The following is a 54,915-nucleotide window of genomic DNA, read 5'->3' as shown; positions in this document are numbered from 1 at the left end:
GCGTCGTCGGCACCCTCGACGGCTCGACGCTGGTGCAGCTGTCCACCACCGGACCCGTACCCACCTCGCACGACGAGGCCATGGCGCTCGGACGCGAACTCGCGGACGAAATGCTCGCCAAGGGCGCGGCCGGTCTTATGGGGGAGCGAGCACTTTGAACCCCACCAGCCCGACCACCAGCCCCCTGTCCCCGGCCTTCACCGGCCACGGGCACGTGACGTTCCTCGGCGCAGGCCCGGGCGACCCCGGACTACTGACCCTCAGGGCCGTCGAAGCCCTGGCGGGAGCGGACGTCCTGATCGCCGAGCCGGAAGTGCTCGAGGTCGTTCGCGGCCACGCGCGCGCGGGGGTGAGCACGCCGGAACTGACGGTGGTTGACGAGGCGTCAACAGCCGCCGGTGTCCCCGTGTTGAGGGATGCGGCCAATCTTGTCATGGAGGCCGCGAGGGGCGGCAGGCGGGTCGTCCGTGCGGTGACCGGCGACCCCGGCCTCGACGGGTACGCGGGAGCGGAAATGCTCGCCTGCGCCGCCGAGGGCATCCCCTTCGAGGTCGTCCCCGGAGTCGCCACCGCCGTCGGTGTGCCCGCGTACGCGGGTGTGCCGCTGCGCGACGCGCAGGGTACGGACGTGCGCTTCGTCGACGCCCGCACCGCCGACGAGCGGTGCTGGGCCGAGGTCGGAGCCTCCGACGGCACCGTCGTCGTCTCGACGTCCTTGGACTCGGTCGCCGCGGCGGCCGGTGAGCTGGTGGCGGCAGGCCGTAAGCCGGACACCCCCCTCACCGTGACCATCGCCGGCACCACGACCAGGCAGCGCACCTGGAACGCGACGCTCGGCACCATCGCGCAGGTCTTCAAGCAGGGCAAGGTCCTCCCCTCGCCCGAGGGCCACCGGCCGGTCATAGCCGTGGTCGGCGAGCGCAGCGCCGCGGCGCAGCGGGACCAGCTGTCGTGGTTCGAGTCGAAGCCGCTCTTCGGGTGGCGGGTGCTCGTGCCGCGCACCAAGGAGCAGGCCGCCTCGCTCTCCGACCAGCTGCGTTCGTACGGCGCCGTGCCGCACGAGGTGCCGACGATCGCCGTCGAGCCGCCGCGGACCCCGCAGCAGATGGAGCGGGCGGTCAAGGGGCTCGTCACCGGACGCTACGAGTGGATCGCCTTCACCTCGGTGAACGCGGTCAAGGCCGTGCGCGAGAAGTTCGAGGAGTACGGGCTCGACGCGCGCGCCTTCGCGGGAATCAAGGTCGCCGCGGTCGGCGAGCAGACAGCCGCCGCCCTCGTCGACTTCGGCGTGAAGCCCGACCTCGTGCCGTCGGGCGAGCAGTCCGCGGCGGGCCTCCTCGAGGACTGGCCGCCGTACGACCCGGTCTTCGACCCGATCGACCGCGTCTTCCTGCCGCGGGCCGACATCGCGACCGAGACGCTGGTCGCGGGGCTCATCGAACTCGGGTGGGAGGTCGACGACGTCACCGCCTACCGGACCGTACGCGCGTCGCCGCCGCCGGCGGACACGCGGGAGGCGATCAAGGGCGGCGGGTTCGACGCGGTGCTCTTCACCTCGTCGTCCACCGTGCGGAACCTCGTCGGCATCGCCGGCAAGCCGCACAACGTCACGGTCATCGCCTGCATCGGCCCGGCCACCGCGAAGACCGCGGAGGAGCACGGGCTGCGGGTCGACGTCCTGTCGCCCGAGCCGTCCGTCCACAAGCTCGCCGAGGCGCTGGCGGACTTCGGTCTGCGGCGGCGGGAGGCGGCGCGGGAGGCGGGGGATCCGGTGACGCGGCCCAGTGAGCGGAGGCCGGGGGCGCGGAGGCGTCGTACGACGTAGTCGGTGTGTGTTCGGTGTGTGAGGTGCGGGTCCCTGTGGGGGGCCCGCACCTTTTTCGTGGGCGTCTGTGGGTGTGATTGGGGTGGGGTGGGGGCGGGGGCCGGTTCCTGGCCCGCGCCCGCCGCGTTGTGGGCAGGCGGGGCCGGTTCCTGGCTTGCGCCTGCCCCGTTGTGGGCACTACGGGGCGCCCCCTGGCCCACCCTGTTGTGGGCGCAACGGACGGCCCCCCACCCCGGCCACTCTCGTTGTGGGCGCAACGGAGCCGCCAAACCCTGGCCACCTCGTTGTGGGCGCAACGGACGGTGCCCCACCCCGGCCACCCTCGTTGTGGGCAATCGTTCCGCTGGGGCGGAACGGGTGGGCACAACGGAACGGCGCCCCTTGCCGGGCCTAGGCTTCCGCGCCTGAACCCGCACCGGGTGCGCGGCGAACTATGGGTGCGGGCAGGTGCAGGGGGGCGAGGCGCCGCTGAGGGCGCCGTCCCGTGTGCCCACCCGTCCCGCCCCAGCGGGACGATTGCCCACACGGGGGTGGTGGGCCGGGCGGTGAGCGCGCGGGCGCGGGTGCGCTCGGTGGTGGGCCGGGCGTGGGGGTGGCAGGGGGTTGGGGGTGTCACATCGTGGGTGGGGGTGGGGTGGGTATGCCCACAGGGCGTCGGTAAGGGGAGGGGGTGGGCGGGCGTAGCCTCGGGGGTATGAACTCGTATGGATCGTTTCCGGGGGCGAGGCCGAGGCGGCTGCGCACGACGCCGGCTATGCGGCGGATGGTGGCGGAGACCCGGCTGCAGGCGGCTGATCTGATCCTGCCCGCGTTCGTGCGCGAGGGGATCAACGAGCCGGTGTCGATCCAGGCGATGCCGGGGGTCGTGCAGCACACGCGGGACACGCTGCGGAAGGCCGCGGTGGAGGCGCTGGAGGCCGGCGTCTCGGGGATCATGCTCTTCGGGGTGCCCGAGGACGAGAAGAAGGACGCGGCCGGGACGGCGGGTACGGACCCCGACGGCATCCTGCAGGTCGCGATCCGGGACGTGAAGGCCGAGGTCGGCGACGACCTGGTCATCATGTCCGACCTCTGCCTCGACGAGTACACCGACCACGGGCACTGCGGCGTCCTCGACGCCGACGGGCGCGTCGACAACGACGCCACCCTGGAGCGGTACGCCGAGATGGCCCAGGTCCAGGCCGACGCCGGCGTCCACGTGGTGGGACCCTCCGGGATGATGGACGGCCAGGTCGGGGTCATCCGCGACGCGCTCGACACCATCGGCAAGGAGGACGTGTCGATCCTCGCGTACACCGCGAAGTACTCCTCCGCCTTCTACGGCCCCTTCCGCGAGGCCGTCGGCTCCTCCCTCCAGGGCGACCGCAAGACCTACCAGCAGGACCCCGCCAACGTCCGCGAGTCCCTGCGCGAGCTCGCCCTCGACCTCGAAGAGGGCGCCGACATGGTCATGGTCAAGCCGGCCGGCCCCTACCTCGACATCCTCGCCAAGGTCGCCGAATCGGTCCACGTGCCCGTCGCCGCCTACCAGATCAGCGGCGAGTACGCGATGGTCGAAGCCGCCGCCGAGAAGGGCTGGATCGACCGCGACAAGGCCATCCTGGAGACCCTCACCGGCATCCGACGCGCCGGAGCCCAGATGATCCTCACCTACTGGGCCACCGAGGTCGCCCAGAAGCTGGCCGCCGGGCGCGGTTAGCCGTCGGCAGCCGCTCCAGCCCGGGTGGGGCGGGGGCGGGTACTGCTGGGGTGGGTAGTGCCGGGCTGGATGGCGGCGGGCTGGGTGCGCGAGGCTGGGTGGCGCCCGTACGGGCAGTGCCAGTACGGGCAGTGCCGGGCACGCACGGCCAAGTGGCGTAGTGCCGGGCAGAGGTGCCGCGCGGCGCAGTGCCGAGCCGAGCCCGCCGGGCGGCGCCGATCCGCTGTGCCTGGCCTTGGCCCTGGGCCTGCGCGCGGACCGGGCTCCGGCCCTCGGGCCTGGAACGGGCCGTCGCCTTAGGCCCCGGCTCCCCTCGGCCCGGACCCGGCCCGTCGCTCAGGCCTCTGCCGGAGCCGCCCCGGCTGGTCTGGGGCCCGTGATGAACCCGCGCCCGTGATGACCCCGGGCCGGGGATGAACACGGCTCCGTAGTGAACCGGGACTCGTGGTCAACCCAGGTCCGTGGCTGGCTCGGATCCATGGCGAACCCGGTGAGGTCAGCACGGGCCGGGCCCAGGCGGACCGATGCCGTCCGGCCGCCCGAAACGGGGCCGCCCGCTTGGCACCGCCCTGCTCGCCAGCACTCCGCTCGCCAATACGCCGCTCGGCACCACTCCGCTTAGCCCCGCCCTTCTCGGAAGCTCCCTGCTTTCGGCACCGCCCTGCCCGGAGTCGACCATGCTGCCCGGACCCGGCCCCGAGGGGTGGGTGGGGTTAGTCCCACCAGAAGGTCCAGATGGGGGCGTTGAGGAGGGAGTGGTGGGCGTAGGTGGGGAGGTCGGGGTGGGGGCCTTGGGTGAGGGTGTCGGGGGAGAAGGCGAGGTGTTCGGCGGCGATGGATTGGGCTTGGGGGGTGGTGAGGGGTGGGGCGGCTATGGAGAGGACGAGTCGGTCGGGGGTGAGGGCGATGAGGCGGGCGCCGAAGCGGTCTTCCCAGGAGCGGAGGACGGCGCAGAAGCGGGCGACGTCGTTGTCGTGGTTGAGGGGGCCGGTCCAGCCGATGACGGCGGGGATGTCGGCGCTGCGGCGGGCGGGGACGAGGGCGGGGCGGGCGTCGGCGAACCAGGAGCCGGGTTCCGTGAGGGTTTCGGCGACGGCGGCGGCGGCGCGGTCGGGGTCGGTGTGGAGCGGCAGGGCGGGGGCCGGGCCGGGCCAGCCGTCGGTGAAGGGGGAGACGATCTCGGCGTAGCCGGGCCGGCGGCCGGACGGTTCCTCGACGGTGTGGGTCAGGTGGGGGTCGCGGGCGTCCTCGGGCATCCGGGAGGCCGCGTGGGCGTCCCAGAGGTCGGCGAGGACCTCGTCGGCGTCGTGGTCGGACGGGTCGCTCATGAGCTGCGGCATCAGCTGCCAGTCGTCGAGGCCGCGGTCCCCGCCGAGGAGGACCGGCAGCAGGCCCGCCGTACGGGCCGCGGGGCGCAGTGCGGCCCAGGCGTCGGGTCCCGCCGGGCCGTGTCCCGACCAGAGGTACGGGGAGTCCGCCGGGCCGGTGAGGGCGCCGGGAGGCAGGTCGAGGCCGAGGGAACGGCCGGTCGGGTCGGACGCGAGCCGGGGCAGCTGGTTCGGGATCATCGCCATGTCGAGAAGCTACGGGGCGGCACTGACAACGGGGCCCGGGGCGGAGGCGGCGGGGGCGAGTGGTGGGGGTGCGGGGGACGGCGCACTCTGGAGGGGTAGCCGACAGGTCCCTCGCGGAGGTGGTCCTCATGATGCACACGCTTGTCGGATGGCATGTGGAGATGGAGTTCAAGGAGGAGGGCGACCAGACGCGGGCGGCGGCGATGGTCCGGCTCACGGACGGGACCGAGTTCCGGGCGCGCGGCACCGCCAACCGGCACCCCTCCGACTCGGAGCAGCTGAGGGTGGGCGAGGAGATCGCCGGCGCACGCGCGCTGATGGACCTGGCCTCGCAGCTGCTCCAGAAGGCACACAAGGAGATCGACGAGGCGTCGGGCCGGACTTCGCACAGCCTCCGGTGACGACGAAGCCCCCGGCACGGGACACCGTGCCGGGGGCTTCGCTTCGGTTGATCAGAGGCGCGCCGGGATCAGAGGCGCGCGGTAGATCAGAGCCGCTCGGTTGATCAGAGGCGCTCGGGCGTCCGGATGCCGAGGAGGGCCATGCCCTGGTGGAGCGTGCGGGCGGTCAGGTCGCAGAGGAACAGGCGGTTCTCCGCGACCTCCTTCGCCGGCTCCGGCTTGATGACGGGGCACTGGTCGTAGAACGTCGTGTACAGCGAGGCGAGCTGGTACAGGTACGCGGTGAGCTTGTGCGGCGCGTACTCGGTGGCGGCCTCGGAGACCGTCTCGGCGAACCGGTCGAGGTGCAGGCCGAGCGCGCGCTCCGCCGGGGCCAGCTCCAGCTCGGGGTGGGCGGCGGGGACGCGGTCGCCGGCCTTGCCGAAGATCGACTTGATCCGCGCGTACGCGTACTGGAGGTACACCGACGTGTCGCCGTTCAGCGACACCATCTGGTCCAGGTCGAACTTGTAGTCGCGCGCGGCGGACGTCGACAGGTCGGCGTACTTCACGGCGCCGATGCCGACGAACTGGCCGTTCTCGACGATCTCGGTCTCGGTCAGGCCCACCTTCTCGGCCTTCTCGCGGACGACGGCCGTCGCCCGGTCGACCGCCTCGTCGAGCAGGTCCACCAGCCGGACGGTCTCGCCCTCACGGGTCTTGAACGGCTTGCCGTCCTTGCCGAGGACGGTGCCGAAGGCCAACTGGACGGCCTTGACCTCGTCGTTCAGCCAGCCGGCCCGGCGGGCCGTCTCGAAGACCATCTTGAAGTGCAGGGACTGGCGGGCGTCCACCACGTACAGCAGGGAGGAGGCCTTGAGGTTCTGCACCCGGTCGCGGATCGCGGAGAGGTCCGTCGCCGCGTAGCCGAAACCGCCGTCGGACTTCTGGACGATCAGCGGGGTCGGGTTGCCGTCCGGGCCCTTCACGTCGTCGAAGAAGACGCAGAGCGCGCCCTCGGAGCGGACGGCGACGCCGGACTCCTCGAGGATGCGGCAGGTCTCCGTCAGCATGTCGTTGTAGCCGGACTCGCCGACGACGTCACCGTCGCGGATGTCCATGTCGAGCTTGTCGAAGACCGAGTAGAAGTAGATCTTCGACTCGTCGACGAAGCGCTGCCAGAGCGCGAGCGTCGCCTCGTCGCCGGCCTGGAGGTCGACCACGCGCGCGCGGGCCCGCGTCTTGAACTCCTCGTCGGAGTCGAAGAGGGCACGCGAGGCCTTGTAGAGCCTGTTCAGGTTCGACATGGCCTCTTCGCCGGAGACCTCCGCGCCGTCCTCGGCCTTGTGGTCCAGCTCGTGCGGGTGCTCGATCAGGTACTGGATGAGCATGCCGAACTGGGTGCCCCAGTCGCCGATGTGGTGGCGGCGGACCACCGTCTCGCCCGTGAACTCCAGGATCTCGACCATCGCGGCGCCGATCACGGCGGACCGCAGGTGGCCGACGTGCATCTCCTTCGCCACGTTCGGCTGGGCGTAGTCGATCACCGTGGTGCCGGCCGACTCGTTGAACGGCACGCCGAGACGCGCGTCGGCGGCACGGGCCGCGAGGGTCTCGACGATCGCCGCGTCGGTGACCGTGATGTTCAGGAAGCCGGGGCCGGAGACCTCGATCTCCTTCAGGACGTCGTTCGCCGGGATCGCCTCGACGACCTTCGTCGCCAGCTCGCGCGGGTTGCCCTTGAGCTGCTTGGCCAGCGCCAGGATGCCGTTGGCCTGGAAGTCGGCCCGGTCGCTTCGTCGCAGCAGCGGGTCGGCGGAGGCGGCGTCCGGCAGAGCCGCCGAGAGGCCGTCCGCGAGGCGCTGCTGCACGGTCGAAGCGAGGGAAGGGACCGAGGCCATGAGCTTCCGTTCCTGTTGAGTTCGTCTGGTCTGATTCGCTTGTCAAGTGTCCCATGGGACAGCAACGCGATTTCCCCGCCTGTGGACAACTCTGGAGAGGGCTGTCCTGTGGACAACCTCGGAGACCGCCGTTCCGTCTGGGAGAATGGCTACTCGTAGGGCTGTCAGGCAGAACCCCTCAGGAAGAAGGACGTACGACCGTGGCTCAGAGCAGCACCGAGACCGACTGGGTCTCCCGTTTCGCGGACGAGGTCATCGCCGAGTCGGAGCGACGTGCGCCTGGCAAACCGGTCGTCGTCGCCTCCGGCCTCTCCCCGTCCGGCCCGATCCACCTGGGCAACCTCCGCGAGGTCATGACCCCGCACCTGGTCGCCGACGAGATCCGCCGCCGCGGCCACGAGGTCAGGCACCTGATCTCGTGGGACGACTACGACCGCTTCCGCAAGGTGCCGAACGGCATCGAGGGCATCGACGGGTCCTGGGCCGAGCACATCGGCAAGCCGCTGACCTCCGTCCCGGCCCCGGCCGGCTCGCCCCACCCCAACTGGGCCGAGCACTTCAAGGCCGCCATGGTCGAGTCGCTGGCCGAGCTGGGCGTCGAGTACGACCCGATCAGCCAGACCGAGCAGTACACCGCGGGCACCTACCGCGAGCAGATCCTGCACGCGATGAGGCACCGCGGCGACATCGACGCCATCCTCGACCAGTACCGGACGAAGAAGGCCCCGAAGAAGCAGTCGCAGAAGCCCCTCGACGAGGCCGAGCTGGAGGCCGAGGAGGGCTCCGGCGCGGCGAGCGAGGACGACGGCTCCGGCGGCGCCTCCGGCTACTTCCCGTACAAGCCGTACTGCGGCGAGTGCGAGAAGGACCTGACGACGGTCACCTCGTACGACGACGAGACCACCGAGCTGGCCTACACCTGCACGAACTGCGGCTTCGCCGAGACCGTGAAGCTCAGCGAGTTCAACCGCGGCAAGCTGGTCTGGAAGGTCGACTGGCCCATGCGCTGGGCGTACGAGGGCGTCATCTTCGAGCCCTCCGGCGTCGACCACTCCTCGCCCGGCTCGTCGTTCGTCGTCGGCGGCCAGATCGTCCGCGACATCTTCGACGGCGTGCAGCCCATCGGCCCCATGTACGCCTTCGTCGGCATCAGCGGCATGGCCAAGATGTCGTCCTCGAAGGGCGGCGTGCCCACCGCGGCCGACGCGCTGAAGATCATGGAGCCGCAGCTCCTGCGCTGGCTGTACGCCCGCCGCAAGCCCAACCAGTCGTTCAAGATCGCCTTCGACCAGGAGATCCAGCGGCTCTACGACGAGTGGGACAAGCTGGAGGCCAAGGTCGCCGACGGCAGCGTGCTGCCCGCCGACGCCGCAGCGCACTCCCGCGCCGCCCGCACGGCCGCCGGCGAGCTGCCCCGCACGCCCCGCCCGCTGCCGTACCGCACCCTCGCCTCGGTCATGGACATCACCGCCGGCCACGACGAGCAGACCCTGCGGATCCTGACCGAGCTCGACCCCGAGAACCCGGTCACCACGCTCGACGAGGTCCGGCCGCGTCTCGACCGCGCCGAGAACTGGATCACCAACCAGGTCCCGGCCGACCAGCGCACCATCGTCCGCGAGGAGCCCGACGCCGAACTCCTCGGCTCCCTCGACGACGAGGGCCGCGAGTCCCTCCGACTCCTCCTGGAGGGCCTCGACACCCACTGGTCGCTCGACGGGCTCACCACGCTCGTCTACGGCGTCCCCAAGCTCATGGCCGGACTCGACGCCGAGGCCAAGCCGACGCCCGAGCTCAAGCTCGCCCAGCGCGCCTTCTTCGCCCTGCTCTACAAGCTCCTCGTGAGCCGGGAGACCGGGCCGCGCCTGCCCACCCTGCTCCTCGCCGTGGGCGCGGACCGGGTGCGCAAGCTGCTCGGCGCGTGAGCCCGAGTGCGAGCGTCCGCCGATGACGTGACGTGACGTGACGTGACGTGAACGCGTGAAGAGGGCCGCCCCCGGACTCCGGGAGCGGCCCTCTTCACGTACCCCACGGGTCTACGGGATGTCGACGTCCGCCCGCGCCTGCTGCACCCGCTCCTCCGCCCTCGGAACCGCCTGCCGAAGCAGGTCGATGTCCGACGGCGGGAACTCCTGGAGGCCGTACTGCTCGGCCACCAGCTGCGCCAGCTCGGCCTCGCTCGGGGCCTGGCCGTACTCGATCACGTACGTCTCCAGGACCTTGTAGACGACGTCCTCGAACTCCTCGTCCCGAGGCTCCCGCGGCTGCTCCTCGACGTACTCCGGGTACTCGACGAACGCCTCCGGACCCGGCGGCGGCACGTCCTCCGGCCCCTGCGGCACCGGGACCGGCATGGGCTCCAGACCCTCGACGATCTGCGGGTTGTACGTGCCCTCGTACGTCTCGCGGGTGACCTGCTGCGTGTCGAACCACGGGCTGTCGTGGTTCACCGGCACCGGCTCTCCCTCCACGGGCGGCAGCCCGGGGTGCGGAACACCGGGGTGCGGGACCCCGGGGTGCGGCAGCTGCTGCGGCACGGCGGCCTGCGGCACCGTCGCCACCGGCTGGGCCGGGGAAGGCAGCTCGGCCTGGGCCAGAGCCACCGGCTGGGGCTGCGGCGGCAGCACCGCGGGTTCGATGCCCGCCGCCGCGAGGCCCGCGGCGGCGGTTTCGGCCAGCGGGACACCGTAGCGGGCCAGACGCAGGGGCATGAGGGCCTCGACCGGGGCCTTGCGACGCCAACCGCGGCCGTAGCGGGCCTGGAGGCGGGCCTGGTAGATCAGCCGCTCCTGCTCCAGCTTGATCACCTGCTCGTACGAGCGGAGCTCCCAGAGCTTCATGCGGCGCCACAGCCGGAAGGTCGGCACCGGCGACAGCAGCCAGCGGGTGATGCGCACACCCTCCATGTGCTTGTCGGCCGTGATGTCCGCGATCCGGCCCACCGCGTGCCGGGCGGCCTCGACCGCCACGACGAACAGGACCGGGATCACCGCGTGCATGCCGACGCCCAGCGGGTCCGGCCAGGCGGCCGCCCCGTTGAAGGCGATCGTCGCCGCCGTCAGCACCCAGGCCGTCTGACGCAGCAGCGGGAACGGGATCCGCAGCCAGGTCAGCAGCAGGTCGAGAGCGAGCAGCACACAGATGCCCGCGTCGATGCCGATGGGGAAGAAGTACGAGAAGGTGCCGAAGCCCTTCTGCAGGGCGAGCTCACGCACGGCGGCGTACGAGCCCGCGAAACCGATTCCCGCGATGATCAGCGCACCGGCGATGACGAGGCCGATGAGTATTCGGTGTGTGCGTGTCAGCTGCATCGCGGCCACCCGCGATCCCCTCCCGTCAAACGACATCCGGCGCGCACAGAGTGGCACATGCGCGCGAAACCCGGCCCCCGGGGGAGGGACGGGCTCCGCTTCAATGTGCCGATATGCGCTGGTCTGTGACTACTTGTTCGCCGCCGCGACAGCCGCCACGGCCTCCTTGGCCGCCTTCACGGCACCGTCCATGACGGCCTTGTCCGTGGGAGCGGCGGCACCCGCGTAACCGGCACCGTTGTACGAGAGGAGGACCAGCACGTTGCCCGTGCGGGCCACGATCGAGGCGTAGACGAAGTCCTCGTCCGTCTTGCGCAGCTGGTAGGCGACGGCCTGCGCCTCGTCGCCGATGCCGGCGGCCGTCGTGGTGCGGAGCTTCTTGGCGCCGGGGGTCTCCTGGACCTTCGCGACCTCCTTCGCCAGGTTCTCCTGTGCGCGCTCCTGGCCGCTGCCGAGCGAGGCGTCCGACTCGTAGCGGTAGAAGGACACGTCGAGCCAGCGGTAGTGCGAACCCTTCACGCCCTTGTCGTCCAGGCCGTTCCAGGAGCAGCCGCCGCGGCTGGCCAGGTCGCTGGACGCGGCCGGCGTGCCGTTCTTGGTCTTGGCCTTGGGGACCAGGGACGCCGTCGTCTTCGCGGACACCGACTTGCAGACGTCGGGCAGCTTCGCGAACTTCGCGGGCTCGACCGTCTTCGTCGACTGCTTCGGCGACGGGGTCGCGGACGAGGAGGCGGACGTCGTGCCCTGCCCCGTGCCCTTGCCGGAGTCACCGGAGTCGGAGGAGCAGCCGGCGGCCACGAGCATCACCGGGACGGCGGCGCAGGCGAGTATGCGGGAGAGTCGCGGAGCTGATCGCTGCATGGTTCCTTCAGTCGCTTGTCGTACGGTCCGGCCGACGGTCCGGTGGGGTCGGCCATGGCCGTGGCCATGGCGGACGGTCACGGGTACGCCGACACGTTACGTGGTCGCCGACCGCTCACGGGGTGGAGCCGGACGGCTACTCCTCCAGGCGCTCGGCGAGCAGCCGGGCCAGATTCCGGGCCTTTTCCTGCAGTTCCTTGCTGTCGGGGGCCTCGGTGGAACCGGTCGTCTGCTCCCGGTAGGAGACGGTCACGATGACGTTGGATGTGCGGAAGACCACGCTGACGACACGCTGATGGCCGTTCGCGCCGACCTTGCCGAGGACGTCGTCGAGGTACGCGATGTCGCCGAGGTCGTCGAGGAGGCGCGGTTCCAGGCCGGTGGAGGCGGACGTCGGCGTGGGGTCCGCGGAGCCGGCGCCGGACGGGGTGGCGCCGGTCGCAGGCGCCTTGGTCGCCGGGGGCTTGCCCGAGGTGGTGAGCGGGGCTCCGGTCTTCGCCGTGGCCGACGTGGCCGACGTGGTCGCGGTGGCCGACGGGGTCGACGTGGTCGCGGTGGCCGTCGGTGTCGGCGTCGGGGTCGTGGCGGTCGGCGACGGGGGAGCGGTCGGGGCCAGCGGGATGCCCGCTTCGAGCTGCTTGGCGGTGAAGACGGACTGCGCGCGGTCGGCGTCGCTGACGCCGGTGTCGTACGAGACGACCCGCTCGATGTCGAGCGTCAGCCGGTGCGAGGTGTCCGGGCCGTCGGCCCGCCAGGTGCAGCCGACGCGCCGGTCGGTGTCGTACGTGACGGCGGCGGTGCCGCGGTACGCCTTGTCGCGCTCGTTGTCGGGCAGCGAGGCGGCGCCGGGCAGCAGGTCCTTGAGGGTGGCCTGGGGGACGGAGCCGCAGGGCTCGAAGAGGGTGCGGTAGCGACCGGGGGGCGCGACGGGAGCGGCGGGGCCGGCCTTGGCGTCGACCGTGATGTCGTCGGCGGGCGCGCCGGCCGAGCACCCCGTGAGGCCGAGCCCGAGGCCCAGCCCGAGGACGCTGGCGAGGGCGACGGCGGTACGGGCCGTGGACCCGCTGCGAGCCGTGGACCCGCTGCGAGCCGTGGACCCGGTGCGACCGGGGGCGTACCTCTTTCGCTGCACGGTCCCAGGCTCCCTTCTCCCGAAGTCTTTCCCGAAAACTGTTTGCCGCGCGAACCCGGCCGGTGGACACAATGTCTATCGCACACGCAGCTGTTGATGCCGGTCCGCTGTCACCTGTACGGGCTTTGGCTCCGGTTTTTGCGTTATCAGACTTTTCGGGGGAATCGAGGAAGTATGTCGTACGTAGAGGTGCCCGGCGCGAACGTACCGATCCGCATGTGGGCCGATCCTTCCACGGTCGAAGGCGGCGCCATGCAGCAGCTGCGCAACGTGGCCACGCTCCCCTGGATCAAGGGCCTCGCCGTCATGCCGGACGTCCACTACGGCAAGGGCGCGACGGTCGGCTCCGTCATCGCGATGCAGGGCGCGGTCTGTCCGGCGGCGGTCGGTGTGGACATCGGCTGCGGCATGTCGGCGGTCAAGACGTCCCTCACGGCGAACGACCTGCCGGGCGACCTCTCCCGACTCCGCTCCAAGATCGAGCAGGCCATCCCCGTCGGGCGCGGGATGCACCGCACGGAGGTGGACCCCAAGCGGCTGTTCCAGTTCCCGACGTCGGGCTGGGACGACTTCTGGTCGCGGTTCGACGGGGTCGCGGACGCGGTGAAGTTCCGTCATGAACGGGCGCGACAGCAGATGGGAACGCTCGGAAGCGGAAACCACTTCGTGGAGCTCTGTATCGACACGTCGGGTGCGGTCTGGCTCATGCTGCACTCGGGGTCGCGGAACATCGGCAAGGAGCTGGCCGAGTACCACATCGGCGAAGCGCGGAAGCTCCCGCACAACCAGGGCCTCGTCGACCGTGACCTGGCGGTCTTCGTCGCGGACACCCCGCAGATGGCGGCCTACCGGCACGATCTCTTCTGGGCGCAGGAGTACGCGAAGTACAACCGCGCGATCATGATGGCGCTCTTCCAGGAGGTCGTTCGCCGGGAGTTCCGCAAGGCGCGGGTGACCTTCGACCCGGTGATCTCCTGCCACCACAACTACGTGGCGGAAGAGCGGTACGAGGGCATGGACATGCTGGTCACCCGTAAGGGCGCGATCCGGGCCGGCTCCGGGGAGTTCGGGATCATCCCGGGCTCGATGGGCACGGGCTCGTACATCGTGAAGGGCCTGGGCAACGCGGCGTCCTTCAACTCCGCCTCGCACGGCGCCGGCCGGAAGATGAGCCGGAGCGAGGCCAAGCGGCGCTTCTCGACGCGGGACCTGGAGGAGCAGACACGTGGCGTGGAGTGCCGCAAGGACTCCGGTGTCGTGGACGAGATCCCGGGCGCCTACAAGCCGATCGAGAAGGTCATCGACCAGCAGCGCGACCTGGTGGAGGTCGTCGCGAAGCTGAAGCAGGTCATCTGTGTGAAGGGCTGAATTCGGGAACGACCCGGAACGGAACGGGGTGTCACTTCGGTGGCACCCCGTTTTCCGTGCGGTGGGCGGGTGGTCTCACCCGGACGCGTCAGAGTTCGCGGTGGATCTTGGTGTTGGAGGCCTGGGCGCGGGGGCGGACGACGAGGAGGTCGATGTTGACGTGTGGGGGGCGGGTGCAGGCCCAGGTGATGGTGTCGGCTACGTCGTCGGCGGTGAGGGGGGCGGAGACGCCGGCGTAGACCTTGGCGGCTTTGTCGGTGTCGCCGCGGAAGCGGGTGGTGGCGAACTCGTCGGTCTTGACCATGCCGGGGGCGATCTCGATGACGCGGACGGGGGTGCCGACGATTTCGAGGCGGAGGGTCTCGGCGAGGACGCGGGCGCCGTTCTTGGCGGCGACGTAGCCGGCGCCGCCCTCGTAGGTGGAGTGGCCGGCGGTGGAGGAGAGGACGACGACGGTGCCGTCGCCGCCGGCGGTGAGGGCGGGGAGGAGGGCCTGGGTGACGTTGAGGGTGCCGATGACGTTGACCTCGTACATCTGACGCCAGTCGGCGGGGTCGCCGGTGGCGACGGGGTCGGCGCCGAGGGCGCCGCCGGCGTTGTTGACGAGGACGGCGAGGGTGCGGAAGGCGCCGGCGAACTCGTCGACGGCGGCGCGGTCGGTGACGTCGAGGGCGTACGCGGTGGCCTGGTGGCCGGCCTCGTTGATCTCGGCGGCGAGGGCCTCGATGCGGTCCTTGCGGCGGGCGGTGAGGACCACGCGGTAGCCGGCGGCGGCCAGCTGCCTGGCGGTGGCGGCGCCGATTCCGCTGCTTGCTCCGGTGATGACGGCGATGGGGGTACCGGGGCCGGTCATGACGTGCTCCTCGCGCAGGTGGTCGATTACGTCGATCGCCCGGTCAGGATAGGTGGGGCCGGGGTGCGGGGGGCTCGCGGGGCGTCTGGGGTGGGGGTCGGGTGCCCGGGACACGCGGGCTGATGGGTTGTCAGAAGATGTGATGGTAGGTGGGTATTTTGGGCCTATGCGTGGATTGCGAAAGGGTGTGCTCGGGGTCGCTCTCGCGGCCGCGGTGGTGATGGGCGCGGGGGCGAGTGCCGGCGCCGTGGGGCAGGAGGCCGGGCCCGAGGCGGATCTGTCCCATCACGGTCATGTCTCCCTCTGGGACGGGAGGCTCGGTGTGTGGCTGGTCAGTGAGAACCACGGGCCCTCGGATCTCTCCCAGGCGACGGTCAGGCTCGCGTTCTCCGAGCCGATGGCGGGTGGCCAGGAGCTGCCGCCTGTCTGTCTGTGGAGCAGCGACCGGGTGGTGTCGTGCCGGACCGGCGAGCTGCGGGCCGTGGGGGGCGTCGGGGAGCTGGCGCTGGATCTGCGGACCGCGGGGATGCCGGACGAGCTGACGGTGGAGATCACCACGGCCTGGCGGGACGGGGTGGCCGACCGGAACCCGAGGAACGACCGGCACCGGGTTCTGGTGCTCGCCACCGGGGACCCGTACGTCTTCTGACGTCGGTGGGCGTGGGCGTGGGCGTGGGCGTGGGCGTGGGCGTGGGTGTGGGTGTGGGTGTGGGTGTGGGTGTGGTGTGGCCTGTTCTGGCGTGCTCTGGCGTGTTCCGAGGGGCGACCGGTCAGTGGTCGGCCGAGAAGACGTAGCCGTCGGGGCGGATGAGGACGGTGGCGCGCTTGGTCGGGTCCGTCCAGGTGGCGCGGGTGAGGTGCTTGGGGGTGACGGGTGCGGTCGGGGGGAGGGCCGGGGGTGTTCCTTCCGGGGTGATGAGGACGAACTCGCCTTGGCGGAGCAGCTCGTAGAGGCGTCCTTCGCGGAGGTGGATGTCGGGTGCACGGCGGCCTGAGGGGCGGCCGGTGCCGGGTGTGGGTGCGTACGCGATGGCGATTCCGCTGATCATGCCCATGGCTCGGTTCGTGGCGGGGCGGATCGCGCCGAGGAGGCGGGCGGCGAGGGAGCGGGCGGTGCGGGTGAGCGGGGTGTGGGCCATGGCGAGGCGGACGATGGCGCCGCTGCTGCGCAGTACCGCGGCGCCGACGGGGTGCCGCTCGGACTGGTAGCTGTCGAGGAGGGCCTCGGTGTCGGGTGCCTCGCCGCGGAGGGCCGCGACGAGTTTCCAGGAGAGGTTGGCGGCGTCCTGGAGGCCGGTGTTCATGCCCTGGCCGCCGGCGGGGGAGTGGACGTGGGCGGCGTCGCCGGCGAGGAAGACCCGGCCGACGCGGTAGGCGGGGGACTGGCGCTCGTCGCTGTGGAAGCGGGAGATCCAGCGGGCGTCGTGCATGCCGTAGTCGGTGCCGAAGGCGAGCCGGGCGATCTCGCGGACCTCGTCGAGGTCGACGGGCTCGCTGTCGGGGACCTGGCGGGTGCGGTCCCAGCCCATCACCCGGTACCAGCCGTCGCCGAAGGGGGCGAGGAAGCCGAAGGTCTTCCCGGAGCCGCTGACGGTGAAGGACTCGGCGGGCTCCTCGGTCAGCCGGACGTCGGCGAGGACGATGGAGCGGATCACGGAGCGGCCGGGGAAGGGCAGGCCGAGGGCGGAGCGGACGGCGCTGCGGACGCCGTCGGCGCCGACCAGGTGGCGGGCGCGGAGGGTGAGGTGGCCGTCGGGGCCGGTGAGGTCGGCGGTGACCGTGTCGGCGTCCTGGTGCAGTCCGCGGAGCTCGGTGTCGTACCGGAAGGTGACGCCGGCGGCTACCGCCCGGCGTTCCAGGAGGCGCTCGACCTCGTACTGCGGGGTGACGAGCAGGTGGTTGAAGCGGGTGGCGAGGCGGGTCAGGTCGAGGTCGAGGCGGCCGAAGAGCCGGGCGTGGGTGAGGGTCGTGCCGGTGGTGACGAGCTCGTCGGCGAGGCCGCGGGCGTCGAGCTGCTCCAGGGTGCGGGCGTGGACGCCGAAGGCCCGGGTGAGGTTGCCGAGGCCGTGCGGGCGGCGCTCGACGAGGGTGACGTCGATGCCGGCGGCGGCCAGGTCGCCGGCGAGGAGCAGGCCGGTGGGGCCGGCGCCGACGACGAGTACGTCCGTGTCCGTGGTGGTGCTCATGGCTGCCTCCAAGGGGTCCACGCTCGTTGGCCAACGGCTGTTTGCCAACGCTTGTTGACGACGGTAGGCCCACCCCTGTTGGCATGTCAACACCCGTTGGCCTACAGTCGTTGGTATGACGACCGTCCGCCGCTCCGACGCCACCCGGGCCGCCATCCTGGAGGCCGCCCGCGAGCGCTTCGCCTCCGACGGGTACGAGCGCGCCACCATCCGGGCCATCGCCCGCGACGCCGGGATCGACCCGTCGATGGTCATGCGCTACTACGGCAACAAGGAGGGGCTGTTCGCGGCCGCCTCCGAGATCGAGCTCGACCTCCCCGAGCTGGGACTCCTGCTGGCGCGGCACATCGGGGCCGTCCTCGTCGCCCACTTCCTGGAGCGCTGGGAGCGGGACGAGGTCCTGACCGGGATGCTGCGGGTGGGGGTCACCAACGAGGCCGGGGCCGCGCGCATGCAGGCCGTCTTCGCCCGACAGCTCGGGCCCGTCACCGTGGGGGTCTGCCCCGACCCGGACGAGGCCCCGCGCCGGGCGGCGCTGGTCGCCTCGCAGATCCTCGGGATGGCGCTCGCCCGCTACGTGCTGAGGCTGCCGCCGGCCGTCGAGATGTCCACCGACGAGATCGTCGCCTGGCTGGGGCCGACCGTGCAGCGCTATCTGACGGCGGAAGCGCCGTGATGCGGCGGTTCCTGGGTCGTACAATCTCTGCATGACGCAGAAGAGTTCCGCCCGGCGCGAGGCCCTCATGACCGAGCTGTTCGGGGAGGCCCGGCGCTACATGGCCGCCTATGCCCTGTTCAACCAGGCCGTCGCCGATCATCTGGGGCTCCACCCGACCGATGTGCAGTGTCTGAACCTGCTCAGCCTGGAGGAGGGCCCGGTGACCACCGGGCGGGTCGCCGAGCTGACCGGGCTCACCACGGGCTCGGCGACCCGGCTCGTCGACCGCCTCGAACGGTCCGGGTACGTGACGCGCGAGCGGGACACCGAGGACCGCCGGCGGGTCCTCGTGGCGCTCGAACCCGCGCGGATGGAGGAGCTCGGTGCCCTGTGGCGGAAGCTGAACGGGACCTGGGGCACGATGTTCGACGTCTACACCGACGCCGAAGTCGCCCTGCTCATCGCCCACATGCGGCGCACCGTCGAGGTGAGCGCCGCCCAGATCGAGCGGTTGCGCGGCGGCGAGCTCGACTGACCCGACCGGGCCCGCTCGGATCCGGGCCGCCTCGGCCCGTCCAGGCCCGGCCCGACCACCCGGCCCGCCTCGCGGTCGGTCAGGCGGTCGTCGCGCCGCCGAACTCCCGTACCGCGTCGGCGACGATCTCCTCCAGGCGGGCGTGGTGGGCGCCGCGCCAGTAGACCCGGCCGCAGGCCGCGCACTGGGCGAAGACGTCGTAGGTCTTCTCGGTGCCCTGTTCGAGGCGCTCGCGGACGGCGTCCTTGTCGGTGTCGGTCAGCTCGCCGTTGCAGGCGGTGCAGCGCGTCCAGGGTGCGAGGGGCGGGGCGAACCGCTCCAGGACGTCGCGGAGCTGGTCGTCCGGCCGATCGCTGTAGACGTAGGCGCCCGCCCACAGTTCGCGGCGGCGCAGCAGGCCGCGGTCGCGCGAGAGCATGACGCGCCGCTCGCGCGCGGAGAGCGTGGCGAGGGCGGGGTCGCCGATGTCCTCGCTCTCGTACGCCGCGTCCACGCCGAGCAGCCGCAGCCGCCGGGCCAGCGTGCCGAGGTGCACGTCGAGCAGGAACCGGAGCGGTGCGCCGGGCACCGGCTGCGGACGGGCCACGCCCTCCACCTCGACCGTCTCGCCCGCCGCCGGGACGTGCGAGGTGTCGACGGGGCGGCCGTCGACCAGGAGCCGTCCGGCCTCGGTGAGCGGCACCCCCAGCGACTCCACGACATGGCCCAGCGAGGAGCTGCCGTCGGTGGTCACCGGGGTGCGGCCCGAGCGTCGCTCCGAGGCGACGAAGACCCGCAGGTCGGGGGCGAAACTGATCTGGATCTCCGGTCCGTTCACGGGGACAGGATGTCACCGGGGCGAGCCGGACGGCCAGGGAATTCGCCCCGGGTGTGGGCTGTGGCGAGGGGCCCGGTGGCGGGGCGCCGGGGGGCGGCCCGGGGTGGCCGGGGCGTCGGGTGGTTGCTCGGGGTGGCTCGGCGCGTCGGGTGGCGGCCCGGAGTGGCCGGGGCGCGTCAGGGGCGGAAGGCCTCGGCGTGGTCGGCGACCCAGGTGGCGAAGGGGCGGGCCGGGTGGCCGGTGAGCTCCTCGACGGTACGGGTCAGGGGGACGGGCCGGCCGTCGTGCGAGGCCCAGTAGGAGAGGAGGGCGTCCGCGAACGCTTCCGGTATGAAGCCGGCGACCGACTGCTTCCACTCCGCTGGGGTGACGGCGGTATGGGGCGCGGGCCGTCCCGTCACCTCGGCGATGATCGCCAGCTGCTCGGTGAAGGTCAGCGACTCGGGGCCGGTCAGCAGGTACGAGGAGCCGCGCAGCCGGGGATCGGTGAGCACCGCGAGGGCGGCCTCGGCGACATCGCGCTCGTGGATCGGATCGCCGTGCGTCCGCGGGTGGGGGAGGGCCGGTGCCTGCCCGGTCCGGAGCGCGCCGGCCCATTGCAGGGCGTTGGTGGCGAAGGCGCCCGGCCGGAGGTGGGTGGCCTCGAACGCTCCGGTGGCCGCGGCGGCGGAGAGGGCGCGCTCGGCCGCGAGGTGGGAGGCGGCGATGGGGTTCTCGGCGGCGTCCGGGGCGAGGACGGAGCTGGAGGACAGCAGGACGACGTGCTCGACGCCGGCGGCGCGCGCCCGGTCGGCGAAGGCCTCGGCATGGGTGGCATCGGCGTACAGGAACACGGAGTCGATCCCGGTCAGGGCGGCGTCGAAGGTGGCCGGATCGGTGAGGTCGCAGCGTACGGTCTCGGCGCCGCCGGGTGGGGAGAGGTCCTCCGGGTGCTTGGAGGCGGCTTTCGCCTTGATGCCCGCGGCGTCGAGCAGGCCGAGCAGGGTGGTGGCGACGCGGCCGCGGCTGCCGGTGACGAGAACGGTCATGGGGTGTCCTTTCGGAGGGCGGCGCGGCACGCGGCGCACGTGTGCCATTACCGTCATTGCTGCGCAGCGAATAATCTGCGTTACGCAGATAAATATCCGCGAGGAGGCCGTCTCCGTCAACCCCGAAAAAACCTGGGGTACCGTCCCGGCATGAAGATCATCGACCTCGAGCCCGGCGACCCCCGCCTGGAGAGCGACCTCCTGCCGGTCCTCTCCGAACTCCGCCCGCACCTCACCCCGGAGCTCTTCCGCGAGGTCTACGAGGCCGGACACCCCCAGGGCCTGCGGTTCAGCGCCGCCTACACGGACGGCGGTCGCTGCGTCGGCGCGGCCGGCTGGCGGATCGTCAACAACACCAGCTCGCTGCGCAAGCTCTACGTCGACGACCTGGTGACCGCAGCCGTCGACCGCTCGACCGGCGTCGGCCACGCGCTCGTCGCGCACCTGGACACGCACGCCCGCGCGGCCGGCTGCCACGAGCTCAACCTGGACTCCGGCACCCACCGCACGGGAGCCCACCGCTTCTACCTGCGCGAACGCTTCGACATCGTGGCCTTCCACTTCACCCGGCCGCTCACCGCGCCGGACGACGCCGCCTCGTAGCGACGCCTCCTGGGGACGCCCCCTGAGGCTGCTGAGGCTGCTAGGGGTGCGAGGGCTGCTGAGGCTGCTTCCCCAGGTCGGCCCGCCAGTCGTTGCAGCGCATCGGGCGCCCCGGCGGGTACTCGAAGTCCCGTTCGCCGAGCAGCTCGAACCCCGCCTTGCGGCACACCGCGTTCGACGCGGCGTTGTCCGCCGAAGGGAAGGCGTGCAGGTGGCGGTGGCGGCCCGCGGCCCGGGCCCGCTCCACCACCGCGCGTGTGGCGGCGGTCGCCAGGCCGCGGCCCTGGAAGCCCGGCAGCACCGACCAGCCGGTCTCGTACACCGGCACGCCGTCCCAGGTCTGCGCCCAGTAGCCGATGCTGCCCACCACGGTCTCCTCGGGCAGCAGCACGATCCGGAACATCCGCCCCGCGCCCGTGCCGTCGGCGCTCAGGTCCACGTACCGACGGTGGCGCCGGGCGAGCTGCTCCTCGGTCTCGGGGCCGCCGAGGTGGTGCGTCGACTCGGGCGAGTTCAGGGCCCGCAGCAGGTCCGCGTCCTCCTCGGACCAGGCCTCCAGGCGTACGCGTGAGGTGTCGTCGTCCATGCCCGAACGGTAGGTCAGGGCACTGACAACCCGCGGGCGTACGCGGTCGGCGACACCCCGATCGTCGCCGTGAAGTCCCGTACGAGATGGGCCTGATCGCTGTAGCCCAGCTCGGCCGCGAGTCCGGCCCAGTCCGCGGCCTCCGCCGACTCGGCCCGTTCCAGGGCCTCGTGGATGCGGTAGCGCAGGATCACCCACTTCGGGCCGACGCCGACGTGGGAGGCGAACAGCCGCTGGAGGGAGCGCGCCGAGAGGCCGGACGCGGCGGCCAGCTGGGACACCTTGCGGACACCGCGGTCCGAGCGGATCAGCTCCACCAGCTCCATCGCCTGCTCGGCGGCCGGGTCGGGGGCCGGCCCCACGGCCAGCAGGAAGGCGTCGAGCGCCGCCACGCGCGCGTGGTCGGCGTCGGGGGTGAGGACGGCGGCGATCGTACCGGCGTCCCCGTCCCCGACCGGCTTGGCGGCACGTGGGTTCTCCTCCCCGACCGGCTCGGCGGCGATCGGACCGGCGTCCCGGTCCCCGACCGGCTCGGCAGCGGGTGGGTCCGCGAGCCCGAACACCTCGGCGAGGGGGACCCGGCGGCCCGTCCAGGTCGACACCGGCCACGCGGGCGCGAAGGGGCGGAAACCGCCGGGACGGAACTGCACGCCGCAGACCCGGCCGGTGCCGGTCAACTTCTGCGTGAAGAGGCCGAGTCCGATCCCGGAGACCTCGGCGGACGACTCGGCCGCGTCCGGTGGGCCGCCCGGTGGGCCGTACCGCTGGAAGACGATGTTCACCGACGGGTGCGGGACGACGTGGGTCGCGTACGGCTCGGACAGGTCCCAGTCGATGAGCCAGTAGTGCTCCAGGTAGGGCTGCAGCGCCGGGGCCGGGGTGTGGCGGCGGAAGCGGACACGGGAGAGCAGCTCGGCGGGGTCGACGATGCCCCGGGTGTCCCGGCGGGGAGCGGAGGCGGACATGTCCCGCATGCTAGATCGGGGACCTGGCCGCGGCATGGCGCGTTTCTTCAAGACCGGCGCGGGCATGCTCGCCTAGCGTCGTTCTCATGACGAACCAGGCCACGCCCCGCATCGCCGACCTGCTGAACACCGCCGCCGCGCAGGCCGCGCCCCTCGTCGAAGGCACGGACGACGCCTCGCTCGGCGCGCCCACGCCGTGCGCCGAGTACGACGTGCGCGATCTGCTCAACCACCTGTTCTCCGTCGTGGTGAACTTCCAGGCCCTCGCCGCGAAGCGGACGCCCGACTTCTCCGTGACGCCCGACCGGGTCGCCGAGGCCGGGTGGCGGGCGCGGTTCGGGGCCGAGACCGGGAAGCTGGTCGAGGCCTGGGCGGCGCCCGGTGCGGAGGAGGGCACGTCGGGGGCGATGGAGCTGCCCGCGAGGACCGTCGGGTCCATGGTGCTGCTCGATCTGACCGTGCACGCCTGGGACCTGGCGCGGGCCACCGGGCGGCCCTTCGATCCGGACCCGGCCGTGGTGGCGGGGCTCGTGGACGAGGTGGAGCGGATGGCGCCGATGGCCCGGAAGATGAGCGTCTTCGGGGAGGCCGTCGACCTGCCGGAGGGGGCCACCGCCTTCCACCGCCTCCTCGCGACGACCGGCCGCGACCCGCGCGCCTGGTAGGACCGCGACCCGCGCGCCTGGTGGGGCCGTGGCACGTGCGCTCGGTAGGGCCGTGGCGCGTGCGCTCGGTAGGGCCGCGGGCCTGTCTGGTGGGACCGCGGCAGGGGGACCGGGGTCCTGGACGGTGACGTCCGGGGCTCCGTGGTGGTCAGCGCAGGCGGCCGGGGGAGCCCGGGGAGAGGCGGGAGGCGACCTGGCCGAAGGCGTGCTCTTCGGCGGGCGTGAGGGCGACGGACTCCTGCGGGTGCCAGACGCGTTCGAGCGGGGTGCTCGCCCGGCCGCGGCGGTCGCGGGCGCGGGCGCGAAGGCCCAGCGTCAGCCAGACGACCGTCGACAGGGCGAGGACGCCGAAGAGTGTGAGGACCCGGGGGTCGGACAGCTGGCCGGGCAGGGACATGGCTCACTCCAGGACGTGAGGGTGGTCCGTGATCCGCGCGCCCCGGCAGGTGGCGCGGGTGCACGGAGGCACGGTGATTCCTTCTGCTTCCTCCCGATCTGTTCAGTTAACACCACCCTGGGGGACTTTCGGCAGGGGGGTTCGGGACCGAAGTCCCGGCCGGTCGTGGTGGTGTCCCGTCGGTCGCAGGCCCTCTTGTGCGGGCCGGAGAACCGCTTCAAGGTGACGGGAGAGGGAGAATCCGGCCGGGGAGGGAGCTGCCGCATGTCCGGAGCACAGGCATGGGGATTCACGGACGACAGGGGTACGGAGCCGAGTGCGCCCGCCGTGCCACGGCGGGTGGTCGCGTACGTCCGGGCCGGAGCGGCCCTTCACGACCTGGGGGTGACACCGGTCGCCGTCTACGGGTCCGGGCACGACGGCGAGGTGCTCGATCCGGCGAAGGCGGGCGGCCTCACGGCGGCCGGGGTCCCGTACGCCGGACCGGGCCGGGCCCTGGACGAGGAACGGCTGCGGGAGCTGCGACCGGACGTGGTCGTGGACGTGACCTACGACGGGAAGAGCCCGTACGCGCTGGACGAGGGGGTCGCCGAGCGGCTCGGGGTGCCGCTCGTGGCGCTCTCCGTCGGCAACGAGCTGCCCCTCGCGTCGATCCTCGACCGCTTCGGCGCGCTGGCCGCGTCACTAGGGGCGGCCCCGCCGGAGGAGTCCGGGCTCGGCGCCGCCGAGGACGCCCTCCGGGAGGCGGCCGGCCGGAGCGGGCTCGGGGTGCTCGCCCTCTCCGGTGCGGGTCCCGACCAGGTGCACCTGGCCCGGCCGCAGGCCTGGCCCGAGCTGGCGCGGCTCGCGGAGCTCGGGGTGCGGCTGCTCGACCCGGGCCCCGGGCCGGGGGCCAACTGGCTCACCGCCGACTGGGACCGCGCAGCCGGACTCCGTCCCGGCCTCGTCCTCTTCGACAGCCGGGAGCACGCCACCCCGCCGCACGGGGCTTCGGCCGCGGCGCGGCTCGCCCCCTGGAACCCGGAGACGCCGCCCAGCCCGGCCGCGTACGCGCGCTTCTTCCACGACCTCGCGCGAGCGCTGACGGCCTGACGACACGGCCTGACGGGCTGACGGCCTGACGACACGGCCTGACGGCCCTACGGCCCTGACGGCCGCCGGGCGGTCGAAAGTCGACGGCCGGGTTCGGGTCCCGGGTCCCCCGCGCGGGCCCCCGGCCGGGCGTCAGGCCGGGGTGAGGCGGGTGCGGAGGGAGTCGGCGAATTCCTCGGCGCGGGCGAGTTGGGTGCGCAGCTCGGCGACCCGCTCGGCGGCGGCCTGCTCGTAGCGGCGGACGCGGGCGGTGAGCGCGGCCCGGTCGTCGGGGTCGAGCTCCGTGTCCGTGCCGGCGCGGTCGGCGGAGAGCCGGTCGACGGCGGTGAGGAGTTCGCGGGTCTCGTCGAGGGTGAAGCCGAGGGGCTTCATGCGGCGGACGACCATGAGCCGGGAGACGTCGGCGTCCGTGTAGAGGGGGAAGCCGCCGGGGGAGGCGGCGGACGGTACGACGAGACCGCTGTCCTCGTACTGGCGGATGGTCCGCAGGGACAGTTCGGTCCGTGCGGCGACCTCGCCGATCTGCATGGGTGCGCCGGCCGTGCGTACTCCTCGTGCTCCGCTCACGCGTGGTCCTTCCTCGTTGGGGGCTTCCCCGGGGCGTACGGCTCCCCTAGGGCGCGGCTTCCGCGCATTACATACCATTCGTCCTAACTTCAGCACTTATGAGAGCTGGAAGTGCGGCGAAACGCCTGCTCGTGGGTCGGCCGTTGGACAGCGGTCGGCTCGGGGAGACCCTGCTGCCGAAGCGGGTCGCCCTGCCGATCTTCTGCAGCGACCCGCTCTCCTCGGTCGCGTACGCCACCGAGGAGATCCTGCTGATCCTCGCCCTGGGCGGCCTCGCCGTGCTCCACCTGGCCTGGTACGCGGCGGTCGGCATCGTGATCCTGCTGCTCGTCGTCGTCGCCTCCTACCGGCAGACCTGCTACGCCTATCCGGGCGGCGGCGGGGCCTATGTGGTGTCCGCCGAGAACCTCGGGCAGCGCGCGGCCCTCACGGCCGCCTCCGCGCTGCTCATCGACTACGTGATGACCGTCGCCGTCTCGGTCGTCTCCGGGGTCGCCGCGATCACCTCCGCCGTGCCCTCGCTCGACGGGCACGCCGTGGCCATGTCGGTGTTCTTCGTCGTCGTGCTGGCCTGGCTGAACCTGCGCGGGGTGCGCGAGTCGGGGCGCTGGTTCGCGATCCCCACGTACGCCTTCATCGGCGTCATCTACCTGATGTTCGCCGTGGCGGCGGTGCGGATGGGGACGGGGACGACGATCCGCGCGGAGTCCGCCGACCTGCCCGTGAACGCGGTCTCCACCTACTCGGGGTTCGCGCTCGTCCTGCTGGCCCTGCGCGCCTTCGCCTCCGGTTGCACCGCGCTGACCGGCGTCGAGGCCGTCAGCAACGGCGTCCCGGCGTTCGCGAGGCCCAAGAGCCGCAACGCGGCCATGACGCTCGCGATCATGGGCGGGCTGTCGGTGACCATGTTCTTCGGGATCACGGTGCTCGCCATGGTCTACGAGGTCCACGTCGCCGAGGACCCCACCGAGCTCGGTCTCGCCCCCGACACCCCGATGTCCACCGCGCTCGCGCAGATCGGACGGGCCACCTTCGGCGACTGGCACGTGCTCTTCTACGCGCTCCAGGCCGTCACCGCGGGCGTCCTGATCCTGGCGGCCAACACCGCCTTCAACGGCTTCCCGATGCTCGCCTCGGTCCTCGGCCGCGACCGCTACGCGCCCCGCCAGCTCTTCCACCGGGGCGACCGGCTCGTCTACTCGAACGGCATCGTCCTCCTCGCGCTCGCCGCCATCGTCCTGATCGTGGCCTTCGACGCGCAGCTGACCCGCCTCATCCAGCTGTACATCATCGGCGTCTTCGTCTCCTTCACCCTTTCCCAGGCGGGGATGGTCAAGCACTGGCGGCGAGAACTCGCCACGCCGGCCGGGGTCGCCGACCGGCACCGCATCCGGCGCCGCCTCGCGATCAACGCGTTCGGCGCGTGTCTGACGGCGGTCGTGCTCGTCATCGTCCTCATCACGAAGTTCACCCACGGCGCCTGGATCGTCGTCGTCACGATGCCGGTGCTCTACGCCGGGATGAAGGGCGTGAAGCGGCACTACGACGCGGTCGCCGCCGAGGTCGCGGTCGGCCCCGGGGTGCGGCCGCACGCCCTCGCCGAGAACCACGTCCTCGTCCTGGTGGCCTCGGTCAACGCGCCCAGCCTCCGGGCGCTGTCGTACGCGAAGACCCTGCGCCCCGACTCCCTCACGGCCGTCACCGTCGCCGAGGACCCGGCGGACGCGGAGGTGCTCCGCGCGGCCTGGGTGGCCCACGGCATCGACGTACCGCTGCGGGTGCTCAGCTCTCCGTACCGTTCGATCGTCCAGCCGGTCCTGCGGCACGTGCGCGAGGCGCCGGAGCGGAAGGAGGACGGGGTGATCTCGGTCGTGATCCCCGAGTACGTGGTGGGGCGCTGGTGGGAGCAGCCGCTGCACAACCAGAGCGCGCTGCGCCTCAAGACGCGGCTGCTGTTCATGAAGAACGTCGTCGTCATCGACGTGCCGTACCGGCTCGCCTCCGCCCGCGAGCTCGCCGCCGAGCACGCCCGGCGCGCGGACACGACCGCACCCTGAAGGGACCGTACGGCGCCCGCGGGCAGGCGGGACCGTACGGGGCTCAGGGTCGGACGAGACCGTACGGGGCCCACGCTCGGACGAGACCGTACGGGGCCCAGGGTCGGGCGCGCCCGTACGGGATCAGGGCCAGACGAGGCAGTACGGCTGGTGGCCGGCCTCGTGGAGGCGGACCGAGAAGTCCTGCCATTCGTGGAGGAGCTGGTAGACGTCGAAGGCGTCGCGGGGGCCGCCGCGGTCGGGGACGGTGGACCAGATGAAGGCGGCGGCGCCGACCGATTCCTCGCCTATCCCGCGCAGCGGGTCGACGACGGTCATCGGCAGCTTGACGACGGCGTAGTCGGGGTGGAGGACGACCAGTTCCAGCGGGGGCACCTTGTGCAGGGGCATGCCCTGGATTCCGGTGAGGACCATGGCCGCTATGGTCTCCGGCTTGATCTTGGTGAACATGCCGCCCATGCCGAGCTCGTCCCCGCCGAGTTCCTCGGGCCGCATCGAGATCGGGACGCGGGCCGCGGTGGCGCCGTCGGGCGCGCCGAAGTACTTGTACGTCACCCCCAAGCTCCGGCCTCCGGTCGTCGGGGGTGCGTCCGCAGCCGGGTCCGGCTTCGGCCGGCCTCCCGACGCGGTCTGGTCCTCGGTCCGCCGGCGCCGGTGCCTCCCGCGCCGGGCAGACTCCGGACCCAGGTCGCCCGTCCCCTCGCCCAGTCCGCCACCGCGATGCATATCTCCACCCGACTGCTTTTTCTCGGCAACACGACCCCGCCGCGCAACCCGATCATCGTGTCAGTGACCTCCCCCGCGTTCGTACGGTGAAACACCTGTCCGCAAGAACGCCGTGGCCTCTGACACCATGGATTCCGTGAGCCATCCCTCTGACGCCCCAGTTTCGCAGACGCGGAGGGCGAGCGCCCCGGCGTAATACAGAGGATGTCCACCACCGTCCCTCCGTTCCCGATGTCGTGCCCGAAGTCGTTCTCGCAGGTCAGGATCACAGTGCCGTATTCATACGAAGCCCCAGTCTCACAGACGCTTTTCGACCGCGCTTCCCTCGTGACGCCCGGCGGCGTGAACTCACCGGTGCGTGCCTTCCGGGCCGTGGGCGGAACGCCCCGGTTCATGGTGTCCGGTTCCGGTCCGTACCTCACCGACGCGGACGGTCGTGAGTACGTCGACCTGGTCTGCTCGTGGGGGCCGATGATTCTCGGCCACGCGCACCCCGAGGTCACCGCCGCGGTGCAGGCCGCGGTGGCCCGCGGTACGTCGTTCGGCACGCCCGGCGAGGGCGAGGTCGCGCTCGGCGAGGAGATCGTCGCACGGATCGAGCCGGTCGAGCAGGTGCGCCTGGTCTCCTCCGGTACGGAGGCGACGATGTCCGCCATCCGGCTCGCCCGCGGGTTCACCGGGCGCGCCAAGGTCGTCAAGTTCGCGGGCTGCTACCACGGCCACGTGGACGCGCTGCTCGCCGCCGCCGGTTCCGGTCTCGCCACCTTCGGCCTCCCGGACACGCCCGGCGTGACCGGCGCGCAGGCCGGCGACACGATCGTGCTGCCCTACAACGACCTGGACGCGGTCCGGGCGGCGTTCGCCGCGCACCCGGGCGAGATCGCCTGCCTCATCACGGAGGCCTCGCCCGGCAACATGGGCGTCGTGCCGCCGGCCGAGGGCTTCAACCAGGGCCTGGCGGACCTGTGCCGGGAGAACGGCGCGCTGTACATCTCCGACGAGGTGATGACCGGTTTCCGTACGAGCCGGGCCGGCTGGTACGGCGTCGACGGCGTGAAGCCCGACCTGATGACCTTCGGCAAGGTCATGGGCGGCGGCTTCCCGGCCGCCGCGTTCGGCGGTCGCGCCGACGCCATGGGGCACCTGGCGCCGGCCGGGCCGGTCTACCAGGCGGGCACCCTGTCGGGTAACCCGGTCGCGACCGCCGCCGGTCTCGCGCAGCTGCGGCTGCTCGACGAGGCCGCGTACGCGACGGTGGACGCGGTCTCGGCGGAGATCCAGGGCCTGGTCACGGGCGCGCTGGCGAAGGAGGGCGTGGCGCACCGGCTGCAGACCGCGTCCAACATGTTCTCGGTGTTCTTCACCGCCGACGAGGTGCGGAACTACGACGACGCGAAGAAGCAGGAGGCCTTCCGCTTCAACGCCTTCTTCCACTCGATGCTGGCCGACGGCGTGTACCTGCCGCCGTCCGCGTTCGAGTCGTGGTTCGTGTCGACCGCGCACGACGAGCGGGCGATCGAGCGGATCGCCGCCGCCCTGCCGGCCGCCGCCCGTGCCGCCGCGGAGGCGACGGCATGAGCGACGTGACGAGCTCCCCGAAGAGCGATCAGGACATCACCGTCGTCCACCTGATGCGGCACGGCGAGGTGCACAACCCGGACGGTGTCCTCTACGGGCGCCGCGGCGGCTACCACCTCTCCGAGCTGGGCCGTCAGATGGCGGACCGGGTCGCGGAGCACCTGGCCGACCGGGACGTCACGTACGTCGTCGCCTCCCCGCTGGAGCGGGCGCAGGAGACGGCGACGCCGGTCGCCAAGGCGCACGGCCTCGACCTGGCCACCGACGAGCGGCTCATCGAGGCGGCGAACGTCTTCGAGGGCAAGACCTTCGGCGTCGGCGACGGGGCGTTGCGCAAGCCGGCGAACTGGAAGCACCTGACCAACCCGTTCCAGCCGTCCTGGGGCGAGCCGTACGTCGAGCAGGTCGTGCGGATGATGGGCGCGCTCGACGCGGCGAAGGACGCGGCCCGGGGGCACGAGGCGGTGTGCGTCAGCCACCAGCTGCCGATCTGGATCGTCCGCAGCTTCGTGGAGAAGCGGCGGCTGTGGCACGACCCGCGGCGGCGGCAGTGCACGCTGGCCTCGCTGACCTCGTTCACGTACCAGGGCGACAAGATCGTCTCGGTCGGGTACAGCGAGCCGGCCCGGGACCTGGTCCCGGCGCACCTGCTCGCGGGCGCGAAGCCGGTCAAGGGCAAGTCGAAGGCGTTCGGGGCCTAGTTCCCGAGGAAGCTCCCCGCAGGAGCTCCCCGCAGGAGCCCCGCGCCGAAGCTTCCAGTAGCTCCCCGCTGCGTGCCCCCACTGGACAGCGCGGTGGCGAAGGTCCACAGTTCAGGGCGGTCGGTGATGTTCATGTCACCCGACCGCCCTGAAATTTTTGTGCTATTTCCCGGAACCTCCGTGTTCCTCCCTGCATCTCACTCATTGTCGGTTTGGATGACGTTCAGGTCATACGTCAGCGCGAATGGGGTAGTCATGCGCGGGATCAGCGGGATCAGTCGAAGGGGGCTGCTCGGGGCGGGTGTCGGCGCCGCGGCGGCCATCGGTATCGCCGGATGCAGTGGCAAGAACGAGGACAAGCCGGGGCGTTCCGGACCTGGCAAGGGCGGCGACACCACGGCGGACCCGGGGACGCCTTCCCCGACCAAGGACGACGCCCGGCTCATCGGCGACGGTTCCACCGCCGACACCGGCAAGCAGCCGCACCAGCCCGACGCCCCCGTCCCGCTCGAACCCGGCCAGACCCCGCCGCAGTTCGTGATCTTCTCCTGGGACGGCGCGGGCGAGGTCGGAAACGGCCTCTTCCCCCGCTTCCTCGAACTGGCCAAGAACCACGACGCGGCGATGACGTTCTTCCTCTCCGGGATCTACCTCCTGCCCGAATCGAAGAAGGACCTCTACCGCCCGCCGAACAACCGCGTCGGCGCGTCCGACATCGGCTACCTCACCGACGCCCACATCAAGGACACCCTGAAGTACGTCCGGCAGGCCTGGCTCGAAGGCCACGAGATCGGCACGCACTTCAACGGGCATTTCTGCGGCGGCTCCGGCTCCGTCGGAAACTGGACCCCGGCCCAGTGGCAGAGCGAGATCGACCAGGCGATGAAGTTCGTCACCGAATGGAAGACCAACAGCGGCTGGACCGACCTCGACCCGCTCCCCTTCGACTACTCCAAGGAGCTCGTCGGCGGCCGTACGCCCTGCCTCCTCGGCCAGGACAACCTGCTCCCCACCGCCAAGCGGCTCGGCTGGCGCTACGACGCCAGCTCGCCCGGCGGCCGCCAGACGTGGCCGGTCAAGCGCCAGGGCATCTGGGACCTGCCGCTGCAGGCGGTGCCCTTCCCCGGGCACTCCTTCGAGGTCCTGTCCATGGACTACAACATGCTCGCCAACCAGTCGAAGAACACGACGAAGGGCATGCCCTCCCGCTACCCGGGCTGGCGCAAGCAGGCCACCGACGCACTCCTGGGCGGCTTCACGCGCGCGTACGAGTCGAATCGCGCGCCCTTCTACATCGGCAACCACTTCGAGCAGTGGAACGGCGGCATCTACATGGACGCCGTCGAGGACGCGCTCAAGGGAATGGCCGGAAAGAAGGACGTCCGGCTCGTCTCCTTCAAGCAGTTCGTCGACTGGCTCGACGTCCAGGACCCGCAGATCCTCGACCGGCTGCGGACCCTGGAAGTGGGACAGCAGCCCGCCGGCGGCTGGAACACCTTCCTGCGGCCCGCTTCTCCCACCCCGACCGCTTAGAAGATGTTGACAAGGGGCTTTTCGGGCACGTAGGGGGGTGCCCAAGATCCCCCAAACGCCCATGCGAAACTTTTCACATGAGCCTTAGCCGTGCCCCTCGTCGCATCCGGCGCACCCTGGTCGCCGTCGGCATGCTGTCCGCCGCCGCCCTCACGCTCTCGGCCTGCGGCGGGGACGACAACGGCAAGTCCGGGGGCGGTGGCAACACCAACTTCGTGACCAACACGGGTGGCATCTCCACCGTCGCCAAGGGCGAGCGCGCGACCACCGGCGAGCTCGCCGGCGAGACCCTCGAAGGCAAGCAGCTCGATGTCGCCGACCTCAAGGGCAAGGTCGTCGTCCTCAACGTCTGGGGCTCCTGGTGCGGCCCCTGCCGCGCCGAGGCCCCCCACTTCGCCAAGGTCGCCAAGGACTTCCAGGGCCAGGGCGTCGAGTTCGTCGGACTCAACACCCGCGACCCCAACAAGCAGCCGGCCCTCGCCTTCGAAGAGGACTACGGGGTGCCCTACCCCAGCCTCTACGACCCGCAGGGCAAGCTGATCCTCTTCGGCTTCCCCAAGGGCACCCTCAACCCGCAGGCCATCCCCTCCACCGTCGTCCTCGACAAGGAGGGCAGGATCGCCGCCCGCTCGCTCATGGCGCTCGACGAGAAGAAGCTCCGGTCGATGATCGAGCCCCTCCTCAAGGAGAAGTGAGCCCGTGAACGAGACGGTCACCAGCGGAGCCCTGCTGCTCGCCCTCCCCATCGCGGTCCTCGGCGGACTGGTCTCCTTCTTCTCGCCGTGCGTGCTCCCGCTCGTCCCCGGCTACCTCTCGTACGTCACCGGGGTCACCGGCACCGACCTCGCGGAGAGCCGCCGCGGCCGGATGACCGCCGGCGCCGTCCTCTTCGTCGCCGGCTTCACCGCCGTCTTCGTGTCCGGCGGCGCGCTCTTCGGCTACTTCGGCGCGACGCTCCAGGAGTACCGCGAGACGCTCACCACAGTCCTCGGCGTGCTCATGATCCTCATGGGCGTGTTCTTCATGGGCCTGATGCCGTGGATCACGCAGCGCGAGTTCCGCTTCCACCGGAAGCCCGTCGCCGGCCTGATCGGCGCCCCGCTGCTCGGCGCGCTCTTCGGCATCGGCTGGACCCCGTGCATCGGCCCGACCCTCGCCTCGGTCAACGCCCTCGCCCTGGAGCAGGCCAGCGCGGGCCGCGGCGCGGTACTCGCCTTCGCGTACTGCATCGGCCTCGGCGTACCGTTCGTCCTCGCGGCCATCGCGTTCCGCAAGGCACTCGGCGCGTTCGGATGGGTCAAGAAGCACTACGCGTGGGTCATGCGGATCGGCGGCGGCATGATGATCGTCACCGGTGTCCTGCTCCTCACGGGCGCGTGGGACAGCATGGTCGCCACGATGCAGGGCTGGTCAGACGGTTTCACGGTGGGGATCTGAGTTCCATGAGCAAGACCGATACGACGGAGAGCGAGCGCGCCGGCGACGAAGCCGCCGGCGCCCAGCTGTCGACCGCCCCCCTGGAAGAGACCGTCATCGGCGGCCCCACGCTCGGGGTCGTCGGCTGGGTCCGCTGGTTCTGGCGGCAGCTGACCTCCATGCGGGTCGCGCTGATCCTCCTCTTCATGCTGTCCCTGGGCGCCGTCCCCGGCTCCCTCGTCCCGCAGACCAGCGCGGACGAGCTCAAGGTGCAGGCGTTCAAGGCGGCCCACCCGACCCTCACGCCGCTGTACGAGAAGCTCCAGTTCTTCGACGTCTACAGCTCGGTGTGGTTCTCCGCGATCTACATCCTGCTGTTCGTCTCCCTCATCGGCTGCATCGTGCCGCGCACCTGGCAGTTCGTCGGCCAGCTCCGCAGCCGCCCGCCGGGCGCCCCCCGGCGCCTCACCCGGCTGCCCGCGTACACCACCTGGCGCACCGAGGCCGAGCCCGAGCAGGTCCGCGAGGCCGCGCTCGCCGTCCTCAAGGGGCGCCGCTTCCGCGCCCACACCGCCGGTGACGCGGTCGCCGCGGAGAAGGGCTACCTGCGCGAGGCCGGGAACCTGGCCTTCCACGTCGCCCTGATCGTGATGCTCGTGGCCTTCGCCTGGGGGCAGCTCTTCAAGTCCGAGGGCGGCAAGCTGATCGTCGAGGGCGACGGCTTCTCCAACACGCTGACCCAGTACGACGACTTCAAGTCCGGTTCCCAGTTCGGCACCGACGAGCTGGAGCCGTTCAGCTTCACCCTGAACTCCTTCAACGGCACGTACGAGAAGGGCGGCCCGCAGCGCGGCACCCCCCGCACCTTCGAGGCGGACGTCACCTACTCGCAGGGCGGCGCGGGGAAGAAGGCCGTGATCCGGGTCAACGAGCCGCTGAAGGTCGGCGACTCCAAGGTCTATCTGATCGCCCACGGCTACGCGCCGGTCGTCACCGTCAAGGACGGCCGTGACAAGACCGTCTTCCACGGCGCCGTGCCGATGCTGCCCATCGACAACAACATCACGTCGACCGGCGCCATCAAGGTCATGGACGGCTACCGCGACAAGAACGGCAAGAAGGAACAGCTCGGCTTCACGGCCCTGTTCGTGCCGACCTTCGCGGGTGCCGGCAGCGGCACGATGTTCTCGCAGTTCCCGGCGCTCGACTTCCCGGTCATGGCGCTCACCGGCTACCACGGCGATCTGCGCGTGAACTCCGGTCTGCCGCAGAACGTGTACCAGCTGAACACGACCAAGATGAAGCAGTTCAAGATCGACAAGGGGACCGGGGTCGCGCAGCGCATGCTGCCCGGCGAGACCATGACGCTCCCCGACGGCGCCGGCTCGATCACCTTCGAGAAGGACGTCAAGGAGTGGGCGAGCTTCCAGATCTCGCAGCAGCCGGGGAACGGCCTGGCCCTCGCGGGCGCCCTCGCCGCCATCGCCGGACTGACCGGTTCGCTCTTCATCCAGCGCCGCCGGATCTGGGTCCGGGCCGTGCGCGGTGAGGACGGCGTCACCGTCGTCGAGATGGCCGGCCTCGGCCGGAGCGAGTCCGCCAAGCTGCCGGAGGAGCTGGGCGACCTCGCGGTCGCGCTGACCGTCCAGGCGCCGCCCACGGCGGAAGCCGTACCGGATACGGAAACCGCGGAAGAACCCGCAGAAGACCCTGCCCCTTCTGGAGAGGCCGACAAGTGATCCTCGCCGCCACGACCAACGAGAGCCTGGCGCGGATGAGCGACCTGCTCATCTACTCCTCGATGGCCGTCTACACCCTGGCGTTCTTCGCCCACATCGCCGAGTGGGTGTTCGGCAGCCGCAGCAAGGTCGGCCGTACCGCCGCCGCCCTCACGCAGCAGGCCGCCGGTGCCGCGGCCCCCGCCGTGACCGTCCAGGTCAAGAAGGCCGGTGGCACCGCCGTACTCGACAAGCCGCAGGTCGTCACCCGATCCGCGGCCGGCACCCGGGACGTGCCGGACGGCCCCGGCGCGGCCGGCGGCACGGTCAAGGGCGACCTGTACGGCCGGATCGCCGTCTCGCTGACCGTCCTCGCCTTCCTGGTCGAGGCCTCGGGCGTGGTCGCCCGCGCGCTGTCCGTGCAGCGTGCCCCCTGGGGCAACATGTACGAGTTCTCCACCACCTTCTCCACGGTGGCGGTCGGCGCGTACCTCGGCTTCCTCATCGCCAAGAAGAACGTCCGCTGGATCGGTCTGCCCCTGGTGACGACCGTCCTGCTCGACCTGGGCATGGCCACCACCTGGCTGAAGACCCCCAGCGACCAGCTGGTCCCGGCGCTCGACTCGTACTGGCTGTGGATCCACGTCTCCACCGCGATCTTCTGCGGCGCGGTCTTCTACATCGGCGCGGTCGGCACCCTGCTGTACCTCTTCCGCGACTCGTACGAGAACAAGCTCGCGACCGGCGGCGACCCGGGCTCCTTCGCCCGCTCCGTCCTGGAGCGGCTGCCCTCGGCGGCCTCGCTCGACAAGTTCTCGTACCGGATCAACGCGGCCGTCTTCCCGCTCTGGACCTTCACGATCATCGCCGGCGCGATCTGGGCCGGCGACGCGTGGGGCCGTTACTGGGGCTGGGACGCCAAGGAGGTCTGGTCCTTCATCACCTGGGTCGGTTACGCCGCGTACCTGCACGCGCGCGCGACGGCCGGCTGGAAGGGGCGCAAGGCCGCGTACATCGCGCTCATCGCCTTCGCCTGCTTCCTCTTCAACTACTACGGCGTCAACATCTTCGTCAGCAGCAAGCACTCCTACGCGGGCGTCTGAGCCCTGCGCTAGCGGCCGACCGGCCCCGGGGCCACGCTTGAGGTATGAGCGAGATCTCCCGGGGCAGGTGCGAGACCCACGACGGCGACGTCCACGTGCTGCGGTTCGTGGTGGACCTCCCGCACCCGGTGCCGGCGGTCTGGGCGGCCGTCGCCTCGCCCGAGGGCCTGCCGGGCTGGCTCTGCGAGGCGGACCCGCTGGAGCCGCGGCTCGGCGGGCGGGTCAGGCTCCGCTGGCTCAACAGCGACACCGAGGTCTCGGGGCTGGTGACGGCCTGGGATCCCGACTACGTGGCCGAGTACACGGTCGATCCGACCACCCACGGCCGGATCCGGTTCCATCTGGAACCGGGGTCCGGGGGCGGCGGGTCGACCGTTCTGCGTTTCACGAACGAGTTCCAGGGGACGCGGGACTACCGGCTCGACTGCGCCGCCGGGTGGCACGAGCACCTGGAGCGGCTCGCGGCGGCGCTGGACGGTCGGCCCACGGACTGGCGTGACTGGTCGGACGAGCGGTGGCGGCATCTGCGGGGGCTGTACGAGCGGGACGACGAGCCCTGGCCCAAGTGGGAGCCGTAGGGACGGAGTCACTCCCGTCACGGCTTCTTCGGCGGGAGGCAGGACGTCGCCGGGGGGTGGCCTTCGGGCCAGGCGATCTGGACGAAGCGCTGGGTGCCGTCGAGGGCGAGTTCGACGATGGGGACGGCCTTGTTGTAGGGGTTGCCGTAGTTGTCGAGGCAGATCCAGCCGCCGGCGCCCTGGACGCGGAGGGAGCCCTTGACCTGGGGCCACTGGGTGACGACGTCGGCGAGCTCGGGGTACAGGGAGCCCTGGGGCGTGGCCTGGCGGATGGCGTGGACGGCGGTGGCCATGGCGTCGTAGGCGACGATGGCCTGCCCGTCGGAGAGGGCGACGGGCTTCTTCGAGGCGCGGGCGATGTCCGTGACGAAGGTCGAGTAGGCGACCGTGGAGCCGCCCGTGGCCGGGACCCGGCGGCCCGGGGCGGGCTTCCAGGCGTCGGGGTGGGCGAGGGCGGCGTACCGGACGGTGAGCTTGGCCTTGAGGGCGTCGCGGTCGAGCTTGTCGTCGGCGCCCAGGTAGGAGCCCTCGTCGCCGGTGAGGATCGTGAAGGCGCGGTCGGTGCAGCCGCGGGCGCCGAGGGCGTTGATGAACTGGCGCAGCTGGGTGTGGCGGCCGGCGAAGAACACGGTCTCGGCGCGGGTGTCGCAGATCAGGTGGGTGATCTGGCGGAAGGTGTTGGCGGTGGTGCCTTCCTCGGTCGGGTCGGCGGGCGAGGTGAAGAGCTGCGGCTCGTAGGGCGCGCCCTTGAGGGACGCGGAGAAGGCGGCCTTGAGGGTGTCGGTGTAGTGGTCGCCGCTGCGGGTGTCCTGGACGAGGAGCGCCTTGGCCGCGTCGACCCGGCCGAAGTGGGCGAGGGCCTTGGCCTCGTCGCTGTTGGTGGGGGAGACGCGGGCCAGGCCGGGGTAGCGGTTCGCCGCGCCGGGGCCGTTCGCGATGTCGTCGGCGGTGATGGTGGTGCCGACGACGGCGATCCCGCTTCCGGTGAGGGCGGTGACCGCCTCCCGCATCTCGGTGGACGAGGTGGCGACGCCGGACACCGCCCGCAGCCGGTGCGGGGCTTCGGTCATGCCGACGAGCCGGTCGACGGTGGTGCGCCAGTGGGCGTTGCCCTTGCCGGTGTTGGCGAGGACCAGCCGGATCTTCGGGGTCTCGCTGTTGGACGCGTGGTTGGCGCGGTACTGGTAGGCGTACGCGCCCTGGATCTCGTGCAGCACCTTGGTCCGCATGCCGGGGTCCATGGAGGTCAGCGGCAGGAGGACGGCGACGGTGGCGTACTCGCCGTCTTTGAGCGCGGCGTTCTCGCGGCCGACGGCGCCGGCGATCTCGGTGAGGTCGGCGACGCGGAAGTCGTATCCGTCGCCGTTGACGCCGACGCACTCGTCGCTCCCGGCGGGACGCTCGACCCCGGTCGCGCAGGAACGGTCCTCCGGGTCGTTGAGCCGGGACATCGCGTAACCGCCGAGACCGAGGACGACGGCGGAGACGACGATCCAGGTGAAGAGCTTCTGGCGGGGTGTCCAGTAGAGGTGGCGGCGCAGCCGTTCGAGCATCGCGTCAGACTCCGTCCTCGCCGCCCGGCGGAAGCGAGAGCTCCCGCCAGGAGCGGATGTCGCGCGGCCAGTGGGTGGCCGCGTCCCACAGCGGACCGCTGCCCGTCAGATGACGGCCGGACAGCCGGCGCAGCTCGTGCGCCAGCCGGTCGGCCACCTCGTCGTCGGGCAGTGCCAGCGGATCGGTGAGCAGCCATACGGCGTGTAGCAGACGCCGTACGGACAGGTGGAGTTCGGTGCCCTCGGCGTCGAGGCCCTCGGGCGGCGTGGGCGCCGGACCCTGCCCGAGCGCGACCGCCCTGCGCGGGTCGGGACCGGTCCCGTGCCGCTCGCGGGGGTACGGGGCGGCGGCGACGAACCGCAGCTGCCCGAGCCAGCCGAGGATGTCGGGACCGGCGAACGACAGCCGCAGGTGGACGACGGCGAGCTCGGTCCGGCCGAGCGCCAGATCGTGGTGGAGCCGGTACGGGCCCGGCTCGGGTCCGTAATGCCTCTGCAGCGTCTCGTGGACGGCCCGCCAGGCCGCGTAGCGCGGATGGTCGCCGTCCTCGAAGCGCAGCCGGTGCAGCAGCAGCGCCCGCAGCAGCGGGTCGGCGACGAAGTGCCCCGGCCCCTCCGGCCAGTTCTCGGCCCGCAGCCGGTCGCGGACGCGCAGGGCCACGTCCCCGTCCAGGGACTCGCCCTGGAGCCGGGCGTGGGCCAGCATCCGCGCCGACTCCTCGTCGTGGGTGGCGGCGAGCACCGCGTACGGCCCCGGCCGCTGCACGGGCAGGAGCTCGGCGAGGAGGGCCGGGGCGACGGGCACCGGCGGGGTGTCCTCGCGCAGCTCCACCGTCAGGTCGAGGAGCGCGCCGGGGGTGAGCGTGGCCCGCAGCGCCGGCGGCGCCTCCCCGGCGGCCCGGCCGAGGAGCGCCACGCCGAGCGGCCGGCCGCCGGTCAGCCGGTGCACCGCGCGGGCCAGCTCGGCCGGGGTCCGGCCGTCCGGGTCGTGCCGGTCGAACACGGACCGGGTCTGCGCCGCCGACAGCGGGGTCAGCTCGACGGCGAGGATGCCGGAGCCGATGCTCGTCCCGCGCGGACACGGCGCCCGGTGCGCCGTCTCCGGAAGCCGGGTCCGGGTGGCGTTGCGCATCCCCTGGTAGTCGCGGTCCCGTGACGTGGCCAGCACGACGATCCGGTCGCGCCGCCCGTCGGCCCGCGCCCGCAGGACCGGCTCGACGAGCTGCCGGCCCACCGCCTCGTGGGCGTTGTCGAGGAGGAGCAGGGGACGCCCGATGCGCGTCCCGCGCTGCCGGAGGCCCGTATAGGCCCGGAACAGGTCCTCGGTCAGCGCGCCGACGAGGAACGCCTCGGCCTCCCGCCGCCGCTCCCCGCCCTGCTCGAAGTCGATCGTCAGCTGCTGGAGTCCGGCCTTGCCGCGCCCTCCCGCGTTGCGGTAGCCGCCGTACCAGCTCTCGGAGGTCCGCTGGAAGCGGCTGAAGACCTCCTCCAGCACCGTCTCCACGGTCGCCTCGGCGAGCAGCCCGGCCAGCGGCGCGGTCGCCTCGGCGAACGTCGCCGCGAGCTTGGAGAGCACCTTGCCCACCCAGTTCGCCGCGGCGCCCCGCGTCGCGTCGACCGTCGCGAGCAGCGGCCCCAGCCGCTGGAGGTCGCGCCGCGCCCGCTCGTCGTCCTCCTGCGACCACGCCAGCGAGGCGACGGCCACCAGGCCGAGCGAGAGCCGGGGGAACTGCACGGCCCGTACGACCGTCCCCCTGGGCGCCAGCTGGACCGCGAGCTCGGCGAGCGCCCCGGTGACCGGTGTCCACCCGGGCCCGTGATCGGCCGGCGGCTCCACGTCCGCGCAGTCGAGCAGTGCGAGCGGCGTGAACCCCCGGTACCGGTTGCGGAGTTCCTTCAGCAGCGCGGTCTTCCCCATCCCGCGTCCCCCGGTGAACACCGTCACCGGGGGATCGTCGCCGTGCTCGTACGCGACCCGCGCCGTGCCCTTCCCGGTCAGCCCGACCAGCCGTGCGGCGAGCCCGCCGTCGTGCAGGACCGCTTCGCGGCCGTACAGCTCCCTGTCCACGCCCCCCGCCACCCCCCTGCTTCCCCACGAGGTGCGCCCCGTCACATCCTCAAGTGCAGGATATCTACCGGCTGTTGGCTTCGCTCAACCATTCGGGCGGGTTCGCGGGCGAGACGGTGGCCCGGGCGGGGACGGAAGAGGGCATGGCCTCTTGGGGCCAGCGGAAGGGTCTTCCTGGGGGTGCCGGGGTTCAGCAGGATGGTGATCACCGCCGAGGGGGCTGAACGCCTGAGCCTCCGAAGCCCACTTGATCCGCGTATCCGTCCGACCGGAGTTGTGTCATGTCTATGTCAAGAAGGCGCCCTCGCAACGCCGTCCTCGCCGGCGCGGGCCTCCTCGCCGCCCTCGCCGTCTACGGCGTGTGCCAGCAGGCCACCGCCTCCGCGACCGACACCGACGCCCAGGCTCCGGCACCGGCCGCCGCCCCCGCCACCGCGTCGCCGACGGCGGCCCCGACGACGGCTCCTGCCCCGTCGCGTACGCCCGCCCCGACCCGCACAGCGACCCCGCCCCGTGCGTCCGCCCCCGCCGAGACGGCCGCGCCCCCCGGCGGGGCGACGGGGCGGCCCACGGCCGGGTCCACCGCGCCCGCCCCGCTCAAGCCGGCCGAACTCCCGGACGGCGACCGAAGGCGGTGGAAGCCCATGGGCGAGGTCAAGTCCCTTCCCCTCAGCGGGGACTTCCAGCTCAACGAGTGCGTGAGCATCGCGAAGGCCACCGCCTGGCACCAGCAGGGCTTCCTCGGCGAGACGCGCGACACGCTCGCCGTCCAGGACACGCTGACCTTCCCCGACGAGGCCACGGCCGCCGCCGCGTACCGCACGACCGTCGCGGCCATGAAGGACTGCCAGGCGACCAGCCGGGAGCTCCAGAAGAAGAACGCACTGCCCCAGGACGCGACCGTCCGGCAGACCGCGAAGTCGGCCGACGGCACCGCCTGGCAGCGCCGCTGGACCGGCGTCCAGGGCATGTCGTCCCCCGGCGACCAGGCGAACCACGTCTACGCCGTCCTGCGGGGCGACGTCCTCGCGCTCCTCCACTACGACGAGGTGGCCTCCGCGTCCGCCGCCCCGTCCTACGACCTCCGGGGTGACACCGCGGTCCTGCGGACCCTCGGCGCACGGCTCACGCAGTGATCCCGAGCGGATCAGCCCTCCCTCCACCCACCTCGCAGGAGACACCCGTGTCCATGAAGCGTTCCGTCGTCCGCGCCGCCGCCGCCCTCGCCCTCGCCGGTCTCGCCGGTGCCACGGCCGTCGCGACCCCCGCCCAGGCCGCCGCGCCCGCCACCGCCACGACCCTGGCCGCCGCCACGGTCTCGGCCTCCACCGCCGGCGGCTCCCTCACCCGTGACGAGATCATCGAGCGCGCCAAGTACTGGCTGGGCAAGAGCATCACGTACAACCAGGGGTCCTCGTACCCCGACTCGGACGGCAAGTACTACCGCACGGACTGCTCCGGATACGTGTCGATGGCCTGGCATCTGACCACCAGCCTCAACACCGTCGGCATCGCGGAGAGCGCCGACACGTACGAGATCTCCCGCGGCGAGCTGAAGGCAGGCGACGTCCTCAACAGCTACTACGACCACGTCATCCTCTTCGACAAGTGGGACGACGCCGCGCACACCAAGTTCTCGTACTACAGCTTCGGCTCGACCCCGGTGAAGCACGTCACCGGCATGTCCATCAACGCCTCCACCATCGACGGCCACCCCAACGGCGACTACAAGGCGCTCCGCTACAGGAAGGCCGTCGACAGCGACGGCGACATGCCCGTGGCCGCCAACTGGGACGGCGGCACGGCCGACAACGTCGGCGTCTTCCGCCCCTCCACGGGAGAGTTCCACCTCCGCTTCGACGACGGCAGCCTCCACAAGCTGTACTGGGGCACGCAGGGCGACCTGCCCGTGGCCGCCAACTGGGACGGCGGCGCGGCCGACAACGTCGGCGTCTTCCGCCCCTCCACCGGGGAGTTCCACCTCCGCATGGACGACGGCAGCCTGACGAAGCTGTACTGGGGCGCCCAGGGCGACCTGCCCGTGGCGGGCAACTGGGACGGCGGCGCGGCCGACAACGTGGGCATCTGGCGCCCGTCCACCGGCGAGTTCCACCTCCGCTTCGACGACGGCAGCCTCCACAAGATCGGCTGGGGCGCGCAGGGCGACCTCCCGGTCGCCGGCAACTGGGACGGCGGCGCGGCGGCCAACGTGGGCATCTTCCGCCCGTCCACCGGGGAGTTCCACCTCCGCATGGACGACGGCAGCCTCACGAAGCTGTACTGGGGCACGCAGGGCGACATCCCGGTCTCGGCCAACTGGGACGGCGGCATCCCGGACAACGTGGGCGTCTGGCGCCCGTCGACCGGCGAGTTCCACCTGCGCTTCGACGACGGCAGCCTGACGAAGCTGTACTGGGGCCAGCCGCGCTGACCCCACGACGGAGGCGGGGCGGGGGCGGGGCGGGAGGACGACTCCTGCCGCGCTCCCGCCCCGCCTCCGTCGGGGCTTCCGCCTCCGTCGGGGCTTCCGCCTCCGTCGGGCTTCGCTCCCGTGGCGGTCAATCGGCGGCGATGGCGTCCAGCTGGGCCCGCAGATACCCGTGCGACTCGATGCCGTGGATCGTCGTTCCCGGCGTGCACTCGTAGAAGTACACGAGCGAGATCAACTCCTCCGCCGGTACGTCGGCGGGCGGCGGCAGCACCCTGTGCCGGCCCGACCGCCACCGCCCGCCGGTCCAACCCGCCATCAGATCCCCGATGTTCACCGTGAACGCCGCCGGGTCGAACGGCGCGTCCTGCCACCCCCCGGCGTCCGTGAACACCTGCAGTCCGCCCTTCCCCGCCTCCCGGTCCAGGACCGTCACCGTCCCGAAGTCCGTGTGCGGCCCGATCCGGAACTGGCCCGGCCGCGGTTCCCCCGTCCGCTCCCGCCCCGGATACCAGTTCACGTTGAACCCGAACGTCGGATGCCCCGTGTGCCGCGTGAAGAAGTCCCGCTCCTCGCCCAGCGCCTCCCCGAGCAGGTCGAGCACCCGGTCCGACAGCGCCTTCATCTCCGCCAGGTACCGCTCCACCAGCGGCCTCAGCTCCGGCACCTCCGCGGGCCAGGTGTTCGGCAGGAACCACTCCGCGTCCACCGCCGCGTCCCCCGTCGGCTCCTCCGCCGCGAACGACAACGACTCCTTCAGGTCCGGCGGCGTCGCCGTCCCCTCCGCGTAGCCGTTCGCCTCCGCCCCCGGCCCCAGCCACCCCCGCCCCCCGACCCGCACGGCGTACGGCTCCTTCACCGCGGCCGGCAGACGGAAGAAACGGCGCGCGACCGCCCGGATCTCGGCACGCAGCCCCGGATCCACCCCATGCCCCGTGACCAGCAGGAACCCCGCCTCACGCAGGGCCCGGTCGACCGCCGGCAGCTGCGGGGCCGGGTCACGCGCCAGGTCGATCGTCGGCAGGCTCGCCTCACTCATCGCCGATGTCCTCGTTCCACAGCGCGGGCTCCCGCTCGATGAACTCCCGCATCAGCTCGACGCATGCGGGATCGTCGAGCACCACGACCTCGACCCCGTGCTCCGCCAGCCACTCGTGCCCGCCGAAGAACGTCTCCGCCTCCCCGACCACCACCCGCGAGATCCCGAACTGCCGCACCAGCCCCGAGCAGTACCAGCACGGCGACAGCGTCGTCACCATCGTCGTCCCCCGATACGAGCGCTGCCGCCCGGCCGCCCGGAACGCGGCGGTCTCCCCGTGCGCCGACGGGTCCCCGTCCTGCACCCGCCGGTTATGCCCCCGCCCGAGCAGGGTGCCGTCGGCGCCGTACAGCGCGGCCCCGATCGGGATCCCGCCCTCCGTGAGGCCGGTACGGGCCTCGTCGAGCGCGGTGGCCAGCCATCGCCGTGCCAGTTCCTGGTCCATGCGGGGAGCCTTCCCCGGCGGGGTGCCGCGATCACCCGGGGTGCGCTGTACGTGCTCCCCAGTGGTGGGCATGACGTAGGAGCCTTTGCCGGGCACGGTGTAGATCAGACCGCTCCCGGCGAGCTCGCGCATGGCTCGGCGGGCGGTCAGTACGGCGATCCCGTACTCCTCGGCGAGGCGAGCCGGTGTGGGAACCATGCGGTCGGGGGCGTACTCCCCGGTTGCGATCTTCGCTGCGATCACGTCAGCCAACTGCTTGTACAGCGGGCGTCCCGACTTCGGGTCAAGGCTCATAAGTCAACACTAGATAGTCATACTAAGACACGTTTGGATGGATCTAGCTACGTAGTTCTGTAGCACTGTGTAGCGCGCATTAGGGTGACGGCATAGAAGACCCCGGCGAGGTGGCTAGACCTCCCGGGGCATGGCCACCAACTCATTAGGGAGTTGATGACGTGCGGAACCCTATCGCGCGCGCACTGGGTCGGGCCTGGATCCCGCTCCTCCTCTGGCTTCTCATGCTCACCCTGCCCCCCACCGGCCGCCATCGCCCCCGGCCCTGTCCGACGGCGCCACCCGCCGCCGCCCCGCGCCGGCACCGCGCCCCCGCCCGGCGTTCCCCGTACGCCCGGGAACAGGCGATGCCCCTGGACGGCTCCCGCTCGCCCCTGGTGCGCCCGTACCTCTCCGGCCCCGGCGCCCGCTCGGCCCAGCGCAAACGCCGTCGGACGCTGTGGCTCGCCACCGTCGGCCTCGACGTCGACCACCGCGACATCCACGCGGGGAGCGCCCGATGAGCCGTTGTGGGGCGCGCCGGTCCGTGTTCGACGTGGCCGAGGCGGTACGTCCGGTGTGGGGCGGGTCGGTCTGTGTCCTCGCCGTGGCGCACGACGGCCCGCACCGCGACCGCGCGGGCGACGGATGGTGGGTGACGCCGGAGATCGCGGACGCGGTGACGGTCTCGCTGCTGGCCTGCGCCCTCACAGCCCGGCCCGAGCCGGAGTTCCGCTCCCCGCGCTGCGTCGTCGGCCGCCACGACCGCTGCCGCGACCACGCACCGCGTGACAGCGGTGTGCCGGGGGTCCGCTACCTGGTGTGCGGGTGCTCGTGCCACCCGGCGGCTTCCGATCGGCCCGACGACCGCCCATGAGCCGCTGTGCGCGGACGGCCGTGTCGGTCGCGGCGGCCACCCCGCCGGAGTGTCACGCCCGCTCCCGACCCCCGTCGGTCGGGAGCGGGTCGGCGACGAACGTTCCCTTGCCGTGGACGGTCAGGATCAGGCCCCGCTCGCGGAGGACCTGGGCCGCGCGGCGGACCGTCAGCTAGGCGACCCCGTACTCCTTGGCGAGGTCCCGCTCGGCGGGCAGGCGGGTGCCTGGGATCAGGTCTCCGGACAGCTGTGGGCCCTGCGGGTCGAACTCAGGGAGCGCACCACCAGGCGCGCGGAGGCGTCGGAGGTGTCGGTCCACGTCCCTTCCACGTCGGAGACGCGGAGGGAGGCAGAGCCGTGGCCGAGGCTCGTGATGACCGCGTAGGCGCCGCCGCCCAGCAGGGTGACGGCGGCCGCGATCACCGTGACGCCAGCGATCCGCAGTTGCGGGCGCGCGGGGCGGAGGTCGTCCTCACGCAACGGCGTCGGCTTCCTCGTAGGGGAAGCGGGCGAGGGGGGTGGGGCGCTGGAAGAAGGTCTTGGCGCGGATCAGGGCTTGGTCGGCGGAGTGGATGTCGCCGGGGCGGGAGGCGGTGCCCTTGAGGACGCCGCCGAAGTGCATGCGGAGGTAGGCGGCGGAGTGGCTGAGGGAGGTGACGAGGCCGTCGGCGACTTCGTGTTCGTCGTGGGCCATGGCGGTGACGCCCCAGAGGGTGTGGCCGGCCATGCGGGTCTTGAAGTCGGAGCCGGGGACGTTGAGCCAGCCGGACCAGTAGTCGAGGTAGCGCTTGGTCTGGGCGGAGAGGCTGTACCAGTAGAGGGGGGAGACGATGACGACGTCGGTGGCTTCCAGGGTGGCGCGGCGGAGGAGCTCCTCGGTGTCGCCGGGGCGGCGGTCGGCGGATTCGTGGCGGCCGTCCTGGAAGTCGGGCAGGGAGAGCTCGTTCAGGTCCACCCAGCGTTGCGGGACGTCCGAGGGGAGGTGGGCGGCGGCGGCGCGGGCGAGGAGCTCGGAGTTGCCGTCGGCGCGGGAGCTGCCAAGGACGAAGAGGAACGAGCGGTCCGGGCCGTGCGGGCTGTCCTGGGTCATGTCTGATGCTCCGGTGTCGTTGGGTATCCGGTGCCAACTCCGGTGTGCCCGGGGCTATTCCGGGTCCCATCGGGCGGGCCGATCGGGGTCATCGGGAGGACGCCCCACTGGCTCGTGGACCGGGTGCGGGGGCTGCTCGTAGCGTCGGTGGCATGAGAAACGAGACCAGGGGAACCGTCGAACTCACCCTCGCCATGGTGCTGTCGGGCACGCTCGGCGTGTTCGTCGTCGAGTCGGGGGCGTCGCCCTTCGAGGTGGTGTTCTTCCGGTGCCTCTTCGGGGCGCTGGCGCTGGGGGCGTACAGCCTGCTGCGCGGGTTCTTCACCGGGCACGGGTTCACGGCGCGGAAGCTGGGGATGGCGGCGCTGGGCGGGGTGTTCATCGTCTTCAACTGGGTGTTCCTGTTCGAGGCGTACGAGGCCAGCTCGATCTCGCTCGCGACCGTCGTCTACCACACGCAGCCGTTCTTCCTGGTGCTGCTGGGGGCGGTGTTCATGAGGGAGCGGATCCCGGCCGGGAAGCTGGGGTGGCTGGTCGTCGCCTTCGTGGGGCTGGTCCTGGTGTCCGGGGTGCGGCCGGGGGACACGGCGTCGCTGAAGGGGATCGGGTTCGCGCTCGCGGCGGCCGTGCTGTACGCGCTGTCGACGTTCGTGACGAAGCGGATCACCGGGGTGCGGCCGCATCTGATCGCGCTGGTGCAGGTGCTCGTGGGGATGCCGCTGCTGCTGCCGTTCACGGACTTCGGCGCGGTGGCGGGGCTCGGGGCGGGATGGGCGTGGCTGGTGGGCCTCGGACTGATCCACACGGGTCTGATGTACGTGCTGATGTACGCGGCGTACGCCAAGCTGCCGACCGCGAAGATCGCCGTGCTCGCCTTCACCTACCCGGCGGTCGCGATGGGGGTGGACTGGGCGGTGTACGGGCACCACATCGGGCTCGTGCAGGCGCTCGGGGTTCCGCTGATCGTGCTGGCGAGCCTGAAGGTCACGCTGGCGGGGTCTGCTCGGACACGAGGCGGCGCGCCTGCTCGACGAACAGGCGGACGTGCGGGGGAAGCCGCTTCCCCCGCCGCCACGCGAGCTGCGTGAAGAGGGTGAACGGGGCCTGCCAGGCCAGCGGGACCAGGGCCCCGGACGCCAGCTCCTCGGAGACGGTGACCCGGGGCAGGAGGGCGATCCCGAGGCCGGCGGCGACGCCGCGCTTCGTCGCCTCGATGGTGCCGAACTCCATGAAGGGCGGTGCCCACTCCCGGAGCTCCCGCTCGAAGAGGTCGCGGTAGGGGCAGCCGGGTTCGGTGCCGAGCAGTTGGGCGCCGGCGAGGTCGGCACCGGTGAGGCCCGTACGGCCGGCCAGGGGGTGGTCCGGGCCGGCGACGAGGACGAGGGGCTCGGGGGCGAGGACCTCGGATTCCAGGCCGTCGTGCTCGATGTCGGGCTCCAGGAGGAAGCCGACGTCGTAGGTGCCCTGGCGGAGGGCCTGGCGGGTCTCGTCGCCGAGGGTGGGGCGGAGGGTGAGCCGGACCTTGGGGTAGCGGTGGTGGAAGTACTCCAGGAGCGGCGGCAGGCGGTAGGAGGTGAGGGACTCCATGGTGCCGACGGCGATCGGGCCCGAGGGTTCCTCGGTGGCCGCGACGGCGGTACGGGCCTCCTCCGCGAGGTCCGCCATGCGGCGGGCGTACGGGAGGAGCCGCTCGCCGGCCTCGGTGAGGCGGATGCGGCTGCCGAGCCGCTCGAAGAGCTCCACGCCGAGGGACGACTCCAGGGAGCGGATCTGGCCGGTGACGCTGGACTGGGCGTAGCCGAGGTCGGCGGCGGCCCGCGTGAAGGAGAGGACGTCGGCGACCTTCTCGAAGGTGGCCAGGAGCCGCAGCTCCATCAGCGCGCCGGCCCTTCGGTCCGTCCGTGCTGCCGCAGCGCCATCAGCTGTCCGTGTCCTCGCCGCGCTCGCGCTTCCTCAGTTCTTCCTCGCGGCGGCGGAGGTCGGCCTCCCAGTCCTTGAGGACGGACTCGTCCTTCTTGTTCTCCTCGCGGAGGGACTTCAGGAAGTCGGGGTTGTCGTCCGGGGCGACCCACTCCTGGCGGTGGTTGCGGTGCCACTCGGAGGGCGTACGGCCTCCGGCGGGGGCGCGGCGCATCTTGCCGGCGGCGAACCAGACGATGGGGCCGACGATCCAGAAGAGGAGGATGATGATGACCCAGACGACCTTGGGCAGGTGCTTCGCCTCGTCCTCGGGGGTGTTGAGGCAGTCGATGAACGCGTAGATCGTCAGCGCCAGCGGCAGGATGTACATCAGTGCCCTGAGCATGTGGGACGGCCCCCTGGAAGCAGCGGCGGGGCGTGTTGCGACGGCCCCGGTGACGAGCCAAGCGTAGCCCGTGGCGGATACTGGCCCCTATGGCTTACGACGATCTCCGCTCGCTGCTCAGGGCCCTGGAGCGCGAAGGCGACCTCAAGCGCATCAAGGCCGAAGTCGACCCGTACCTGGAGGTCGGGGAGATCGTCGACCGCGTGAACAAGGCGGGAGGCCCGGCGCTCCTCTTCGAGAACGTCAAGGGCTCCGCCATGCCGCTCGCGATGAACGTCTTCGGGACGGACCGGCGGCTGCTCAAGGCGCTCGGCCTGAAGTCGTACGGCGAGATCAGCGAGAAGATCGGCGGGCTGCTCAAGCCCGAGCTCCCGCACGGTTTCGTCGGCGTACGCGAGGCCTTCGGGAAGCTGGGCGCGATGGTCCACGTGCCGCCGAAGAAGGTGAAGTCCGATGCGGCCCCCGTGCAGGAGGTCGTGCTCACCGGCGACGACGTCGACCTCGACAAGCTGCCGGCCCTCTTCACGTGGCCGAAGGACGGCGGGTCCTTCTTCAACCTGGGGCTCACCCACACCAAGCACCCCGAGACCGGCGTGCGGAACCTCGGCCTCTACCGGCTCCAGCGGCACGACAAGCGCACCATCGGCATGCACTGGCAGATCCACAAGGACAGCCGGAACCACTACGCGGTGGCCGCGGCGAAGGGCGAGCGGTTGCCGGTCGCCATCGCGTTCGGCTGCCCGCCGGCCGTCACGTACGCCTCGACGGCTCCGCTGCCGGGCGACATCGACGAGTACCTGTTCGCCGGCTTCGTGCAGGGCAAGCGGATCGAGATGGTCGACTGCAAGACCGTCCCGCTCCAGGTCCCGGCCCACGCCGAGGTCGTCGTCGAGGGCTGGCTGGAGCCCGGCGAGACGTTGCCGGAGGGGCCCTTCGGCGACCACACCGGCTTCTACACGCCGCAGGAGCCGTTCCCCGCGCTGAAGATCGACTGCGTCACGATGCGCAAGCGCCCGCTGCTCCAGTCGATCGTCGTCGGCCGGCCGCCGACCGAGGACGGGCCGCTGGGGCGGGCCACGGAGCGGTTCTTCCTGCCCCTGCTCAAGATCATCGTGCCGGACATCGTCGACTACCACCTGCCGGAGTCGGGCGGTTTCCACAACTGCGCGATCGTCTCGATCGACAAGAAGTACCCGAAGCACGCCCAGAAGGTCATGCACGCCATCTGGGGCGCCCACATGATGTCCCTGACGAAGCTGATCATCGTCGTCGACAAGGACTGCGACGTCCACGACCTCCACGAGGTCTCCTGGCGCGCCCTCGGCAACACCGACTACGCCCGCGACCTGACGGTCGTGGAAGGCCCGGTCGACCACCTCGACCACGCCTCCTACCAGCAGTTCTGGGGCGGCAAGGCCGGCATCGACGCCACCAGGAAGCTCCCCGAGGAGGGCTACACCCGCGACGGCGGCTGGCCCGACATGGTCGAGTCCGACCCGGCGACGGCGGCCCTGGTGGACCGCCGCTGGAAGGAGTACGGGCTGTGACCACGGCGGCTGTACCGGGCGCCCAGCCGGGGCGCACCAAGGCGTTCCTGCGGCTGGTGATGATCGAGCACTCGGTGTTCGCGCTGCCCTTCGCGTACATCGCCTCGCTCACCGCGATGTTCCAGCTCGACCGGAACATCCACTGGTGGACGCTGTTCCTGGTGACGGTGTGCATGGTGGGGCTGCGGACGTTCGCGATGGCCTGCAACCGGATCATCGACCGGGAGATCGACGCCCGGAACCCGCGGACGGCCGGCCGTGAGCTGGTCACGGGGGCGGTGTCCGTGCGGTCGGCGTGGGTCGGGGCCGGGATCGCGGTCGTGGTGTTCCTCGGGGCGGCCGCGCTGCTGAACCCGCTGTGCCTGGCGCTGGCGCCGCTCGCGGTGATCCCGATGGTCGTGTACCCGTACGGGAAGAGGTTCACGAACTTCCCGCACGCGATCCTCGGGCTCGCGCAGGCGATCGGGCCGATCGGGGCGTGGCTCGCGGTGACCGGCGAGTGGTCGTGGGACGCGGTGATCCTGGGGCTCGCGGTGGGGGTGTGGATCGGCGGGTTCGATCTGATCTTCGCCTGTCAGGACGTGCAGGCCGACCGGGCGCACGGGGTGATGTCGGTACCGGCGCGCTTCGGGGTGCCGGCGGCGCTGTGGGGCGCGAGGGCGTCGGCGGTCGTGACGACGGGGCTGCTCGTCTGGTACGCGGTGGCCACGGACGCCGGGACGTTCTTCTGGGTCGGTCTCGTGATCGTGGTGGCGGCCTTCGGGTACGAGCACTCGATCGTCAAGCCGCACGACCTGTCGCGGCTGAACCGTGCCTTCTTCACGACGAACGGGTTCATCGGGATCAGTCTGTTCGTGTGCGCGCTGCTCGACCTGCTCGTGCGGGGGCTCTCGATCTGACGGCGGGCCGGCCCTGAGGGGTCGGCGCCTCAGGGGCCCGGGGTGAAGCCGTCGAGGAGGGCGTCCAGGCCGGTGGCCAGGCCGGTCGGGCCGCCGTGGTCGGCGAGGGTCGGGGCGGCGTCGCGGAGGCGGGGGAGTTCGCGGGCCGGCATGCGGTGGAGACCGAGGCGGAACGCCGGGTCGGGCTCGTCGGGGTTGTCGACCATCGCGCGCAGGTCGCCCAGGATGTAGCCGAGGATCCAGCCGGTGACGGCCCGGAAGGCCATGACGGTCGCGTCCTCGCCGAGGCCCGCCCGGCCGAGCACGGCCAGGATGCGCTCGTGGCCCCGGAGGACGGCGAGCGGGCGGCGGGCCAGCGGGACCGCCAGCATGCGGGTCGCCAGGAGCGGCGCCACGTGGGGGTGCGCGAGGGCGACCCCGTAGGTCTCGGCGGCGATCCGGTGCAGCTCGTCCCGCCATTCGGGTGCCTCGGGGGAGGCGGCGAGCCGTTCCTCCAGTTCGGTGTAGAGGGCCTCGACCAGACCGTCGAGCAGCGCGTCCTTCCCCGCCGCGTACCGGTACAGCGCCATGGCCTCCACGCCGAGCTCGGCGCCGGTCCTGCGCATGCTCAGGGCGGACAGTCCCTCGCGGTCGACCAGTTCCAGGGCGGTGGCCAGCACGCGCTCCCGGCTCAGCCGGCCGTAGCGGCCGTGGTCGCCGGCGCGGCGGGCCGGTGCCCGCCGCCCCCGCGCGGGGTCCTTCTCGATCGGCATGTGCCCGCCTTGACCGCTGAACATCCAGGGATAAAGTGTACATATACGTCGTAAACGTACGGCGCCATCGGCAGGGGGAACCCGCCGGGCGCCACGTCCGGCGGACGGCCTCCGCAGCACGGCACGACCGTGCACCGATTCGACCCGGAGCCATCATGACCACTTACCCGACCCTGCCGCAGAGCACCGGCTCCCGGCCCGAGGACCACCCCATCCGCCGCTCCACCGACCCGCCGCCGCACCCGATGCGGCGCGCCGAGGACAGGGCGCCGACCCGGCTCGCGGTGAGCCTGGTCGTCCCGGCGCTCAACGAGGCGCGCAACATCCCCTGGGTGTTCGAACAGATCCCGGACTGCGTCGGCGAAGTCCTCCTGATCGACGGCGACTCCTACGACGCCACGGTCCGCGTGGCGACCCAGATCCTGCCCGCGGTCCGCAGCATCCCGCAGAGCGGGAAGGGCAAGGGGAACGCGCTGCGCACCGGCTTCCTCGCGGCGCGCGGCGACTACATCGTGATGATGGACGCCGACGGCAGCATGTCCCCCGCCGAGATCCCGCACTTCGTGCACTTCCTGGAGAACGGGTACGACTTCGTCAAGGGCTCCCGTTTCGTCGAAGGCGGCGGCTCCCTCGACATCACCCGCTTCCGCCGGCTCGGCAACCACGCCCTGCTCGCCCTCGTGAACCGGCTCTACGACGCCACGCTCACCGACCTCTGCTACGGCTTCTGCGCCTTCCGCCGCACCTTCCTCGACCAGCTCGACCTGCACGCCACCGGCTTCGAGATCGAGACCGAGATGGTCGTGCACGCCCTGCGCTCCGGACTCCGGATCGCCGAGGTCCCGAGCCTCGAACTCCCCCGGCGCAACGGACGCTCCAACCTGCACGCGATCTCCGACGGGCGGCGCGTGCTCCGCACCCTCCTGTCCGAGCGACCCGGCGCGAAGGCGCCCGCCCCGCGGGAGCGGAGCACGCCGTGACCCCGGCCCCGCCCGGTCCGTCCGTCCCGATGCCCGTCGTCGAGATCGACCTCGCCGAGCCGGGAGCCTTCCGGCGCCCCGGCGGCCGGGTACGGATCGGGCCGTCGGGCCGCGCACTGGGCCTCGTACGGCTGCACGGCCGCCCCCTGGGGATGGCCGAGGCGTCCGGACACGGCCCCGGGGAACTGTGGCAGGCGCTCGCTGACACGGCACTGAGGGAGTTCCCGGTCGCGGAGGAGGCTCCGGGCGGCGCCGGAGGTGCTGCCGCGGTCGCCATGGCTCGAGGCGCAGAGGGTGCCTCCGCGGGCGTCTCGGCTCCGGGCCTCCGTTCCGGGCCCGCCGTCGCCCAGGCTCCGGAGATCAGCGTGATCGTCGCGACGCGGAACCGCGCCGGGATGCTCAGGGACTGCCTGGACTCGCTGCTGGCGCTCGCGTACCCGCGGTTCGAGGTCATCGTGGTGGACAACGCCCCGTCGGACGCGTCCACCGAGAAGTTGATCAGGCGGGAGTACGGTCGGCTCCGGGACCGCCGCGGGACCGCACGGAAGCGGCGGCCCGTCGTCCGCTACCTGCGCGAGCCGGTGCCCGGCCTCGCCCGGGCGCACAACCGGGGCCTGGCCGCGGCCCGGGGCCGCATCGCCGCCTTCACGGACGACGACACGCTCGTCGACCCCGGATGGCTGACCGCGCTCGCCGCGCCCTTCCTCGCCGACGCCCGTACCGGCTGCGTCACCGGCCTCATCGTCCCCGCCGAGCTGGACACCGAGGCGCAGGTCGCGCTGGAGCGGCACGGCGCGTTCGCGAAGGGGTACGCCCCGCGGACCTGGTCGCTGCGCGCGCCGCCGGAGGACCCGCTGTTCCCGTTCACGGCGGGCCGGTTCGGGTCCGGCGCGAACATGGCCTTCCGTACGGACCTGCTGCGCGAACTCGGCGGTTTCGACCCCGCCACCGGAGTGGGCACGCCCGCGCACGGCGGTGACGACCTGCTGTCGTTCTTCCGGGTGCTGGCCCGGGGCCGTTCCCTCGCCTACGAGCCGGGCGCCATCGTCTGGCACCGGCACCGGCGCACCCCCGAGGCGCTCGAAGCGCAGGCGTTCGGCTACGGCGCGGGCTTCGGCGCCTACCTGGCCGGGGCACTCGTCCACGAACCGCGCATGCTGCCCGCGCTGCTGCGCCGACTTCCCGGCGGCGTGCGGTACGCGCTGGCCAGGAGCCGGGGACGAGCCGGAGTCGACACCGGGATCGACACCGGACCACTCGACACGGCCACGGAGGTCGCCTCGTCCCGGATCGCCCGGCTGGAGCTGCGCGGCCTGCTCTACGGGCCGTTCGGCTACCTGCGCAGCAGGCGTGAGGAGCGGCGGCTGCGCCGACGGGCCGGACACGGCCGGAGCGCCCCCGCCCCCGCCCTCTGGCTTTTCGGCTCCGGTGGTCGCGCCCGCGGCGTCCGCGCCCACCCCGGGACACGGAGGCGGGGTGCCCGCGGCGTCCCCGCCCACCCCGGCACACGGAGGCGGGGCGGAGCAAGATGACCGGGCAGCCGTCACGGCGGGGACCCTCGGTGTCCGCGTTCCGTGCCACCCGCACCACCCAGGCCCCGCGGCACGTGGGGACATCGCAGGCGGCCGGAGGGGAGGGGCCCGCTCCCCAAGGGCGGCGGTCGTTCGAGGCGGTGCTGCGGTCGGGCGTCCGGGTGCTGCTCTCCCGGGACCCGCTCCTTCGCAACGGGCACCTCCTCGCGGTGAGTTCGCTCGTGAGCGCCGGCCTGGGGTCCCTCTTCTGGGTCATGGCCGCGCACTGGTACGACGACAAGTTGGTGGGCCTCAGTTACTCCGCGCTGTCCGTGACGCTGCTGCTCGCGGGCGTGGGGCAGCTCAACCTGGCCGACTTCCTGGTCCGGTTCGTGCCCTCGGCCGGGCACCACACCCGTCGCATGATCCTCACCTGTTACGCGGTGAGCACGGCCGTCAGCACGCTCGCCGCCCTCGGGTTCCTGATGCTGGTGCCCGTCGTCGCCCCCGAACTGGACTTCCTGCTGACGCCGGTGACCGCCGGCTGCTTCGTCGCGGCCACCGCCGGATACGCGGTGTTCGTGATGCAGGACGGCGCGCTGACGGCGGTGCGGCGGCCCGGATGGGTGGTGGCCGAGAACGTGGTCTTCGCGTGCGTGAAGATCGGCCTGCTCGGCGTGGGCGCGGCGCTGGCCCTGCACTCCGGCATCCTGCTGTCCTGGGCGGGAGCACTGG

54 protein-coding genes and 1 pseudogene (2 of these 55 only partly in view) are annotated in these 54,915 nt (G+C 72.0%); 31 read left to right on the top strand and 24 right to left on the bottom strand.

The genetic code is table 11. The features are described from left to right. The 3 genes from hemC to hemB form a co-directional block, all read left to right on the top strand. Positions 1-158: the 3' end of a hydroxymethylbilane synthase gene (gene hemC, locus MRBLMG1_RS15645; RefSeq protein WP_367824608.1), read on the top strand. The gene continues 829 nt to the left of window position 1, outside the view; the window shows 158 of its 987 coding nt (coding positions 830-987); its start codon lies off the left edge, out of view; its stop codon occupies positions 156-158. Then, positions 155-1,825 (top strand): uroporphyrinogen-III synthase, encoded by a 1,671-nt coding sequence (locus MRBLMG1_RS15640; protein WP_367824607.1) that lies wholly within the window; start codon positions 155-157, stop codon positions 1,823-1,825. Before hemC ends, MRBLMG1_RS15640 begins: the two co-directional genes overlap by 4 nt. 694 nt (positions 1,826-2,519) lie before the next feature. Then, positions 2,520-3,524, top strand: coding sequence for a porphobilinogen synthase (gene hemB / locus MRBLMG1_RS15635; RefSeq protein ID WP_367824606.1), 1,005 nt, complete (start codon positions 2,520-2,522; stop codon positions 3,522-3,524). A 713-nt stretch (positions 3,525-4,237) separates the two neighbouring features. On the opposite strand, the gene MRBLMG1_RS15630 is transcribed toward hemB, so the two are convergent. Beyond that, the gene (locus MRBLMG1_RS15630; RefSeq protein ID WP_367824605.1) at positions 4,238-5,098 is read right to left on the bottom strand and encodes a DUF4253 domain-containing protein; all 861 of its coding nucleotides are present in this window, start codon (positions 5,096-5,098) and stop codon (positions 4,238-4,240) included. Between the two features lie 131 nt (positions 5,099-5,229). Between MRBLMG1_RS15630 and MRBLMG1_RS15625 the strand changes: the two genes are divergently transcribed. After that, positions 5,230-5,499, top strand: a complete 270-nt coding sequence (locus tag MRBLMG1_RS15625) for a DUF1876 domain-containing protein (RefSeq protein WP_367824628.1) — start codon at positions 5,230-5,232, stop codon at positions 5,497-5,499. A gap of 104 nt (positions 5,500-5,603) precedes the next feature. Here the strand turns inward: MRBLMG1_RS15625 and argS are convergent, their stop codons facing one another. Then, positions 5,604-7,379: an arginine--tRNA ligase gene (argS, locus tag MRBLMG1_RS15620; protein WP_367824604.1), complete on the bottom strand. Its 1,776-nt coding sequence runs from the start codon at positions 7,377-7,379 to the stop codon at positions 5,604-5,606. 200 nt (positions 7,380-7,579) lie between these two features. Between argS and lysS the strand changes: the two genes are divergently transcribed. After that, the gene (gene lysS / locus MRBLMG1_RS15615) at positions 7,580-9,304 is read left to right on the top strand and encodes a lysine--tRNA ligase (RefSeq protein ID WP_367824603.1); all 1,725 of its coding nucleotides are present in this window, start codon (positions 7,580-7,582) and stop codon (positions 9,302-9,304) included. 111 nt (positions 9,305-9,415) lie between these two features. Here the strand turns inward: lysS and MRBLMG1_RS15610 are convergent, their stop codons facing one another. The 3 genes from MRBLMG1_RS15610 to MRBLMG1_RS15600 form a co-directional block, all read right to left on the bottom strand. Further along, positions 9,416-10,699, bottom strand: a complete 1,284-nt coding sequence (locus tag MRBLMG1_RS15610; RefSeq protein WP_367824602.1) for a DUF2637 domain-containing protein — start codon at positions 10,697-10,699, stop codon at positions 9,416-9,418. Positions 10,700-10,819: 120 nt separating this feature from the next. Further along, positions 10,820-11,551, bottom strand: a complete 732-nt coding sequence (locus tag MRBLMG1_RS15605) for a DUF3558 domain-containing protein (protein WP_367824601.1) — start codon at positions 11,549-11,551, stop codon at positions 10,820-10,822. Between the two features lie 136 nt (positions 11,552-11,687). Beyond that, positions 11,688-12,683, bottom strand: a complete 996-nt coding sequence (locus tag MRBLMG1_RS15600; protein ID WP_414721587.1) for a DUF3558 domain-containing protein — start codon at positions 12,681-12,683, stop codon at positions 11,688-11,690. Positions 12,684-12,857: 174 nt separating this feature from the next. On the opposite strand from MRBLMG1_RS15600, the gene MRBLMG1_RS15595 reads away from it, so the two are divergent. Continuing rightward, positions 12,858-14,051 (top strand): RtcB family protein, encoded by a 1,194-nt coding sequence (locus tag MRBLMG1_RS15595; RefSeq protein ID WP_367824600.1) that lies wholly within the window; start codon positions 12,858-12,860, stop codon positions 14,049-14,051. 88 nt (positions 14,052-14,139) lie between these two features. Here MRBLMG1_RS15595 and MRBLMG1_RS15590 read toward each other — a convergent pair whose 3' ends face one another. Then, complete coding sequence (locus MRBLMG1_RS15590) at positions 14,140-14,904, bottom strand: SDR family NAD(P)-dependent oxidoreductase (RefSeq protein ID WP_367824599.1); 765 nt, start codon at positions 14,902-14,904, stop codon at positions 14,140-14,142. Positions 14,905-15,070: 166 nt separating this feature from the next. Between MRBLMG1_RS15590 and MRBLMG1_RS15585 the strand changes: the two genes are divergently transcribed. Next, complete coding sequence (locus MRBLMG1_RS15585; RefSeq protein ID WP_367824598.1) at positions 15,071-15,553, top strand: hypothetical protein; 483 nt, start codon at positions 15,071-15,073, stop codon at positions 15,551-15,553. Between the two features lie 121 nt (positions 15,554-15,674). On the opposite strand, the gene MRBLMG1_RS15580 is transcribed toward MRBLMG1_RS15585, so the two are convergent. After that, entirely contained in the window at positions 15,675-17,111 is a 1,437-nt protein-coding gene (locus MRBLMG1_RS15580) for an FAD-dependent oxidoreductase (protein WP_367824597.1), read from the bottom strand. Between the two features lie 94 nt (positions 17,112-17,205). On the opposite strand from MRBLMG1_RS15580, the gene MRBLMG1_RS15575 reads away from it, so the two are divergent. Together MRBLMG1_RS15575 and MRBLMG1_RS15570 are read left to right on the top strand one after the other, a co-directional pair. Then, entirely contained in the window at positions 17,206-17,766 is a 561-nt protein-coding gene (locus tag MRBLMG1_RS15575) for a TetR/AcrR family transcriptional regulator (protein WP_367824596.1), read from the top strand. A gap of 31 nt (positions 17,767-17,797) precedes the next feature. Then, on the top strand, positions 17,798-18,283 hold the full coding sequence (locus tag MRBLMG1_RS15570; protein ID WP_367824595.1) for a MarR family winged helix-turn-helix transcriptional regulator: 486 nt from the start codon (positions 17,798-17,800) through the stop codon (positions 18,281-18,283). Positions 18,284-18,362: 79 nt separating this feature from the next. Here the strand turns inward: MRBLMG1_RS15570 and MRBLMG1_RS15565 are convergent, their stop codons facing one another. Beyond that, a complete protein-coding gene (locus MRBLMG1_RS15565; protein ID WP_367824594.1) occupies positions 18,363-19,100 on the bottom strand; it encodes a Mut7-C RNAse domain-containing protein in 738 nt (245 codons plus the stop codon). A gap of 176 nt (positions 19,101-19,276) precedes the next feature. Further along, a complete protein-coding gene (locus MRBLMG1_RS15560; protein ID WP_367824593.1) occupies positions 19,277-20,128 on the bottom strand; it encodes an NAD(P)H-binding protein in 852 nt (283 codons plus the stop codon). Positions 20,129-20,278: 150 nt separating this feature from the next. Here MRBLMG1_RS15560 and MRBLMG1_RS15555 point away from each other — a divergent pair, with 150 nt between their 5' ends. Then, a complete protein-coding gene (locus tag MRBLMG1_RS15555; protein ID WP_367824592.1) occupies positions 20,279-20,731 on the top strand; it encodes a GNAT family N-acetyltransferase in 453 nt (150 codons plus the stop codon). A gap of 40 nt (positions 20,732-20,771) precedes the next feature. Here the strand turns inward: MRBLMG1_RS15555 and MRBLMG1_RS15550 are convergent, their stop codons facing one another. After that, on the bottom strand, positions 20,772-21,317 hold the full coding sequence (locus MRBLMG1_RS15550) for a GNAT family N-acetyltransferase (protein ID WP_367824591.1): 546 nt from the start codon (positions 21,315-21,317) through the stop codon (positions 20,772-20,774). 14 nt (positions 21,318-21,331) lie between these two features. After that, entirely contained in the window at positions 21,332-22,282 is a 951-nt protein-coding gene (locus tag MRBLMG1_RS15545) for a DUF6597 domain-containing transcriptional factor (protein ID WP_367824590.1), read from the bottom strand. 86 nt (positions 22,283-22,368) lie between these two features. Here MRBLMG1_RS15545 and MRBLMG1_RS15540 point away from each other — a divergent pair, with 86 nt between their 5' ends. Then, positions 22,369-22,947 (top strand): TIGR03086 family metal-binding protein, encoded by a 579-nt coding sequence (locus MRBLMG1_RS15540; RefSeq protein ID WP_367824589.1) that lies wholly within the window; start codon positions 22,369-22,371, stop codon positions 22,945-22,947. Positions 22,948-23,095: 148 nt separating this feature from the next. Here the strand turns inward: MRBLMG1_RS15540 and MRBLMG1_RS15535 are convergent, their stop codons facing one another. Continuing rightward, positions 23,096-23,344: a hypothetical protein gene (locus tag MRBLMG1_RS15535; protein WP_367824588.1), complete on the bottom strand. Its 249-nt coding sequence runs from the start codon at positions 23,342-23,344 to the stop codon at positions 23,096-23,098. A gap of 264 nt (positions 23,345-23,608) precedes the next feature. On the opposite strand from MRBLMG1_RS15535, the gene MRBLMG1_RS15530 reads away from it, so the two are divergent. Then, positions 23,609-24,436, top strand: coding sequence for an ABC transporter substrate-binding protein (locus MRBLMG1_RS15530; RefSeq protein WP_367824587.1), 828 nt, complete (start codon positions 23,609-23,611; stop codon positions 24,434-24,436). 132 nt (positions 24,437-24,568) lie between these two features. Here the strand turns inward: MRBLMG1_RS15530 and MRBLMG1_RS15525 are convergent, their stop codons facing one another. Beyond that, on the bottom strand, positions 24,569-24,964 hold the full coding sequence (locus MRBLMG1_RS15525) for a MerR family transcriptional regulator (RefSeq protein WP_367824626.1): 396 nt from the start codon (positions 24,962-24,964) through the stop codon (positions 24,569-24,571). Positions 24,965-25,101: 137 nt separating this feature from the next. Between MRBLMG1_RS15525 and MRBLMG1_RS15520 the strand changes: the two genes are divergently transcribed. Continuing rightward, the gene (locus tag MRBLMG1_RS15520; protein WP_367824586.1) at positions 25,102-27,060 is read left to right on the top strand and encodes an APC family permease; all 1,959 of its coding nucleotides are present in this window, start codon (positions 25,102-25,104) and stop codon (positions 27,058-27,060) included. A gap of 123 nt (positions 27,061-27,183) precedes the next feature. Here MRBLMG1_RS15520 and MRBLMG1_RS15515 read toward each other — a convergent pair whose 3' ends face one another. Further along, complete coding sequence (locus tag MRBLMG1_RS15515) at positions 27,184-27,786, bottom strand: hypothetical protein (protein ID WP_367824585.1); 603 nt, start codon at positions 27,784-27,786, stop codon at positions 27,184-27,186. A gap of 270 nt (positions 27,787-28,056) precedes the next feature. Between MRBLMG1_RS15515 and hemL the strand changes: the two genes are divergently transcribed. From hemL to MRBLMG1_RS15475, 8 genes are all read left to right on the top strand, one after another. Further along, positions 28,057-29,364, top strand: a complete 1,308-nt coding sequence (gene hemL / locus MRBLMG1_RS15510) for a glutamate-1-semialdehyde 2,1-aminomutase (RefSeq protein ID WP_367824584.1) — start codon at positions 28,057-28,059, stop codon at positions 29,362-29,364. Next, positions 29,361-30,065: a histidine phosphatase family protein gene (locus tag MRBLMG1_RS15505; RefSeq protein ID WP_367824583.1), complete on the top strand. Its 705-nt coding sequence runs from the start codon at positions 29,361-29,363 to the stop codon at positions 30,063-30,065. The genes hemL and MRBLMG1_RS15505 overlap by 4 nt, the downstream gene beginning before the upstream one ends. A gap of 264 nt (positions 30,066-30,329) precedes the next feature. Beyond that, positions 30,330-31,598, top strand: coding sequence for a hypothetical protein (locus MRBLMG1_RS15500; protein ID WP_367824625.1), 1,269 nt, complete (start codon positions 30,330-30,332; stop codon positions 31,596-31,598). 77 nt (positions 31,599-31,675) lie between these two features. Beyond that, complete coding sequence (locus MRBLMG1_RS15495) at positions 31,676-32,293, top strand: TlpA family protein disulfide reductase (protein WP_367824582.1); 618 nt, start codon at positions 31,676-31,678, stop codon at positions 32,291-32,293. Positions 32,294-32,297: 4 nt separating this feature from the next. Then, positions 32,298-33,035, top strand: coding sequence for a cytochrome c biogenesis CcdA family protein (locus tag MRBLMG1_RS15490; RefSeq protein WP_367824581.1), 738 nt, complete (start codon positions 32,298-32,300; stop codon positions 33,033-33,035). Positions 33,036-33,040: 5 nt separating this feature from the next. After that, positions 33,041-34,753: a cytochrome c biogenesis protein ResB gene (gene resB, locus MRBLMG1_RS15485; protein WP_367824580.1), complete on the top strand. Its 1,713-nt coding sequence runs from the start codon at positions 33,041-33,043 to the stop codon at positions 34,751-34,753. Next, complete coding sequence (ccsB, locus tag MRBLMG1_RS15480; protein WP_367824579.1) at positions 34,750-35,835, top strand: c-type cytochrome biogenesis protein CcsB; 1,086 nt, start codon at positions 34,750-34,752, stop codon at positions 35,833-35,835. The genes resB and ccsB overlap by 4 nt, the downstream gene beginning before the upstream one ends. Positions 35,836-35,879: 44 nt before the next feature. Continuing rightward, entirely contained in the window at positions 35,880-36,413 is a 534-nt protein-coding gene (locus MRBLMG1_RS15475) for an SRPBCC domain-containing protein (RefSeq protein ID WP_367824578.1), read from the top strand. Between the two features lie 17 nt (positions 36,414-36,430). On the opposite strand, the gene MRBLMG1_RS15470 is transcribed toward MRBLMG1_RS15475, so the two are convergent. Further along, positions 36,431-37,966 carry a hypothetical protein gene (locus MRBLMG1_RS15470; protein WP_367824577.1) on the bottom strand — a complete coding sequence of 512 codons (1,536 nt, stop codon included), beginning with the start codon at positions 37,964-37,966 and terminating at the stop codon, positions 36,431-36,433. Between the two features lie 4 nt (positions 37,967-37,970). Further along, positions 37,971-40,034, bottom strand: coding sequence for a hypothetical protein (locus tag MRBLMG1_RS15465; RefSeq protein WP_367824576.1), 2,064 nt, complete (start codon positions 40,032-40,034; stop codon positions 37,971-37,973). 281 nt (positions 40,035-40,315) lie between these two features. On the opposite strand from MRBLMG1_RS15465, the gene MRBLMG1_RS15460 reads away from it, so the two are divergent. Together MRBLMG1_RS15460 and MRBLMG1_RS15455 are read left to right on the top strand one after the other, a co-directional pair. Next, positions 40,316-41,170, top strand: coding sequence for a hypothetical protein (locus MRBLMG1_RS15460; RefSeq protein WP_367824575.1), 855 nt, complete (start codon positions 40,316-40,318; stop codon positions 41,168-41,170). Positions 41,171-41,217: 47 nt separating this feature from the next. Further along, complete coding sequence (locus MRBLMG1_RS15455; protein ID WP_414721586.1) at positions 41,218-42,465, top strand: VCBS repeat-containing protein; 1,248 nt, start codon at positions 41,218-41,220, stop codon at positions 42,463-42,465. Positions 42,466-42,592: 127 nt separating this feature from the next. Here MRBLMG1_RS15455 and MRBLMG1_RS15450 read toward each other — a convergent pair whose 3' ends face one another. The 3 genes and pseudogenes from MRBLMG1_RS15450 to MRBLMG1_RS15440 all read right to left on the bottom strand — a co-directional run. Beyond that, positions 42,593-43,501: an isopenicillin N synthase family dioxygenase gene (locus MRBLMG1_RS15450; RefSeq protein WP_367824574.1), complete on the bottom strand. Its 909-nt coding sequence runs from the start codon at positions 43,499-43,501 to the stop codon at positions 42,593-42,595. After that, positions 43,494-43,946: a nucleoside deaminase gene (locus MRBLMG1_RS15445; protein WP_367824623.1), complete on the bottom strand. Its 453-nt coding sequence runs from the start codon at positions 43,944-43,946 to the stop codon at positions 43,494-43,496. Before MRBLMG1_RS15445 ends, MRBLMG1_RS15450 begins: the two co-directional genes overlap by 8 nt. 84 nt (positions 43,947-44,030) lie before the next feature. Next, positions 44,031-44,240: pseudogene (locus tag MRBLMG1_RS15440) on the bottom strand (GntR family transcriptional regulator); the annotation flags it as partial. Between the two features lie 161 nt (positions 44,241-44,401). Between MRBLMG1_RS15440 and MRBLMG1_RS15435 the strand changes: the two are divergent. Continuing rightward, positions 44,402-44,743, top strand: a complete 342-nt coding sequence (locus tag MRBLMG1_RS15435; protein WP_367824573.1) for a hypothetical protein — start codon at positions 44,402-44,404, stop codon at positions 44,741-44,743. A 23-nt stretch (positions 44,744-44,766) separates the two neighbouring features. Then, positions 44,767-45,096, top strand: a complete 330-nt coding sequence (locus MRBLMG1_RS15430) for a hypothetical protein (protein WP_367824572.1) — start codon at positions 44,767-44,769, stop codon at positions 45,094-45,096. Positions 45,097-45,327: 231 nt separating this feature from the next. Here MRBLMG1_RS15430 and MRBLMG1_RS15420 read toward each other — a convergent pair whose 3' ends face one another. Further along, entirely contained in the window at positions 45,328-45,576 is a 249-nt protein-coding gene (locus tag MRBLMG1_RS15420) for a hypothetical protein (protein ID WP_367824571.1), read from the bottom strand. After that, positions 45,569-46,186 carry an NAD(P)H-dependent oxidoreductase gene (locus tag MRBLMG1_RS15415; RefSeq protein WP_367824570.1) on the bottom strand — a complete coding sequence of 206 codons (618 nt, stop codon included), beginning with the start codon at positions 46,184-46,186 and terminating at the stop codon, positions 45,569-45,571. The genes MRBLMG1_RS15420 and MRBLMG1_RS15415 overlap by 8 nt, the downstream gene beginning before the upstream one ends. A 152-nt stretch (positions 46,187-46,338) precedes the next feature. On the opposite strand from MRBLMG1_RS15415, the gene MRBLMG1_RS15410 reads away from it, so the two are divergent. After that, positions 46,339-47,274 (top strand): DMT family transporter, encoded by a 936-nt coding sequence (locus tag MRBLMG1_RS15410; RefSeq protein WP_367824569.1) that lies wholly within the window; start codon positions 46,339-46,341, stop codon positions 47,272-47,274. On the opposite strand, the gene MRBLMG1_RS15405 is transcribed toward MRBLMG1_RS15410, so the two are convergent. Further along, positions 47,171-48,061 (bottom strand): LysR family transcriptional regulator, encoded by an 891-nt coding sequence (locus tag MRBLMG1_RS15405; protein ID WP_367824568.1) that lies wholly within the window; start codon positions 48,059-48,061, stop codon positions 47,171-47,173. The genes MRBLMG1_RS15410 and MRBLMG1_RS15405 overlap by 104 nt on opposite strands. Positions 48,062-48,104: 43 nt before the next feature. After that, a complete protein-coding gene (locus tag MRBLMG1_RS15400; RefSeq protein ID WP_367824567.1) occupies positions 48,105-48,491 on the bottom strand; it encodes a PLD nuclease N-terminal domain-containing protein in 387 nt (128 codons plus the stop codon). A gap of 89 nt (positions 48,492-48,580) precedes the next feature. Here MRBLMG1_RS15400 and MRBLMG1_RS15395 point away from each other — a divergent pair, with 89 nt between their 5' ends. Next, a complete protein-coding gene (locus tag MRBLMG1_RS15395) occupies positions 48,581-50,038 on the top strand; it encodes a menaquinone biosynthesis decarboxylase (RefSeq protein ID WP_367824566.1) in 1,458 nt (485 codons plus the stop codon). Continuing rightward, positions 50,035-50,937, top strand: a complete 903-nt coding sequence (gene mqnP / locus MRBLMG1_RS15390; protein ID WP_367824565.1) for a menaquinone biosynthesis prenyltransferase MqnP — start codon at positions 50,035-50,037, stop codon at positions 50,935-50,937. Before MRBLMG1_RS15395 ends, mqnP begins: the two co-directional genes overlap by 4 nt. Before the next feature lie 29 nt (positions 50,938-50,966). Here the strand turns inward: mqnP and MRBLMG1_RS15385 are convergent, their stop codons facing one another. Further along, positions 50,967-51,689 (bottom strand): TetR/AcrR family transcriptional regulator, encoded by a 723-nt coding sequence (locus MRBLMG1_RS15385; protein ID WP_367824564.1) that lies wholly within the window; start codon positions 51,687-51,689, stop codon positions 50,967-50,969. Between the two features lie 155 nt (positions 51,690-51,844). On the opposite strand from MRBLMG1_RS15385, the gene MRBLMG1_RS15380 reads away from it, so the two are divergent. The 3 genes in view from MRBLMG1_RS15380 to MRBLMG1_RS15370 are tightly spaced (at most 29 nt apart) and all read left to right on the top strand, a layout consistent with a single transcriptional unit that may run on beyond the window. Next, positions 51,845-52,669 carry a glycosyltransferase family 2 protein gene (locus MRBLMG1_RS15380; protein ID WP_367824563.1) on the top strand — a complete coding sequence of 275 codons (825 nt, stop codon included), beginning with the start codon at positions 51,845-51,847 and terminating at the stop codon, positions 52,667-52,669. Further along, positions 52,666-54,201, top strand: coding sequence for a glycosyltransferase (locus MRBLMG1_RS15375; RefSeq protein WP_367824562.1), 1,536 nt, complete (start codon positions 52,666-52,668; stop codon positions 54,199-54,201). The genes MRBLMG1_RS15380 and MRBLMG1_RS15375 overlap by 4 nt, the downstream gene beginning before the upstream one ends. Positions 54,202-54,230: 29 nt before the next feature. Next, positions 54,231-54,915: the 5' end (the start) of a lipopolysaccharide biosynthesis protein gene (locus MRBLMG1_RS15370; RefSeq protein ID WP_367824561.1), read on the top strand. Its footprint extends 701 nt past the window's final position; the window shows 685 of its 1,386 coding nt (coding positions 1-685); the start codon lies at positions 54,231-54,233; its stop codon lies beyond the right edge, outside the window.

This window comes from Streptomyces sp. LMG1-1-1.1 (genome assembly GCF_040815545.1).
GTDB lineage: Bacteria > Actinomycetota > Actinomycetes > Streptomycetales > Streptomycetaceae > Streptomyces.
The sequence above is the reverse complement of the archived record's forward strand: the minus strand, read 5'-3'. Positions and strand labels throughout refer to the sequence as shown.

Excerpts from the sequence above, each read along its gene's own strand:
- MRBLMG1_RS15540 (WP_367824589.1), top strand. The coding sequence starts at position 22,369 with ATGACGAACCAGGCCACGCCCCGCATCGCCGACCTGCTGAACACCGCC.
- MRBLMG1_RS15515 (WP_367824585.1), bottom strand. The coding sequence starts at position 27,786 with ATGCATCGCGGTGGCGGACTGGGCGAGGGGACGGGCGACCTGGGTCCG.
- MRBLMG1_RS15505 (WP_367824583.1), top strand. The coding sequence starts at position 29,361 with ATGAGCGACGTGACGAGCTCCCCGAAGAGCGATCAGGACATCACCGTC.
- MRBLMG1_RS15495 (WP_367824582.1), top strand. The coding sequence starts at position 31,676 with ATGAGCCTTAGCCGTGCCCCTCGTCGCATCCGGCGCACCCTGGTCGCC.
- MRBLMG1_RS15395 (WP_367824566.1), top strand. The coding sequence starts at position 48,581 with ATGGCTTACGACGATCTCCGCTCGCTGCTCAGGGCCCTGGAGCGCGAA.
- MRBLMG1_RS15400 (WP_367824567.1), bottom strand. The coding sequence starts at position 48,491 with ATGCTCAGGGCACTGATGTACATCCTGCCGCTGGCGCTGACGATCTAC.
- MRBLMG1_RS15475 (WP_367824578.1), top strand. The coding sequence starts at position 35,880 with ATGAGCGAGATCTCCCGGGGCAGGTGCGAGACCCACGACGGCGACGTC.
- MRBLMG1_RS15385 (WP_367824564.1), bottom strand. The coding sequence starts at position 51,689 with ATGCCGATCGAGAAGGACCCCGCGCGGGGGCGGCGGGCACCGGCCCGC.
- MRBLMG1_RS15530 (WP_367824587.1), top strand. The coding sequence starts at position 23,609 with ATGTCCGGAGCACAGGCATGGGGATTCACGGACGACAGGGGTACGGAG.
- MRBLMG1_RS15415 (WP_367824570.1), bottom strand. The coding sequence starts at position 46,186 with ATGACCCAGGACAGCCCGCACGGCCCGGACCGCTCGTTCCTCTTCGTC.
- hemB (WP_367824606.1), top strand. The coding sequence starts at position 2,520 with ATGAACTCGTATGGATCGTTTCCGGGGGCGAGGCCGAGGCGGCTGCGC.
- MRBLMG1_RS15555 (WP_367824592.1), top strand. The coding sequence starts at position 20,279 with ATGAAGATCATCGACCTCGAGCCCGGCGACCCCCGCCTGGAGAGCGAC.
- MRBLMG1_RS15595 (WP_367824600.1), top strand. The coding sequence starts at position 12,858 with ATGTCGTACGTAGAGGTGCCCGGCGCGAACGTACCGATCCGCATGTGG.
- MRBLMG1_RS15460 (WP_367824575.1), top strand. The coding sequence starts at position 40,316 with ATGTCTATGTCAAGAAGGCGCCCTCGCAACGCCGTCCTCGCCGGCGCG.
- MRBLMG1_RS15550 (WP_367824591.1), bottom strand. The coding sequence starts at position 21,317 with ATGGACGACGACACCTCACGCGTACGCCTGGAGGCCTGGTCCGAGGAG.
- MRBLMG1_RS15525 (WP_367824626.1), bottom strand. The coding sequence starts at position 24,964 with ATGCAGATCGGCGAGGTCGCCGCACGGACCGAACTGTCCCTGCGGACC.
- MRBLMG1_RS15445 (WP_367824623.1), bottom strand. The coding sequence starts at position 43,946 with ATGGACCAGGAACTGGCACGGCGATGGCTGGCCACCGCGCTCGACGAG.
- MRBLMG1_RS15590 (WP_367824599.1), bottom strand. The coding sequence starts at position 14,904 with ATGACCGGCCCCGGTACCCCCATCGCCGTCATCACCGGAGCAAGCAGC.
- MRBLMG1_RS15585 (WP_367824598.1), top strand. The coding sequence starts at position 15,071 with ATGCGTGGATTGCGAAAGGGTGTGCTCGGGGTCGCTCTCGCGGCCGCG.
- MRBLMG1_RS15410 (WP_367824569.1), top strand. The coding sequence starts at position 46,339 with ATGAGAAACGAGACCAGGGGAACCGTCGAACTCACCCTCGCCATGGTG.
- MRBLMG1_RS15560 (WP_367824593.1), bottom strand. The coding sequence starts at position 20,128 with ATGACCGTTCTCGTCACCGGCAGCCGCGGCCGCGTCGCCACCACCCTG.
- MRBLMG1_RS15520 (WP_367824586.1), top strand. The coding sequence starts at position 25,102 with ATGAGAGCTGGAAGTGCGGCGAAACGCCTGCTCGTGGGTCGGCCGTTG.
- resB (WP_367824580.1), top strand. The coding sequence starts at position 33,041 with ATGAGCAAGACCGATACGACGGAGAGCGAGCGCGCCGGCGACGAAGCC.
- MRBLMG1_RS15605 (WP_367824601.1), bottom strand. The coding sequence starts at position 11,551 with ATGCAGCGATCAGCTCCGCGACTCTCCCGCATACTCGCCTGCGCCGCC.
- MRBLMG1_RS15630 (WP_367824605.1), bottom strand. The coding sequence starts at position 5,098 with ATGGCGATGATCCCGAACCAGCTGCCCCGGCTCGCGTCCGACCCGACC.
- MRBLMG1_RS15575 (WP_367824596.1), top strand. The coding sequence starts at position 17,206 with ATGACGACCGTCCGCCGCTCCGACGCCACCCGGGCCGCCATCCTGGAG.
- MRBLMG1_RS15570 (WP_367824595.1), top strand. The coding sequence starts at position 17,798 with ATGACGCAGAAGAGTTCCGCCCGGCGCGAGGCCCTCATGACCGAGCTG.
- argS (WP_367824604.1), bottom strand. The coding sequence starts at position 7,379 with ATGGCCTCGGTCCCTTCCCTCGCTTCGACCGTGCAGCAGCGCCTCGCG.
- MRBLMG1_RS15535 (WP_367824588.1), bottom strand. The coding sequence starts at position 23,344 with ATGTCCCTGCCCGGCCAGCTGTCCGACCCCCGGGTCCTCACACTCTTC.
- MRBLMG1_RS15380 (WP_367824563.1), top strand. The coding sequence starts at position 51,845 with ATGACCACTTACCCGACCCTGCCGCAGAGCACCGGCTCCCGGCCCGAG.
- MRBLMG1_RS15450 (WP_367824574.1), bottom strand. The coding sequence starts at position 43,501 with ATGAGTGAGGCGAGCCTGCCGACGATCGACCTGGCGCGTGACCCGGCC.
- MRBLMG1_RS15405 (WP_367824568.1), bottom strand. The coding sequence starts at position 48,061 with ATGGAGCTGCGGCTCCTGGCCACCTTCGAGAAGGTCGCCGACGTCCTC.
- MRBLMG1_RS15470 (WP_367824577.1), bottom strand. The coding sequence starts at position 37,966 with ATGCTCGAACGGCTGCGCCGCCACCTCTACTGGACACCCCGCCAGAAG.
- MRBLMG1_RS15545 (WP_367824590.1), bottom strand. The coding sequence starts at position 22,282 with ATGTCCGCCTCCGCTCCCCGCCGGGACACCCGGGGCATCGTCGACCCC.
- MRBLMG1_RS15625 (WP_367824628.1), top strand. The coding sequence starts at position 5,230 with ATGCACACGCTTGTCGGATGGCATGTGGAGATGGAGTTCAAGGAGGAG.